The 44,865-nt window shown below is 48.5% G+C and carries 29 protein-coding genes; 16 read left to right on the top strand and 13 right to left on the bottom strand.

Translation table 11 applies throughout. The annotated features are described in order from the left end of the window. Positions 1-331 precede the first annotated feature (331 nt). The 3 genes from nagA (DWU89_RS15175) (at position 332) to DWU89_RS15160 (ending at position 5,173) form a co-directional block, all read left to right on the top strand. Positions 332-1,498, top strand: coding sequence for an N-acetylglucosamine-6-phosphate deacetylase (gene nagA, locus DWU89_RS15175; RefSeq protein ID WP_115500478.1), 1,167 nt, complete (start codon positions 332-334; stop codon positions 1,496-1,498). A gap of 30 nt (positions 1,499-1,528) precedes the next feature. Next, a complete protein-coding gene (gene nagA / locus DWU89_RS15170; protein WP_115500477.1) occupies positions 1,529-2,689 on the top strand; it encodes an N-acetylglucosamine-6-phosphate deacetylase in 1,161 nt (386 codons plus the stop codon). Positions 2,690-3,187: 498 nt separating this feature from the next. Beyond that, positions 3,188-5,173 carry a glucosamine-6-phosphate deaminase gene (locus DWU89_RS15160; protein ID WP_115500476.1) on the top strand — a complete coding sequence of 662 codons (1,986 nt, stop codon included), beginning with the start codon at positions 3,188-3,190 and terminating at the stop codon, positions 5,171-5,173. A 119-nt stretch (positions 5,174-5,292) separates the two neighbouring features. Here the strand turns inward: DWU89_RS15160 and DWU89_RS15155 are convergent, their stop codons facing one another. Further along, the gene (locus DWU89_RS15155) at positions 5,293-5,886 is read right to left on the bottom strand and encodes a DUF4251 domain-containing protein (RefSeq protein ID WP_115500475.1); all 594 of its coding nucleotides are present in this window, start codon (positions 5,884-5,886) and stop codon (positions 5,293-5,295) included. A 206-nt stretch (positions 5,887-6,092) separates the two neighbouring features. Between DWU89_RS15155 and DWU89_RS15150 the strand changes: the two genes are divergently transcribed. Continuing rightward, positions 6,093-6,809: a 2-phosphosulfolactate phosphatase gene (locus DWU89_RS15150; protein WP_115500474.1), complete on the top strand. Its 717-nt coding sequence runs from the start codon at positions 6,093-6,095 to the stop codon at positions 6,807-6,809. Between the two features lie 16 nt (positions 6,810-6,825). Further along, the gene (locus DWU89_RS15145) at positions 6,826-7,857 is read left to right on the top strand and encodes a Gfo/Idh/MocA family protein (protein WP_115500473.1); all 1,032 of its coding nucleotides are present in this window, start codon (positions 6,826-6,828) and stop codon (positions 7,855-7,857) included. 4 nt (positions 7,858-7,861) lie between these two features. On the opposite strand, the gene DWU89_RS15140 is transcribed toward DWU89_RS15145, so the two are convergent. Together DWU89_RS15140 and DWU89_RS15135 are read right to left on the bottom strand one after the other, a co-directional pair. After that, positions 7,862-9,109 carry a DUF3843 family protein gene (locus tag DWU89_RS15140; protein WP_115500472.1) on the bottom strand — a complete coding sequence of 416 codons (1,248 nt, stop codon included), beginning with the start codon at positions 9,107-9,109 and terminating at the stop codon, positions 7,862-7,864. Positions 9,110-9,171: 62 nt separating this feature from the next. Then, on the bottom strand, positions 9,172-11,220 hold the full coding sequence (locus DWU89_RS15135; RefSeq protein ID WP_115500471.1) for an ATP-binding protein: 2,049 nt from the start codon (positions 11,218-11,220) through the stop codon (positions 9,172-9,174). A 248-nt stretch (positions 11,221-11,468) separates the two neighbouring features. Here DWU89_RS15135 and DWU89_RS15130 point away from each other — a divergent pair, with 248 nt between their 5' ends. Continuing rightward, positions 11,469-13,208: a DUF4114 domain-containing protein gene (locus DWU89_RS15130; protein WP_158543392.1), complete on the top strand. Its 1,740-nt coding sequence runs from the start codon at positions 11,469-11,471 to the stop codon at positions 13,206-13,208. Between the two features lie 53 nt (positions 13,209-13,261). On the opposite strand, the gene DWU89_RS15125 is transcribed toward DWU89_RS15130, so the two are convergent. Continuing rightward, positions 13,262-15,328, bottom strand: a complete 2,067-nt coding sequence (locus tag DWU89_RS15125) for a sensor histidine kinase (RefSeq protein WP_158543391.1) — start codon at positions 15,326-15,328, stop codon at positions 13,262-13,264. Between the two features lie 186 nt (positions 15,329-15,514). Beyond that, the gene (locus DWU89_RS15120) at positions 15,515-17,551 is read right to left on the bottom strand and encodes a sensor histidine kinase (RefSeq protein WP_115500468.1); all 2,037 of its coding nucleotides are present in this window, start codon (positions 17,549-17,551) and stop codon (positions 15,515-15,517) included. Positions 17,552-17,798: 247 nt separating this feature from the next. Between DWU89_RS15120 and DWU89_RS15115 the strand changes: the two genes are divergently transcribed. Genes DWU89_RS15115 through DWU89_RS15105 form a run of 3 tightly spaced genes read left to right on the top strand, consistent with a single transcriptional unit; the run spans position 17,799 to position 22,768 of the window. Continuing rightward, complete coding sequence (locus DWU89_RS15115; protein WP_115500467.1) at positions 17,799-20,597, top strand: TonB-dependent receptor; 2,799 nt, start codon at positions 17,799-17,801, stop codon at positions 20,595-20,597. Between the two features lie 45 nt (positions 20,598-20,642). Beyond that, the gene (locus DWU89_RS15110; RefSeq protein ID WP_115500466.1) at positions 20,643-22,286 is read left to right on the top strand and encodes an Ig-like domain-containing protein; all 1,644 of its coding nucleotides are present in this window, start codon (positions 20,643-20,645) and stop codon (positions 22,284-22,286) included. 5 nt (positions 22,287-22,291) lie between these two features. Beyond that, positions 22,292-22,768 (top strand): toxin-antitoxin system YwqK family antitoxin, encoded by a 477-nt coding sequence (locus DWU89_RS15105; RefSeq protein ID WP_115500465.1) that lies wholly within the window; start codon positions 22,292-22,294, stop codon positions 22,766-22,768. Positions 22,769-22,774: 6 nt separating this feature from the next. On the opposite strand, the gene DWU89_RS15100 is transcribed toward DWU89_RS15105, so the two are convergent. Beyond that, positions 22,775-24,697, bottom strand: a complete 1,923-nt coding sequence (locus DWU89_RS15100; RefSeq protein ID WP_115500464.1) for an LTA synthase family protein — start codon at positions 24,695-24,697, stop codon at positions 22,775-22,777. Positions 24,698-24,701: 4 nt separating this feature from the next. Then, entirely contained in the window at positions 24,702-26,315 is a 1,614-nt protein-coding gene (locus DWU89_RS15095) for an ABC-F family ATP-binding cassette domain-containing protein (RefSeq protein ID WP_115500463.1), read from the bottom strand. A 599-nt stretch (positions 26,316-26,914) separates the two neighbouring features. On the opposite strand from DWU89_RS15095, the gene DWU89_RS15090 reads away from it, so the two are divergent. Next, positions 26,915-30,253, top strand: coding sequence for a SusC/RagA family TonB-linked outer membrane protein (locus DWU89_RS15090; protein WP_244205925.1), 3,339 nt, complete (start codon positions 26,915-26,917; stop codon positions 30,251-30,253). Between the two features lie 18 nt (positions 30,254-30,271). Further along, complete coding sequence (locus DWU89_RS15085; protein WP_187574942.1) at positions 30,272-31,804, top strand: RagB/SusD family nutrient uptake outer membrane protein; 1,533 nt, start codon at positions 30,272-30,274, stop codon at positions 31,802-31,804. An 85-nt stretch (positions 31,805-31,889) separates the two neighbouring features. On the opposite strand, the gene DWU89_RS15080 is transcribed toward DWU89_RS15085, so the two are convergent. Next, on the bottom strand, positions 31,890-33,434 hold the full coding sequence (locus DWU89_RS15080) for a M28 family metallopeptidase (RefSeq protein ID WP_115500462.1): 1,545 nt from the start codon (positions 33,432-33,434) through the stop codon (positions 31,890-31,892). Between the two features lie 145 nt (positions 33,435-33,579). Here DWU89_RS15080 and DWU89_RS15075 point away from each other — a divergent pair, with 145 nt between their 5' ends. The 4 genes from DWU89_RS15075 (at position 33,580) to DWU89_RS15060 (ending at position 39,622) form a co-directional block, all read left to right on the top strand. After that, on the top strand, positions 33,580-33,927 hold the full coding sequence (locus DWU89_RS15075) for a hypothetical protein (protein ID WP_115500479.1): 348 nt from the start codon (positions 33,580-33,582) through the stop codon (positions 33,925-33,927). A gap of 55 nt (positions 33,928-33,982) precedes the next feature. Then, entirely contained in the window at positions 33,983-35,092 is a 1,110-nt protein-coding gene (locus DWU89_RS15070; RefSeq protein ID WP_115500461.1) for an efflux RND transporter periplasmic adaptor subunit, read from the top strand. Positions 35,093-35,098: 6 nt separating this feature from the next. Further along, complete coding sequence (locus DWU89_RS15065) at positions 35,099-38,224, top strand: efflux RND transporter permease subunit (RefSeq protein ID WP_115500460.1); 3,126 nt, start codon at positions 35,099-35,101, stop codon at positions 38,222-38,224. Between the two features lie 141 nt (positions 38,225-38,365). Beyond that, positions 38,366-39,622, top strand: a complete 1,257-nt coding sequence (locus DWU89_RS15060; RefSeq protein ID WP_115500459.1) for a TolC family protein — start codon at positions 38,366-38,368, stop codon at positions 39,620-39,622. Positions 39,623-39,735: 113 nt separating this feature from the next. On the opposite strand, the gene DWU89_RS15055 is transcribed toward DWU89_RS15060, so the two are convergent. From DWU89_RS15055 to DWU89_RS15035, 5 genes are all read right to left on the bottom strand, one after another. Continuing rightward, positions 39,736-40,893: an acyltransferase family protein gene (locus tag DWU89_RS15055; RefSeq protein WP_115500458.1), complete on the bottom strand. Its 1,158-nt coding sequence runs from the start codon at positions 40,891-40,893 to the stop codon at positions 39,736-39,738. A gap of 244 nt (positions 40,894-41,137) precedes the next feature. Beyond that, positions 41,138-42,235, bottom strand: a complete 1,098-nt coding sequence (locus DWU89_RS15050) for a phosphotransferase enzyme family protein (protein WP_115500457.1) — start codon at positions 42,233-42,235, stop codon at positions 41,138-41,140. A gap of 26 nt (positions 42,236-42,261) precedes the next feature. Next, positions 42,262-42,510, bottom strand: a complete 249-nt coding sequence (locus tag DWU89_RS15045; protein ID WP_115500456.1) for a DUF2442 domain-containing protein — start codon at positions 42,508-42,510, stop codon at positions 42,262-42,264. Between the two features lie 9 nt (positions 42,511-42,519). After that, positions 42,520-42,777, bottom strand: a complete 258-nt coding sequence (locus DWU89_RS15040; RefSeq protein WP_115500455.1) for a DUF4160 domain-containing protein — start codon at positions 42,775-42,777, stop codon at positions 42,520-42,522. Between the two features lie 196 nt (positions 42,778-42,973). After that, a complete protein-coding gene (locus tag DWU89_RS15035) occupies positions 42,974-43,228 on the bottom strand; it encodes a type B 50S ribosomal protein L31 (protein WP_008150452.1) in 255 nt (84 codons plus the stop codon). A 226-nt stretch (positions 43,229-43,454) separates the two neighbouring features. On the opposite strand from DWU89_RS15035, the gene DWU89_RS15030 reads away from it, so the two are divergent. Further along, positions 43,455-44,453 carry a class II fructose-bisphosphate aldolase gene (locus DWU89_RS15030; RefSeq protein WP_115500454.1) on the top strand — a complete coding sequence of 333 codons (999 nt, stop codon included), beginning with the start codon at positions 43,455-43,457 and terminating at the stop codon, positions 44,451-44,453. The last annotated feature ends 412 nt before the right edge of the window (positions 44,454-44,865 follow it).

Raw genomic sequence — 44,865 nt, 5'->3', positions numbered from 1 at the left:
ACGGTCGTAATGGCAAAGAGGACGGTCGTAATTGCTGGAAACGCTCGAAAAAGAGGAAAAAGTCCCTTTTTGAGGTCGAAAAAGTGGATTAACATTTGTTTTGTTTCGGATGTCTTTTGAATCTGAAAAAAGTGTTTTATACAATAAGCCCCCCCGATAGTTGAAAGTATCGTCAACTATTCCGGCCTGACGGAAGAAGAGATTGCTTCTTTATAATCGGATTATTTGTTTGCCAAAAGCAAATATTAACGCTTGATTCTTAATTGTCGTTTAAATTTCTTTCTACCTTTGCCTACTTAAAACTAAAAAACACAAACTTAATTCTTGCGCTATGTTAACTCAGATTATAAATGGCAAGATCCTTACCCCACAGGGCTGGTTGAAAGACGGTTCTGTTCTGATAAGCGATAACAAGATTCTGGAAGTGACGAACTGCGACTTAGCAGTTGTTGGAGCCACTTTGATAGACGCCAAAGGCATGTATATCGTGCCGGGCGGAGTAGAAATCCATGTGCACGGCGGTGGTGGACGTGACTTTATGGAAGGCACAGAAGAGGCATTCCGGGTGGCAATAGCCGCCCATATGCAGCACGGTACGACCAGTATTTTCCCTACGCTGTCTTCTTCCACAATCCCGATGATCCGCGAGGCGGCTGCAACGACTGAAAAGTTGATGGCTGAAAAAGACAGTCCGGTTCTGGGCCTTCACCTCGAAGGGCACTACTTCAACATGAAGATGGCCGGCGGACAGTTGCCTGAAAACATCAAGAATCCGGACCCGGAAGAATACATTCCTTTGCTGGAAGAGACACATTGTATCAAACGTTGGGACGCAGCCCCCGAACTTCCGGGCGCTATGCAGTTCGGAAAATACATCACATCGAAAGGCGTGGTGGCTTCCGTCGGGCATACACAGGCTGAATATGAAGACATCCAGACTGCCTATGAGGCCGGATATACGCATGCGACACACTTCTACAATGCAATGCCGGGCTTCCACAAACGTCGCGAATATAAATATGAAGGTACGGTGGAAAGTATCTACCTGATCGACGATATGACAGTCGAGGTTGTGGCTGACGGTATTCATGTGCCGCCAACGATCCTTCGCCTGGTCTATAAAATTAAAGGGGTGGAACGCACTTGTCTGATTACCGATGCGTTAGCTTGTGCGGCAAGCGACAGCCAGACGGCGTTCGACCCGCGTGTGATCATCGAGGACGGCGTTTGCAAACTGGCGGACCGTTCCGCCCTTGCCGGCAGTGTCGCCACGATGGACCGCCTGATCCGTACGATCGTCCAGAAAGCGGAGATTCCGTTGGAGGACGCTGTCCGTATGGCTTCTGAAACACCGGCACGCATCATGGGTGTGTATGACCGTAAGGGCTCTTTACAGCGTGGTAAGGATGCCGATATCCAGATTTTGGATAAGGACCTGAATGTACGTGCTGTCTGGGCGATGGGAAAATTGGTCGAAGGAACCAATAAGCTGTTCTAATTGAAAATTGAGAATTGAAAATTGAAAATTATGCTGACTCAGATTATAAATGGCCAGATTCTCACCCCGCAGGGATGGTTGAAAGACGGCTCCGTATTGGTAAGCGACGGTAAGATACTGGAAGTGACAAATAGCGACCTGGCTGTGATAGGCGCCAAGGTGATAGATGCCAAGGGAATGTATATCGTTCCCGGTTTTGTGGCCATGAACGTGCATGGCGGTGGCGGCCACGATTTTAAGGAGTGTACGGAAGAGGCCTTTCGTACGGCGGTTGCAGCCCATTTGAAACATGGGGCGACGACTATATTCCCTACTTTGTCCGCTTCCCCGAAAGAATCCATTTGCAAAGCGGTTTCCATCTGCGAGGGCCTGATGGCTGAAAAGAACAGTACGGTTTTGGGGCTTCATGTGGAAGGCCCTTACCTGAATACAAAGATGGCAGGCAGCCTGTATGATGTGAAAGACCCGGATAAAGAGGAATATACCTCTATTCTGGAAAGTACCGGTTGCATCAAGCGTTGGGATGCCAGTCCGGAATTGCCCGGTGCGCATGATTTTGCCCGTTACCTCCGGTCGAAAGGCATTCTGGCTGCTATCACGCATACGGAAGCCGAGTTTGGTGATATCAAGGCTGCTTATGCTGCCGGTTTCACACATGCTGCCCAGTTCTATAATGCAATGCCCGGTTTCCACAAGCGTCGTGAATATAAATATGAGGGAACGGTGGAAAGTGTGTTCCTGATGGATGATATGACAGTCGAAGTGATTGCCGACGGCAAGCATTTGCCTTCCACGATCCTCCGCCTGGTTTACAAGTTGAAAGGTGTGGAACGCACTTGTCTGGTGACCGACGCGTTGTCGTATGCCGCCAGCGATATAAAGCCGGATGAGGATTCGCGTATTATCATAGAAGACGGTGTTTGTAAGCTGGCAGACCATTCTTCGCTTGCCGGAAGTATTGCGACGATGGACGTACTGGTCCGCACAATGGTCCAGAAGGCGAATATCCCATTGGCCGATGCAATCCGTATGGCTTCCGAAACGCCGGCGCGCCTGATGGGGGTTGCCGATCGTACGGGAACTTTGCAGCGCGGCAAGGATGCCGATATCATCATCATGGACCGCAATCTGGCTGTCCGTGCCGTTTGGTCGCTGGGACATCTTGTTCCGGATGCCAATACATTATATTAATGATGATTTATGTGTTACTTTTGGCTTGACCCAAAAGTAACCAAAAAGTCAAGGCTTAACCGTCCAGGCTACTCCGGGTAAAGGCTACGCTGTCGCCTGCGAAACTCGCTTCGCTCAGACAGCGCAGGCTCCGGGCGCTTCGCCTTTACCCTCCGCTTGACGCCTGTCCGCTTAGGCCTTTCTTAGAAAGCTCCGCTTTCTCTTGGGATGGCCGACACCGCCTGTTTCTTTGAAGCCCCGTGTCAAACACGGGGACAAGGATGATTCCCCTGTTCCCGCACTCGATGCGGGATCGCATAGGGACGACCGGTGTCACAATCCTCAACAGAGCCGTCAGGCTCTATCTCATTTACAGTTTTTCCCTCTGCCAAAACCTGTTTTATATATACTTCCTATCGATGTATTGATTTTTTAAATGGTTTGTAAAGCTGGATTCGTGGATTAATTGTTATATTTGTGATTCAAGTTATGAATGATATACTAAATCAATAATTAAACATGAAGACAGACCTTAGTTCGCAGATTACCCTGACGAGAATACCGCAACGGTACTATCGTCCGGAAAATGCTTTCGAGCATTCAGTTTTAACCCGTCTGGAAAAGATTCCGACAAACATCTATAAATCGGCCGATGAAGGCTCGTTTGCTATTGCCAAAGAGATAGCCGATCAAATCCGTAAGAAACAGGAAATCGGAGAAAACTTCGTGATGGCTATTCCCGGAGGCCGTTCTCCGTTGAGCATATATAAGGAATTGATCCGTATGCATAAGGAAGAGCAATTGAGCTTCCGCAATGTGGTTCTCTTTGTTGAGTATGAATTTTACCCGCTTGTTTCTTCTTCCGCCGGTAATGTGGCACAGTTGAAAGAGGCTTTGTTAGATCATATCGATATCGCTCCTGAGAATGTGTATGCACCCGATGGTTGTATGCCGAAAGATGCTATCATCGATTTCTGCCGGATATATGAAGAAAATATCCAGAAGGCAGGTGGTTTGGATTACATTCTGTTAGGCGTAGGACATGCCAGCAATATCATGTTCAACGGTGTCGGAGCAAGTTTGAGTTCCCGTACACGCCTGGTTCTGCTGGAAGGTGCGGCCCGTAAAGAGGCTTCGCGCACGTTCCCGTCATTAGATAATGTTCCGGCCGGCGTTATTACGATGGGTATCGCAACCATGATGAGGGCACGTAATGTGATCCTGATGGCATGGGGCGAGGATAAAGCCAATATCATTGCAAAGACAGTGGAAGGCAAGGTGAGCGACGCTGTTCCCTCTTCTTATCTGCAGAACCATACGAATGCGAAAGTCGTAGTCGATTTGTCCGCCGCTTATGATCTGACCCGTATCAGCCATCCCTGGTTAGTGACCAATTGCGAATGGGACAATAAGCTGATCCGCCGTGCAATCGTCTGGTTGTGCCAGTTGACCGGCAAACCGATCCTGAAACTGACAAACAAGGATTACAGCGAAAACGGCCTGGGTGAACTGCTTGCCCTTTACGGTTCCGCTTATAACGTAAATATCAAAGTATTCAACGATATCCAGCACACGATTACCGGATGGCCGGGCGGCAAGCCGAATGCCGACGATTCGAACCGTCCCGAACGTGCAACCCCGTATCCGAAGAAGGTGATAATATTTAGCCCGCACCCCGATGATGATGTGATTTCCATGGGTGGAACATTCCATCGCCTGTGCGAACAGCACCACGATGTGCATGTCGCTTATGAGACTTCCGGAAACATTGCGGTCGGCGATGAAGAGGTAATCCGCTACTGCGAATACCTGCGCGACGTATGTGAAAAGTACACAAAAGACGAAACGGTGAAGAAGAAGGCCGAAGAAATCATCCACTTCCTGCGTTATGAGAAGGTGGAAGGCGAGGCTGAAAAGCGTGACGTGCTCTTTATGAAAGGTACGATCCGGCGGGAAGAAGCCCGTGCCGGTGCCCGTTACAGCGGAATCAAGAGTGACGACCATATCCACTTCCTCGACCTGCCGTTCTACGAAACCGGGCTGGTGAAGAAGAACGACCTGGGAGAAGCCGACATCGCAATCGTGAAGAAGTTGCTGATGGATGTGCAGCCCGATGAAATGTTTGTGGCCGGTGACCTTGCCGACCCGCACGGGACTCACCGTGTCTGTCTGAATGCTGTCCTGGCAGCCCTCGACGAACTGAAAGATGAAGAATGGTTGAAGAACTGCCGTATCTGGATGTATCGCGGTGCGTGGGCCGAGTGGGAAATGGACCATGTGGAAATGGCCGTGCCTATCTCTCCCGAAGAATTGCGCCATAAGCGGAATGCGATCCTGAAACACCAGTCGCAGGCAGAAAGCGCTCCGTTCCTGGGTGATGACGAACGTTTGTTCTGGCAGCGTGCCGAAGACCGTAACCGGGCTACAGCCGAGCTATATCACCAGTTGGGCCTTGCTTCTTATGAAGCGATGGAAGCATTCGTGCAATATGTTCCGGTTCGATAAACCCTGTTAAAACCGGACGCAGACAACGCAGAAGACGCAGAAAAACGCAGACTTTTATTTGTAATAAATATTGTCTGCGTTATTCTGCGTCTTCTGTGAAATCTGCGTCCGGTAATTTATTAGTAGGTAGTTCCCTGGAACACGTTAGAATCTGAATAAGGAAGCAAAGTTCCGTTCATTGTCAGATCGTTTCCTGAGAAGTTCGGGTCTACGGTTACCATCGCATTGTTGGTCCCGCTGTACAAGACGAGATTGACGGTTGCGGAAATGAAGATGCCCTGTACGCTCATGGACAGATATACGTTTCCGTTGTTTTCCTGTTTGACCTGTACGTTGGAGGCAGATCCCTGTACGGTGATACCGCCTAATCCGTTAGGGCCGGGATAGGGAGAGTTGGAAGCAATCTGTACCATTGCCTGTCCGTCGTTCAGCGAAACGAAGTTGGTGTTGGAGTTTACATAGTAAACGCGCCCGTTCAACGGTTGTACGGAGTTGGCTTCGAGAACGAACGACTGGTTTGTGATAGCCTGCATGGCATTGTTGAATGCCTCTTCGCCCATAACGGCATCCTTAGCTAACCTTTCCTCTTTTTTCTCTTTTCTTTCCAGCTTTTTTTCAGCCTTTTCTGCAGCCTTGCTTGTCTGAGCCTGCACGTGTGTCATGCCACCCAACAGAAGGGTGCAGACCACCATCATTGATACAATTCTTTTCATACAATTTAGTTTAAAACGTTTATTCAAAAATGTAATAGAAAAACAACCGGATTGTGGAAATGTTTCTGGCAAGTACGCGATTACAGATACAATAACATTCTATCGGAGTATTTATGTTAATCGCGATATTTATGCGGGAAACTTGCCTGGAATGGTGCTCGGAAATGATTTATCCTGTATTTTTGTACGGATAATAATCGATTGATATGAAAATAGATGTTTGTTTTTCACCGGCTTTATACCCGGTTTACCATAATCCGGAAGCGATCGTTGTCGTGGTGGATGTATTCCGGGCAACAACGACAATGGCTGCCGCTTTCGGTAATGGCGTGCGCAGTATTCGTCCGGTGGCGACGGTCGAGGAGGCGCAGGCGTATAAGGCAAAAGGGTGGCTGGTCGGTGCCGAACGGAATGTGAAACGGTGTGAGTTTGCCGACTTCGGCAATTCTCCGTTCGACTATACGCCGGAAAAGGTTTCCGGAAAAGATATCGTCTTTACCACCACCAATGGCACACGTGCGATCACGATTGCCCGTTCGGCTTACCGGGTGGTGACGGGGGCGTTTATCAATTTGCATGCAGTAGCCGGTTATTGCCTGGCGTATAAACGGGATGTAGTCGTGCTGTGTTCCGGATGGCAGGATAAGGTGAATATGGAAGATACGCTTTTCGGGGGAGCCTTGGCCGATATCCTGGTCAATACCGGCCTGTATGGGACGGGGAGCGATGCCGCTGTGATAGCCCGTGATATGTGGACGAATAACAAGAAAGACCCGGCTGGCTATCTGGAGCTGTCTGAGCATATAGCGCGCCTGAAAGCCAATCATCTGGAAGATGCCGTGCCCTATTGTCTGACGTTGAATCTGACAGACAAGGTGCCCGAACTTGTTGTGACCGAAGATGGAGTATTGATATTACGTTAATGAGGAGATAGAATAGATGGATAAACATACCGGAAAAGTACGTTTTGGAGTGGTCGGTACGAACTTTATAACCGACTGGGTGATCGCCGGGGCCCGGCAGGACGAACGCTTCGAGTTGGCGGCAGTCTGTTCCCGCAAGCAGGAAACGGCGGATGCTTTCGCTGCCAAACATCAGATACCGCATACATTCACTTCACTGGAAGAGATGGCGAAGAGCCCGCTGGTCGATGCGGTGTATATCGCCTCGCCTAATTTCCTCCATGCCGAACAAAGTATCTTGTGTATGAAACACGGTAAACATGTGCTTTGTGAGAAACCTTTCGCGTCGAATGCCCGGGAGGCGGGGGAGATGATTGCTGCATCCCGTACATATAATGTTACGTTGATGGAGGCTATGAAGCCGACACTTACCCCTAATTTCCTGTCTGTACGGGAGAATTTAGGACGGTTGGGTACTGTGCGCCGCTATTTCTCTTCCTATTGCCAGTATTCTTCCCGTTATGACAAGTTTAAAGAAGGGATTGTCCTGAATGCTTTCAAGCCGGAATTGTCGAACGGGGCGATGATGGATATCGGCATCTATACGGTTTATCCGATGGTCGTTTTATTCGGCCGCCCGGATAAGGTCGATGCTTCCGGAATCGTTCTGTCATCAGGAGCGGACGGGCAGGGGGTGGTCAATTTTGAATATGACGGAATGAATGCGACGGTTCTCTATTCCAAGATAGCCAACTCGTCTCTTCCGACGGAGATACAGGGTGAAGACGGCAATATGACGCTCGACCGGATCAATATCATCAGCAAAGTCACCTATACGCCTCGCCTGGCAGCGGCATCCGGTAAAGGTCCGGTTGCCGAACCGCAGGATATCAGCGCCGTGACGGATCGGGACGAGTATTATTACGAAGTTGCCGAGTTTATCGACCTGGTCCTGTCCGGTAGACGCGAATCCGCGATTAACAGCCATGAGCATTCACTCATCACCCTGGAAATAATAGATGAGGTCCGCCGGCAGTTAGGGATTGTCTATCCGGCGGATCAGGAATGACAGATCAATATTCCCGGAGGAAATAGCGCATCAGGAAGTCCCAGTTCTCATGAATGATCGCCTTGCTGCGTTCTTCGCCGAGCAGGCTTTTGGCCTGGGCGTCTGTCAGCATGCCTTTTTCTTCCAGTATCCGGAGCAGATAAGGGCTGCATCGTTTGACCATAAAGAAAGAGATACCTTGGTCTTCCGCTTTCTTCTGATCGTAGAAGGGGTTGTTTTCATCTTTGATATATTCGACTCCGTTAGTCAGGACCTGCAGCCCTTCCATCGGTGTGGCGTAAACGGCAAATTTCTGTGGAACGGTGTCACCGGCTGCGCCTTGCGTGTCTATGCCGATATTTGTGAGAAAATCCAGAAATTCTTGTTTGGTTTTGAAATAAAGAAGCGGTTTGCCTTCTGCGGCAGTAGTGAACTTCCTGAAATGTTCGGCTAATGTTTTTTCGGCTTCTTCCGATACCGGTTCTTTGAACGACTGGGTTTTCTCGCCCTCTCCGGCAAACAGCTCATGGTCCGGGTGTTCGGCCGGAAGGATCAGGGAAAGCCATTTCGGAGACGTGTAGGTAAGGAAAGGACTTTTTGAGACGCGGGCCAGCGAATCGTGGATGACCATAATGGCCTGATCGTTCCGTTCTTCGGTTTGTTGCCAATATTCCTTGATCGTCTCGGTTAACACTTCCTGCGCATCGGTAAACAGATAACATTTATAATGAAACCAGTACAACAGTTCATTATATTGGGGTTGTTCTTCATACCGGGTTTCCGGTGCAAAAAGCTGTTGCATCCTTTCGTTTTCGGGAGCAGTAGTCCATTCGTCGCAAAATAACTGGTAGATCAAGCCTGCCGTATCCCCGTTTGCCGCATTGTCCGGGCTGACGAATGTCCCTTTACGGGCTCCGTGGTATTGCTGTGTATAATGCCAAAGCAGGAACCGGATATCTTCGTAGTTGACCTCGTCTTCGTAGTAGTAGTCGCCGGGCGTATAGAACGGCAGGTATTTGCCGTATAGCGCCTTATGCTCCCTGATAAACGAACGCCAGATATTCAGGCCGGAAATGACATCTTCGAAATGGGCGGCCATACGCATACTGATCTGCTTGACTTCTTCTTTATCAAAAGAGTTGGCAAGATGCGTCTCTTCCAGCATATCATAAATACGGTTTGCTATATTTGTATAATAAAGGTCTGTCGAGTCGGATTGTTTATAGGGATGCAGTTGCAACCAATCTTTCGGGTAAATTTTAATGTTCTTCATATCTTGGACTTATTTGTGCTCATAATTATTAGTTAATTAAGGGCACAAATGTAACAAATATTTTAGAGGTGGAGAGAATGCGTGAAAATAAAGCGTGCCCCGTCGGTGTAATCTTTATCCAGCGTAACCTCTCCTTCAAAACGTTCGGCTATGATACGGCAGATGGAAAGCCCCAATCCGGTTCCCTGCACGCATTCGTTCAGTTTCTCAAAACGTTCGAATATAGCGTCTTGCTTATCTGCCGGTATTCCGCAACCTGTGTCGGTGACGGTGAAACGTACGACTCCGTTTGCTTCGTCGATCGTGTAAGCCAGTTCGATGAAACCGCGCTCCGTAAATTTGGTTGCGTTCCCGACCAGGTTGATCAGCACTTGCTGGAGGCGTAGTTTGTCTGTTTTCAGGGTGAAGTTCTCGTTTTCCGGTGTGAGTCTCAGTTCGACTCCGGGTTTCACACGGTGTTCCACGCTCATCAGTGCGCTGCGGCAACACTCCGTCAGATTCTCTTCGGCAAAAGTGAAGCGGTATCTTTCTGATTCCAGGCGGGAAATATCCAGAATGTCATTGACCAGGTTGAGCAGGAGAGCCGAGTTATCCATGATGATACGCGTATATTCTTTCCGTTCGTCTCCTATTTCCGTTTCCACATCCAGAATCTGGGCAAACCCGACGATAGCATTCAACGGAGTACGGATCTCGTGGCTCATATTTGAAAGGAACAGGCTTTTCAGGCGGTCGGATTCTTCCGCATGGTCACGGGCGATTCTCAATGCTTTCTCCGATTCCAATAAGGCCTGTTTATCTTTTTGCAGTTCATTCTTCAGCTTGTGGGTGTGCATATAAATGATTGTACCCAATATCAGTATGACCAGAAATAAGCCGGCCAGGGCAAGCGTCCATTTCAACTGTTGTTGTTTTGCTCCCAGTTCGAGCTCTGCCACGCGAAGCTCTTTTATCTGGAGTTCGAGGTTGTTCATGTCGTGGAGTGCATGCAGTTGGCTCAACTGCCGGACAAAGGAGGCGCTATTTATCTCTTCATTTTGCACTAATGCTTCCTTGTATTGCAGGGCTGCTTCGCGCGTGTTTCCCATATCCATCAGTATCTCGGCTCTCAGCTTTTTTACGTCCGGACTGTTATCCAGTTCCGCCACAGCGTTGATTGTATTCAGAGCCTGTGTATATTGGCCTGCTAATTTGTAGTAGCTGGCTACATTAAACATATAGAAGATGCGCACATATGTATCATCCAAATTGTCAAGATAGGGAATTGCGGCCTCCATGTGTTTTTTTGCTTCCGGAGCATTCTTTTGACGGACGTATAGACTGAGATAAAAGGCCTCCGACAGCAATGTGCAGCGGTCGTAGGGAAAAGAAGGGTCGGGACCGTAATTTCCGCTTTTGATGTCGGCAATCAATGTTTGCAACTGATCGAGATGTTTGTGGACGCTTTCGAACCTATTCAGTTTTAACTCGGATTCGATCATATTGTTGAGGTATTGGACGACGTAGCGATACTCTGTTTTTTTTGTTTGCAGTAGATCCAACCCTTCGAGGAAAAAATCGACGGCGACACTGTCACGGCCAATTCGTTGATTGATCAGTCCCTGTGTTTCGCAACTACAGATAATACCGGTTTCATTCTTTTCTTCTTTAGCCAGATTATACAAACGTATGGCAGCGTCTGCTGCTTTCTCAAATTGGTCGTCCCAGAGCAGGAGTTGGCAGAGGAAGGTATGAGCATCGAAATAGTAATCTTTATACTCTCCCGTCACTTTGGCAAGAGAATCAATTCGGGACACATAGTGCGAGACGTTGTCTACATCTCCCATATTGTAATAGAAGCGGACCAGTGTACGGATCGCCCATCCTTCTTTATCCGTATCCCGTGCTTCACTTGCCTCTTTCCGTAATTGGTTCAACCAGAAATATCCGGTTGAATCGTCCATGGAAAGGTAAGACATCTTTTCCAGTAATTCCAGACGTTTATTGGTTTCGGATGTAACCATAAGCAATTCTTTAATACTGTCTTTTCGCTGTTCCAATTCGGAACCGTATAACGTGACAATGCTGCAGAGGCAGAATATCAGTTGGAGGAAAATCTTATTCTTGCTCATGGGGCCTGTTTATGTATTAGTATGTATAGTATTTTTAATTCATGATATGTTTACAAAGATATATATAATGTTTGACAAATCATATCATATCATTCTTAATGGTTATTCTATTTTTGATATTCAAGCGTTAAAAAAAAGATCGTTGCCCGGCGAATATATGCATGTTTGAATAAATATGTCATTTATATGCTTGTTTATTGATAATTATTACTTTCTTTGTGTAGTAAAAAGGGTTATTAATGTTGCCTATGAACACAAAATGTATTCTTCAGAATTCTTTATGGAATCTTGTCTTGTTATTGCTCGTTTCCTGTTCGGATACGGACTTGAAAGAGATTGGAACAGGTGATTCCTATGGCCGGCAAAATGCAATTGCCGAGATCGGTGCACAACCGGTAATGTTCAATCTCAAATATGACGTGCCGGATGGTTACCGCGTGTCATTTGAGGTCTATGGAGAAAATCCGCTCGAAACTCAGGGTGGCTTGTTGGTTAAGAAGTCGAATCTGTCGCCTATCTTTACCGGCATCACGAACGGTCGGGGAGAATATATGCTGTCCCGCCTGCTACCGGAGCAAGCCGGGGATTTGTATGTCTATTCTTCTTATATAGGAGTTCCCTCCCTGTTGTATGGTCGGATTGCAAATGGAACGGCGGATTTTAAAGAAGTCGAACAGAGCCGGGACGATGCGGAGACAAAAGCTTTGCTCGGTTGGTCCGATAATTTCCCCTATCTGAAGCTCGGCGGCTGGAATTCGTTGGGTAAGCCGGATTATATTACCAAGAAGGAAGACGTCAGCAGTTCTATCTTGAAGGCGATTAACCAGGCATTCCCGGAATGGAAGAGTGCCGCGCCGGAGTATCGTAAGCGGACTGACATCTATGTGCAGAAAGACGCTCAGATTTGGGTGAGTATGCTCCATTCCGGCAGTTTGTTTGATAACGTGCTGGGATATTTCTCTTACAAAGGGGATATTAAAGATGTAGATCCCGCTTCGATCAAAGAGATTATAGCGTTTCCGAGGGCAAGCATTGTCCGTCTTCTCAGTTCGGGCTTGAAAGCCGGAGAGGCTGTCCAGTTGAAGTATTATAATCCTGAGACTGGTCAGTTGGAAAACACCTTCCCGCAAGGGACTTCCATCGGTTGGGTACTCCGTTCCGATGGTTATAATTTGTTGAACCGTACGATCAGTGACGGTAAGTTCCGTTTCTATTCTTATCCCGAATGGAACCCGGAATCCGGTAATAAGAGCCATACGGTGTTGTTCAAGAAAGATAATTTCGTCGTTGTCGGTTTTGAAGACCTGCCGAACGAACGTATCAATCTTTTGAAGGGTGATGGTGATTGCAACGACCTGATGTTCCACGTTTCCTCTTATCCGGCTGACGCTATCACGTATGACATACCGGAGATCCCGGATGGCAGCGGTGCTACTGAAGAAACGGAAGATGTGGATGCCATACAGCAGTTGTCTGAAGTGATGGATCTCCCTTCCGACGATCCTGATTTCTGGAATGATCTTTGGATTGCCTCCAAGTCTACATTAAACTGGAATGTCTCCGATCAGGAGAATTTGGATAGCTACGGCAGTATCGTCGGGCTGAAAGAAGAACTGATCGTTGCTAACAGCCGTACGATGAACAGTTTGATAGTCGAACAGCCTGTTAACGCTGCGTCTTCCCGGATATTCGTTAAGACGACGATCCGCAGGACCAAGACGGCTACCACGGAAAAGAAACGTATCTTTGTCAAGACTACCGTACGTGGCATGACAGTCGAGGTCGAAATGGAAGTTGATGCCTACGCTATGTCGATCCGGAAGAATACAGCGAACGAAGAAATTCTCCGTAAGATTCTTTCCTTACGTAACAAGATCGATGCGAACGAACCAATCCGTATTACGGTGGAAATGGAGTTCGATCCGATCCCCTGGGAACAGTTTGAGGATTTAGTTCCCGGTCCCTATTCTCCGCATATTGTCGAATAGTTTATCGGAAACAGTGCCAAAAGTCCGTCTCTCGCGGGCTTTTGGCACTATTTTTATATATCTTTCTCTTGAGAGATGTTTAATGAATGAGTGAAGATGAAGCGTGCACCGCCGGTGTATTTTTTGTCCAGTATAACATCGCCACCGAATCGTTCGGCAATGATCCGGCAAATGGAAAGTCCTAACCCTGTACCTTGTACATATTCGTTCAGCTTCTCGAAACGCTCGAAGATGGCGTCTTGTTTGTCCGCCGGTATGCCACAACCGGTATCTGTGACGGTGAAGCGAACCAGATCATTTTTCTTATCAACAGTGAATGCCAGTTCAATAAAACCCTGCTTGGTAAACTTGGTCGCATTGCCAACCAGATTGATTAATACCTGTTGCAGGCGCAGCTTATCCGTGTTCAGTATGAAATCTTCACTTTCGGGAGAGAACCGCAGTTCCACGCCCGGTTTTACGCGATGTTCCGCGCTCGTCAGTGCCGCCCGGCAACACTCTGCTAAATTCTCTTCGGCAAAAGAGAAACGGTATCGTTCCGATTCGAGGCGGGAGATATCCAAGATGTCGTTGACCAGGTTGAGCAGAAGGGCGGAATTGTCCATAATGACTTTGGTAAACTCTTTCCGTTCGTCCCCTTCTTCTGTTTCAATATCCAATAGTTGGGCGAATCCGACGATCGCATTCAGCGGGGTACGTATCTCGTGGCTCATATTGGAGAGGAACAGACTTTTCAGGCGGTCCGATTCCTCGGCGTGGTCGCGGGCAATACGCAGTTCTTTTTCTGATTTTAGTAAAGCCCGTTTATCCTTTTTCAACTCGTTGTTCAGCCTGCGGGTATGAATAAAGACAAAAGTTCCCAGTATCAGGATGATGAGGAAAAGGGAAGTCAGGGCAATCGACCATTTCAGTTGCTGTTGTTTGGCTTCCAGTTCGAGTTCTTTGACACGGAGTTCTTTCACCTCCAATTCCAGCTGGTTCGTGTCATGGATGGCGCGGAGTTCGCTTATCTGGCGGATGAATGTCTCGACGTTCTGGCTCTCATTCTGTTCGAGTGCATCACGATATTGGATGGCGGCTTCACGGGAGTCTCCCTTGTCGAACAGTATTTCTGCTTTGAGCTTCATCGTTTCGGGCGAGTCGTTGAGCTCCATCGCCTGGTTGATGATGTTGAGTGCTTGGGCATATTGTTTCGTCAGTTTGTAGTAGGCGGCCAGACTGAGCTTATAGAAGTGTTCGACGTATCCATCGTTTATATCATTCTCATACGATTGGGCCATGAGGAGGTGTTTCTTAGCTTCGTCTGCATTTCCAAGTTGTACGAACAAGTTGATGTAAAATGCTTCAGACAGCAGATAATTGCTGCTGTACAGTTGGGACATTCCCGAGTTAGGAATGTTCTTCTTCATTTTGTCTAAGTGGGCCTGCAACTCTTCTATATGCTTGCGGGCATCGTCAAACCGCTTGAGTTTCAGTTCTGAGTCGATGATACTGTTGAGTACGCGGATGATGTAGGGTACTTTTCCCGAGGTTTCGATCAGCATATCCAGGCTTTCCTTCAGGTAGGTGACGGCGATACTGTCCTGTCCGATTTGTTGGTTGATAAGTCCGAGAGTCTCCCCAAGGTTAATAATGCCGTTCGTACTATTCTCCTCCTTCGCTTGCTTGAAGAGGCGGATGGCAGTGTCGGAGGCCTTTTCCCGTTGTCCGATCCACAGGAGGTTTTGGCATAACAGTGCTTGTGAACCATAGTAGTAGCTGCTGTGTTTCCCCATTACCTTGGAGAGCGAGTCGGATTGTGATGTATAATAGATGAGACTATCCAGCATCTCGAAATTGTAGAAGTAGACTGCCAGATGTCCGAGTGCCCAGTCTTCGTTTTCCCGCGAGTTATTCTTTCGGGCTTCCAGTCTGGTTTGCTGTATCCATTTCAGTGTTGCCGGTGTGTTGGTTGTTAGGGCACATAGTTCCTGTAATATTTCTATACGTTTGGCAGGGTCTGTTGTCTTAGCTAATACATTGCTGAGGCTATCCTCGGATTGTACCATTGAGTCTTCGTTAGCCATTGAAACGTTGCAGATGCAATAGAGAAAAAGGATGATAAAAGAGTATGTCTTCATTCTGTATATTGGTTCGATTATATTTGAGAATAAAGACAAAGATAGTAAAGAAATATGGATTATGAATGATGAATTAGATGCCTGAATCATAGATAAGTGGACGGAATCAGGGCTGTCGGATTGTTTTACATCGGCTGAAAGAAACCGCAAGAATATGCGATTATTTTCAGCCGCCTTTCCGGAGTCCTACAGGGTCAGAGCATGCGTGAAGATAAAGCGTGCCCCATCGGTATATTTCTTGTCGAGCGTCACTTCCCCTTCGAACCTTTCGGCAATGATCCGGCAGATGGAAAGTCCCAATCCCGTACCCTGCACATGTTCGTTCAGCTTCTCGAAACGTTCGAAGATGGTGTCTTGTTTCTCTGCCGGTATGCCACATCCCGTATCTGTGACGGTGAAACGGACCAAGCCTTTTGCCTTGTCTATCGTGTAAGCCAGTTCAATAAATCCATTTGTGGTGAACTTGGCCGCATTGCCGATCAGGTTGATCAACACTTGCTGCAGGCGCAGCTTGTCCGTGTTCAGTACGAAATCCTCACTTTCAGGAGAGAAGCGTAGTTCCACACCGGGCTTCACGCGATGTTCCGTACTCGTCAGTGCTCCCCGGCAACACTCCGCCAAATTCTCTTCGGCGAAGGAGAAGCGGTAGCGTTCCGATTCGAGGCGTGAGATATCGAGGATGTCATTTACCAGGTTGAGCAGCAGGGCGGAGTTGTCCATGATGATCTTCGTATATTCTTTCCGCTCGTCCCCCTCTTCCGTTTCGATATCCAGCAGCTGTGCGAATCCGACGATCGCATTCAGCGGCGTGCGTATCTCGTGGCTCATATTGGAGAGGAAGAGGCTTTTCAGGCGGTCCGATTCCTCGGCATGGTCACGGGCGATGCGCAGTGCTTCTTCCGAGCTCAGCAAGGCCTGTTTGTCTTTTTGCAACTCGTTCTTCAGCTTATTGGTGTGTGAGTAGATGACGGTACCCAATATCAAGATGAAGAAGAAGAGTGTCGCCAGGGCGATCGTCCACTTCAACTGTAGCTGTTTGGCTTCCAGCTCGAGCTCTTTGACTCGTAGTTCTTTTACCTCCAGTTCCAGTTGGTTCATATCGTGGATGGCACGGAGTTCGCTTATCTGACGTATGAATGTTTCGACGTTCCGGCTCTCGTTTTCTTCGAGCACCTTGCGGTACAGGATGGCAGCTTCTCGGGTATCTCCCTTGTCAAACAGTATTTCGGCTTTGAGCTTCATCGCTTCGGGAGTGACTTTGATGTCCAGTACACGGTCGATCATATCCAACGCTTGGGCGAACTGCCCTGTTAATTTGTAGTAGGCGGCCAGGCTGTATTCGTAAAAGTGTTTTACGAAATCGTCGTCTATATCTTTTTCGTAAGGTTGGGCTAACAGATAGTGCTTATGAGCCTCGGCTGCATTCTTAAGCTGCACGTTCAGGTTAATATAATATGCTTCGGACAGTAAGTAGTAGCAGCCGTATGAAAAAGAGGCAGTACTTTCTTTTCTTTTGATTAGGTATTCTTGCAGCAATTTTATGTGTTTCCGGCTGTCTTCGAACCGTTGTAGCCGTAGCTCCGATTCGATAATACTGTTCAGTATCTGGATTGCACGTCCGTATTTTCCGGAAATCCCAGCCAACAGTTCCAGTCCTTCCGTCATGTATGTGACGGCAATGCTATCCTGTCCGACCTGCTGGTTAATAAGGCCAAGGGTTTCGCTAAGACTAATGATTCCCCCTGTATTATTATCTTTTTTGGCCTGTTTGAACTGGCGGATCGCTATATCGGATGCTTTTTCCTGTTGTCCAGCCCATAACAGGTTCTGGCATAGCACAGCTTGTGTTTCGTAGTAATATTTAGTCCGTGTTCCCATTTCCTTGGCGAGCGAGTCGGCCTGTGCAGCGTAATGGATGACGCTGTCCAGCTTTCCGGCGTTATAATAGTAGATCGTCAGGGCACGTATCGTCCAGTCTTCCTCCTCTTGCAAATTGATTTTCCGGGCTTCTGTCCGGGCTTCCTGTATCCATTTCAGGGAGGCAGGTGTGTCGAGTTTTATTTCATGTAGCTTTTTCAGCAGTTCAATACGGTTCTTTGGATTCGTCGTTTTGCCTAATGCGGCGCAAAGGCTGTCCTGACGTTGCTTCAAGAAGTTTTCATTGGCCAGTAGCATCTGGCAGTAACAGCAGAGAAACAGTATGATTGTTATGTTGGTTTTCATTCAAGAGTTGATTGTAAGTATGTTGAAAATCAAGGCAAAGATAATAAAGAAATCCGGATTATGGCGTAAAGGGGAATAATATGGAGGGAGATTTGTTGCTCTTCGCAGAGATCGCGACTAATTCGGATTGGGCAAGCATGTAAACGAATTGTAATAATTGTTTTAGCATTGTAATAAGGTTTACATTCTTTTGCAATATACCTGCTCTACTTTTGCCGTCAAATAAATGTAACAAGTATTAAAAGGAATGAGACGTATTGGTGAAACAGGGAACGGCAGGTCGTTCTTTCTTCTGGTGTTGGGTTGTGTCCTCTCGCTGTCCGCCTGGGCACAGACAGGTGTTATCTGCGGAACGGTGTCGGATGCTAAATATAAGGATGCGCTGATCGGTGCTTCGGTTGTGATCGAAGGAACGACGGTAGGCGCGATTGCTGATGTGGAGGGTAATTTCCGGATCGAGAATGTCAAACCGGGGAAATATACTTTAGTAGCGTCTTATGTGTCTTATAAATCGGAAACAATCAAAGATGTGGTGGTGAAAGCGCACCAGGAATCGGTGCTCCGGATCGAACTCTCGGATGCCGACCTGCAACTGCAAAACGTGGTGGTCGTGGCACAACGGAAGTTGGGGACGGAAACCGCTATCATCAATACCGTACGTAAAAGCCTTCCCGTCGTGAGCGGTATTTCTGCCCAACAGATCGGTAAGACGCAGGATAGCGATGCAGCCGAAGTACTTCGACGTATTCCGGGGATCACGATCGTGGAGGACCGCTTCGTTGTCGTGCGCGGACTGGCGCAACGCTATAACAACGTATGGCTCAACAATGCGACTACGCCTTCAAGCGAGACGGACAGCCGGGCGTTTTCGTTCGACGTGCTTCCCTCTTCGCTGATTGACAATATGATGGTCTACAAGAGCCCGTCTGCCGAACTGCCTGCCGATTTCTCCGGTGGTTTTGTGCAGGTGATGACGAAGAATATCCCGGATGGGAATACCTTTAATGTATCCTACCAGATGGGTTTCAATACGAATGCCACTTTCTGCGACTTCCGGTTGACGGATGGGACGTGGAAGGATTACCTCGGGTTCGGCGCTGGCGTGCGAAGCCTGCCTTCTTCTTTCCCTTCGCATTTGGGGGAACACACGACGGAAGAAGCCGCCGCCTTTACCCGGCAGATCAACCAGCGGTGGGGAATCGACAAGTTTACTGCCATTCCCGACCAGAAGATATCACTGACGGCGCACCGTTCTTATGACGTGGGCGACTGGAAGATCGGGAATATAACGAACGTAAACTGGAGTACCGAGTACGATTATTCGGAGACGGTAAACAACAACTTCATCGCATACGACGTGAAGAACGATGCCTCCCGTCCCCGCTTCGAGTACGATGACATCCGCTATAAGAACACCTCGAAGATAGGCGCCCTCTTCAACTGGTCGTTTCTGAAAGGCAACAACAAATATGAACTTCGCAACTTCTTCAACCAGCGCGGTGTTTTCGCCCTGACACAGCGGGAAGGAGTGAACTACTATTCCGACAAGAATATCCGCAAATGGGAATCCCTCTATACCGGGCGTACGACTTACTCCGGTCAGATCAGCGGTACCCATACCTTGCAGGAAAATATCAATAAAGTAGATTGGACAGCGGGCTACGCTTTCGCCTCCTATCGCGAACCGGACCGCAAGATCGTGAACTCCATTCTCGATGAGAACCGGACGGAGAAGCCGGACTACTACGTATCCGACCCGATGCGCTACTATCAGGACCTGAAGGATCACAGTGCGTCGTTAGCGGCAAACTATGAACATAAGTTCGTGGTGTCCGATATGTTCGCCCCTGTTTTCAACGGAGGTATCTACGGAGAATATAAGAGCCGTACGTTCGACGCCCGTCGTTTTGGTTACAATCTGTTGGGTAAAGGATATGACCGGTATGCAGACTGGGACTATACAGACCTATTTACCGACGAGAACATCTCGGCAGACAAGATCTGGATGCGCGAGACGACGACAAACAGCGACTCGTACACCTCTGAAAATATGCTTGGCTCCGCTTATGTTTCTGCCAAGTTGAACTACGGGGAGGTGCTGAATGCCAATATCGGTGTCCGTATGGAATACTACCGGTTACAGATGGACGGATACAGTTCGGACGGTACGACTCCGGTTCATCTGGATAACAAGACGACTGACTTCTTCCCTTCTGTCAATGTCGCTTACAACCTGTCGCCGAAACATCTGGTGCGTGCCGCTTACGGTCGTTCGGTCAACCGACCGGAGTTTCGTGAGGTGGTGCCTTATGTGTACTTCAACTTCGAGCGGGATGCGAACATTGTGGGAAATACGGAACTGAAGAATGCTTATGCCGACAATATCGACTTGCGGTATGAGTTCTATCCTGCCTCTGGCGAGATGATTACGATCGGCGGTTTCTATAAGCGTTTCAAAGACCCGATCGAGGAAACCTACAACGAAGCCGGTTCCGGTTTGCAATATACCTATCACAATGCGAAGAACGCCGAAGCCTTCGGTGTGGAACTGGACGTGAAGAAGAATCTGGACTTTATCGGCCTGCGTGGACTGAGCCTGGTCTGCAACGCCGCTTACATCCATAGCCGCGTCCGTTTTGAGAAAGGAGCGCCTGAACGCGACCGTGCGTTGGCGGGACAGTCTCCCTACTTGGTCAATGCCGGACTTTTCTACCAGCATGATGACAAAGGGATCTCCGCTTCGCTGCTCTATAACCGGATCGGGAAGCGTATCGAGTCGGTCGGTGTCCCGATGCAGAACCAGAATGAAGATATACCCGATATATATGAAATGCCCCGCAATTCGTTGGACCTGACTTTCTCGAAGAAGATCGGCAAGGTTGTCGAGATCAAAGCTGGAATCCAGGATATGTTGAACTCCAAAGTCGAGTACAAGCAGTTCGTGAAACTGACAGACGAAAATGGAGGCAAGCGCGAACGTGAACAGTTGATCCGCAGCTTCCGTCCGGGGGTGGATATCAATGTCGGCGTCTCTCTTAAGTTTTGAAGTTTAATTGAATAATATTTCTATTACAAACAAAATGTTTTTATTATGAACAGATTTCTTTTAAAAGGTTTGGCCTCTGTGTTTACGATGGCCGTGATGTTTGGAACAGTTTCTTGTAGTGACGACGATGACGACAGCAAGCCTGTAGCAGTCTCAGCCGTTTCTGTGAGTCCGGCAACTGCAACAGTTAAGGTTGGCGAGTCGGTCACATTGTCTGCAACAATTACTCCCTCTGATGCTGCGGAGAAAACAATAACATGGACTTCTTCCGATGACAAGATCGCAACGGTAGACGCCGGTAAGGTAACGGGTGTTGCCGAAGGTTCTGCAACAATTACAGCTACAACTAAGGATGGCGGTAAGACGGCTACTTCTACGGTAACAGTCTCTAAGGATGCTCCGGCTTCCAAAGAAGTGATTCTGGAAGGTAATATCACTTCTGATCTTACGCTTAATGCAGCCGACAAGAATTTCCTGAAAGGGTTTGTATATGTGAAACCGGGTGCAACCCTGACGATCGAAGCAGGTTCTGTTATTAAAGGTATTTCCGTAAATCCGGGTGAAAAAGCTGCTTCCCTGATTATCGAGCCGGGGGCTAAGATTATGGCTGTCGGAACAGTTGAGAAACCGATTGTGTTTACTTCCGATAAACCGGCCGGACAGCGTCTGACAGGTGACTGGGGTGGTTTGATTATCTGTGGTAATGCACGCGTGAATCGTGTGACTCGTCCTACTATTGAAGGTGGTCCTGATACGCCGTACGGTAATACGACTTCTGATGAGTTTAATGGTGAAAGCTCCGGTAAGCTGAAATATGTTCGTATCGAGTTTGCCGGTTATCCTCTGGAACCGGATAAGGAAATTAATGGTTTGACTTTCGGTGGCGTTGGTAGTGGTACGGAAGTTGAGTTTATTCAGGTTTCTTATTCAAATGACGATTCATACGAATGGTTCGGTGGTACGGTGAATGCAAAGCACCTGATTGCTTATCATGGTTGGGATGATGATTTCGATACAGACTTCGGTTACAGTGGTAACTTGCAGTTCTTGCTGAGCGTACGTGATAAGGATATTGCCGATACATCTGATTCCAACGGTTTTGAATCTGATAACGATGGTGACGGTTCTTCCAATACTCCGCTTACTAAACCTGTCTTTTCTAACGTAACCCTGATCGGCCCGTTCTATGGCAAAGTGTCTGATAAGACACAGGCTGAAGTAGAAGCTAAGACTGCTGATGCTGCTAATGGTGCCAAAGGTGGTAAGTTTCAGGCTGCAATGCATCTGCGTCGTAACACAAGCCTGAATGTTTATAACTCCGTATTCACGGGATGGCCTTACGGATTGCGTGCAACAGATAAGAAAGGTTCTGCTAACGATGGTGCGATCGTGAAGAATGTTATTCTTGCCGGTATGTGGAGCAACTTCTACGATGACGAAAAGTTCAGCGAAAACTTCTTCAACCGTGCAGGCATGAACAACACGATATTGGAGACAACCAATGCAATCATCTCCAAAGACGGCGATTACTCTTCCGTAGTGGCTTCTGCCGTACAGGGTGCTGATTTTGCCGATGCAGTCCTGAACAACAGCTTCTTTGAAAAAGTAACTTACAAAGGCGCTTTCGACGGAACAAACGACTGGACAAAAGGTTGGGCTAACTTTGATCCTCAGAATACTGAATATTAATAGATATGATAAAGAAGTTATTATTAACATCAACATTATTGGCAAGTTCTGCCCTGGTAATCCAGGCGCAGGACTTGTTCCTTAACGAAGGCCAGTACTACACAGACGAAACGCAAACCACCCCCTATACCGGTCGTTACACCGAGTTCTATGACGACGGTATGCTGAAGATGGAGCTTTTCCTCAAAGACGGTCGGCCCGAAGGAACGTATGTGATTTATTATCCTGACGGAAAGATTGCCGAAGTCCGTTCTTACTATCATGGTATCTTCCACGGAGAATGGCGAACCTACAACGAAGCCGGACAGCTAACCGGTATCGCAACCTATAAAGACGGGCAGAAAGACGGTCCCTGGCGTGTATGGAACGACAAAGGCATCCTCCGCTTCGAGATGTTCTACACCAAAGGAAAGAAAAGCGGCGTTTGGCGTACCTGGGATGATGACGGTCAATTGATAAGCGAGGAAAAGCAGGAAGAATAGATGTAGTTACCTGCTGCCTAAATCGTCATACAACGTTTGCAGCAGGGCTTTCCCTTTGCGGAGACGCTGTTCACTACCTTCGTGTGGCGTTTCGATCAGAGGCTTATTCCCTTCATTGTCGTAGACGGAGATGCCGGTGCTGTCGATAAACCCGAAGCCGTTCGAATAGGTATAGAAGGCATATTCGGGATAATCGGGACTAAGCACGTTGCGGCTGAATGTGAAAGAGTCGTGCCCGATCCCTAATTGGTTCAGCAACGTGGCGGCAAGGTCTGTTTGGTTGGCATATTTGTCGATGACGACCGGCTCTTTCACGGCACCGCCGATCCATAACATCGGGATATGATAGCGGCGGGGTTCGTAGTTGACCACATCTTTCGGATAAGGATATCCGTGGTCGGAAACAAAAATAACTAACGTATTCTTCCATACCGGCAGCTCTTTCAGCTTGTCGATAAAGTTACCGATGCAACTGTCCGTGAAGGCAACCGAGTTCGCATACAGTCCCATATCATCCAACCGGTGGTAAGGCACTTCGAACGGCTCGTGGCTGCTAAGCGTCAGGAAGGTGCTGAGCCAGGGCTTTTGGCTGTCACGACTCTTGATATCTTCATATAAATGGCGGAAGGTGACGTCGTCGTTCGCTCCCCATTTGCTGAGGCGGCTGGTGAGCGGGAAGTCGCGGTCTGCCGTGATCCGGCTGTAACCGGAGCTGAAGAAATAGCTTTGCATATTGGTGAAGTTGATATCTCCACCATACAGCATGTCGGCTACATATCCTTCGTTTGTCAGACTTCGGGCAATAGACGGCAGTGTCTGGCTCTTGGCCGGATACTTCATGATGGAAGTGGTCGGCTGTGCCAGGTAACCATTCAATACCGACACGATTCCCCGGTCCGTGCGGAATGAGCTTGCATACATATTCGTGAAAAGCACTCCCTCTTTGCTGAGCCTGTTCAGGTTCGGTGTAACGATAGAATCACCACCGACAGCCCCGACAACATTCGCCGAGAAGCTTTCCATAATAACAATCAGGATATTCGGACGCTGCGTATTCAGAAGGACTTTCGGTATCGTATCACCTTTCTCGTTCCCGCACTCGATGCGGGATCGCAAAGACGCGGACAGTGAATCCGTCTCAACAAGGTCTGTCCCAGTGCGACCCCGCATCGAGTGCGGGGACAGGCTTCCCATTATCTCCCTCCGTTCCTCCTCCGGAAAGAAATTGAACTGCGCCGCAAAATCCTGCTGTTTGCTGAGCGATGCAAGCAGGCTGAAACAAGGATTGATCGCCGAATGGTTCAGGAATTGGTTCTTACTGAAATAGACCATTCCCACATTCGCAGTCGAAGTCGTCACGCCTCCCCGTATCGGTATAAAGAGTATCCCGCCCAACATGAGAACAATTAGGCTTCCTCCTAACCGCTTCCGTACCGGCGTTTCGGGAAAGAGCGGCACGATAAACTGTTTTAACAGCCAGTATATTCCGGATGCATAGACAATGAACATCAGCAGTTGGCCGAAGAACTGCCCCATCGGAACGCTCGCCATCGCATCGCCGGGCGATTGCAGATAGAAGAAAAGCGTTGCATCCAGCCTGAACCCCCAGTAACCGTACAGTGCCACATCTACTGCAAAGATAGCTGCGATCAGTACGGCCATAATTCCGAAGTAGCCTTTCAGCAGTTTCCTGTAAAACCTCCCCGGCAGCCATACCGACACTAACGTCATCAGCAGCGGCAACGCTGTCAGATACCCGGCTATCGTGCAGTCCAGCAGTAACCCGTGTGTGATTACCCGTAGGTAATCGCTTAGCGAACATCCGTTCGCTAAGGCATGGTGATACAGCATGAACACCGGCTTCTGGATCGCTAACATCGGCAACCAGATGACAAACAGAGCGAGGAGGAACAGGACTCTTTTCTTCATAAGGCTATTTGTACAACTTTTCTCTCAGCTCTGCCACCATCGGATCCGTGATATAATCGTCATACTCCATCATACGGTCGATAATGCCGTTCGGTGTCAATTCGATGATGCGGTTGGCAACCGTCTGGATAAATTCGTGGTCATGGCTGGAGAACAAGACGTTTCCGCGGAATGACTGCAACGTGTTGTTAAACGCCTGGATGGATTCGAGGTCCAGATGGTTGGTCGGCGTATCCAGAATGATACAGTTGGCATCCGTCAGCATCATGCGTGAAATCATACAACGCATCTTTTCACCTCCGGACAGGACGCTTACTTTCTTCAACAGCTCTTCGCCGGAAAACAGCATACGGCCGAGGAAACCTTTCAGGAACACTTCGTTCGTGTCGGGTGAGAACTGGCTCAGCCAGTCGATCAGGTTGTAATCCGAATTGAAGTAGGCGGAGTTGTCCAACGGCAGGTAGGTCGTCGTGATGGTCTGTCCCCACTGGTAAGTCCCCGCGTCGGCCTTCTCTTCGCCGTTGATGATCTGGAAGAGGGCGGTCATCGCACGCGGGTCGTGGCTGATGAATACGATCTTGTCGTCTTTCTCTACGTTGAAGTTCAGATCCTTGAACAGCACTTTGCCGTCAATGGATTTCGTCAGTCCCTTCACCTCCAAAATCTGGTTGCCCGGTTCGCGGTTCGGTGTGAACAGGATGCCCGGATAACGGCGTGAAGATGGCTTGATTTCCTCGATGTTCAGTTTTTCCAACATCTTCTTGCGGCTGGTCGTCTGTTTGGACTTCGCTACGTTGGCGCTGAAACGGCGGATAAATTCTTCCAATTCTTTCTTCTTCTCTTCTGCCTTCTTGTTCTGGTTCTGTTGCTGGCGGAGGGCCAACTGGCTGGATTCGTACCAGAAGCTATAGTTTCCGGCAAACATTTGCAGTTTACCGAAGTCGATGTCCACCGTATGTGTACAGACAGAGTCGAGGAAGTGACGGTCGTGGCTGACTACCAACACCGTATGTTCGAAGTTTGCCAGATAGTTCTCGAGCCACATAACGGTTTCGAGGTCGAGGTCGTTGGTCGGCTCGTCCAGCAACAGGTTGTCGGGTTGTCCGAAGAGGGCGCGTGCCAGCAAGACACGTACTTTCTGCTTACCGCTCATGTCCTTCATCAGCGTGTAGTGGAATTCTTCCGCGATACCTAAGCCGCTCAGCAGGGCAGCTGCGTCGCTCTCGGCGTTCCAGCCTTCCATCTCGGCGAATTTCTCTTCCAGTTCCGACACGCGGATACCGTCGGCATCGCTGAAATCGGGTTTGGCGTAGAGGGCGTTCTTTTCGCTCATCACTTCCCAAAGGGTCGTGTGGCCCATCAGCACAGTGTCGATTACCGTATATTCATCGAATGCGAAGTGGTCCTGGCTCAATACGGACAGGCGTTCGCCCGGCCCCAATGATACCGTCCCACGTGTAGGGTCGAGTTGCTTACTGATCACGCGAAGGAATGTTGATTTACCGGCGCCGTTAGCCCCGATGATACCGTAGCAGTTGCCCGGTGTAAATTTCATATTGACATCCTGGAAAAGGATGCGTTTCCCGAACTGTACGTCCAGGTTGTTAACCGTTATCATATCTTGTTTACCTATTAATTTGCTATCGAGTGTGCAAAGGTACAAAAAATATACGTTACGCCCTATTGATACATTCTTCCATTGACTCACAATTTGGCATATTTGAAACACACAGACCTCGTAGGGGCGGTTCGCGAACCGCCCTCCGTGTCAACAAATGCAGTACTTCATGGGTTTATAGTGCCGTAAAGGAATGAATAACCCGGCAGATAGAATGAACGATGTGGGATGTGTACCCCCTCCGTTCCTACCCGCTATTCATGTTACAGCCGTGAAACAAAAGAAATTCAACTGTAACATAGAAGGAAGACAGTTGTGACATGAAAAGAATACAACCGTAACATGCAATAGAGGACCGGCGTTTATCCGTTATTGATTCAAATATTCTTAAATACGATCCTTTCTAACTTTCAACTCTTAACTTTCAACATTCAACTATCTTAGGGGGGCTTATTGTATTAAAATATAGTTGACGCTTAGCTTTGTTGCCGATTGGCTGAAATATAAAATTAATGCCTTTGTTATACCTTGACAATATTGTTTAAAGTTCTTTGCAGGCGAAAAATAAATAAGACTGTGTAAAATTAAAAAAGAGAAGGATGAAAAGAAAGTACTTGGCTTTTATGGTGCCTGCTTTGTTCTTTGGTGTTGCCGGCATACATCCGTTGTTTGCTTCGCCTCTGGATGCAAAAGGATCGATCGAACGTATGGCTGTCAGCCAGCAAGTCGCTGTGGTTAGCGGAGTTGTGTCGGACATGAATGGCGAGCCGATTATTGGAGCGAATGTTGTCGAGAAAGGAACGACCAATGGGACTGTTACGGATATCGATGGTAAGTTCACATTGTCTTTGCAGAATAAGCAGGGACTTATTGTTGTATCTTACATCGGTTTTAATCCGAAAGAATTGCCGGCAAAGACGGGTGAAACGCTGTCTATCTGGCTGGAAGAAGATAGCCAGAATCTGGATGAAGTGGTTGTGGTCGGATATCAGACCATGCGTAAAACAGAATTGACCGGTGCTGTTGCCAGCCTGAAAGCCGGAGAATTGAACCTGACAACACCGAACGTAGGACAGAGTATGGTCGGTAAGGTGGCAGGTGTACAGATTTCGCAGGTGAGTGGTGCCCCTTACAACGGAACGAAGATCCGTGTGCGTGGTACGGCTTCCATTAATGCAAGTTCTGACCCTCTGTATGTGATTGACGGTTATCCTTCCAATGAAGATCTTGTTATAAACCCGGAGGATATCGAGTCTATAGAAGTACTGAAAGATGCAGCTTCCGCCGCTATCTACGGTTCCCGTGCGGCCGGCGGTGTTGTCTTGATCACGACCAAAAGAGGGAAGACCGGCAAAGCGCGTGTCGACTATAATTTCCAGTTCAGTGTCAACCAGCTGGCAAAGAAGGTCGATATGCTGAATGCGCGTGAATTTGCCGAGCTTCATGTCGAAGGCCATAACAATGCGTATAAGAACCTGTTGCTGAATGCCGGTAAGGAATGGAACGATTCTTATTTCGGCGATACCAACGAGGTGCGTGCCCAACGTCTGGGATCGAGCAACAGTGCTGCCATGATTCCGGAATTCATGTATAATTTCGCCACACAGGAAATCTTGGATCCGAAATACGATACGGACTGGCAGGACGAGTTGTACAGGAACGCCCCCAGCCACCGCCATTCTGTTTCTGTTTCGGGCGGTAGTGAAAGTATCCGTTACCAGGTGAGCGGCGGTTTCCAGAACCAGGAAGGTATCGTCTTGTCTACCGGCCAGAAAAGAGCGAACCTGCGCAGTAACCTGGATATAGATGTAAACCCGAAGTTGAAGTTGGGAGTGAATTTTTCCATGTCGGCGAATTGGAACCATGAAATCCAGGAAGGCCGCTTTAACCAGGGACCTGTATTGGGCGCACTGGTTTACGCTCCTATATTCCGTTGTTATGATGACAGCGGCAATTTGGTCAAAAATGAAATGGCTTCCTATTCGAGTGCGTATGGTATGCAGCAGATCGAGAACCCGGTGGCGCTGGCTACGGAAACAAAGATTTCCCGGGATGGAATGCGGAATACGTATAATGTGTTCGGAACATACGAATTGGTCAAGAACCTTTTCTTCAAAGCGAACTTGGCCATGTACAATTATAATGAGAAGTATGAATTTTATAAGCCGACCAGCTTAAGCAGCGGAGCCAATCCCCCTTACTCGGACGAAGCTAAGGCCGATGCGTATGCCCTTTCCAAGAATACGGGAGTAAGGGATTACCTGGGTGAGTTTACGCTAAGCTATAATAAAAGCTGGAATGATATTCATAACTTCAGTGGCGTAGCCGGTTATTCGTTGCAGCAGAACGAAAGAGACATTGTGGAAGTCAAGGCAACCGGTTTTGAAGACGACCATATTAAGGAAGTGACCGGCCACGGGGCGGATGCCAGCAATCTGACGCTGACTAACAATACGTTAAAGTCTATCTGGACAATGGTTTCCTATTTTGCCCGTTTGAATTACAACTTTGCCAATAAATATTATCTGACGGCTTCTTTTCGTGGAGATGCATCTTCGCTCTTCGGACCTTTGAACCGCTGGGGGTATTTCCCGTCTGTATCCGGTGCTTATACGATCTCGAACGAATCTTTTTATAAAGACAGGCTGGGCAGTTCTTCTTCTCTGAAGTTGAGAGCAAGCTGGGGTATGAGCGGAAATAACGATATCGGGAACTATAACTTTTTACAGGTGATGAGTTCGCCGACGGGCGTCGTGATGGGGAATGGCTCTGTCAATTCGGCGATGTATCCGGGAGCATTTAAGGACCAGGCTTTGGGATGGGAGTCGACTTCGCAGTTTAACGCCGGTTTCGACTGGTCTTTCATGAACAACCGCTGGTCATTGTCTGTCAACTACTACCTGAGTTATACGCGTGATCTGCTGTTTGAACAGCCTGTTTCCGCCATTTCGGGTACGACTTCCATGTTGACAAACCTTCCGGATTCCAAAATCCGTAACCAGGGTGTCGATATCCAGGTGGATGGACGTATCCTTGCCGGAAAGGATTATGAGCTGAAGCTAAGCGGCAATATCTCGGTAAACCGTAACAAGGTGATGGATTTGGGTGGTGGCAATACGATTATTACCAATGGTGCGGAACGTTCCTATAAGACACATATCACCGAAGAGGGACAGCCGATCGGTATGTTTTATGGTTTCAAGGTGGCCGGCATGGTGCGCGAATCGGATATGGCGAATATCGCGGAAGACGATAAATATTATAACAGTTCTACCAAATCTTTCCCGGAAGGCTATGTCCTGAAAGGTCCGGCCCGCTCTTTGTCCCAGACAACGGCTTTGGCTCCCGGCGACATTTATTTTGAAGATGTGAACGGAGACGGGGTTGTGGATGATGACGACAAACAGGTGATCGGTTCACCGCATCCGAAGTTCACGTATGGTTTCAACTTGAGCGGGCGCTACAAGGATTTCGACCTGGCAGCTTCGTTTAACGGTTCTTATGGCAACAAGGTGTTGGACGGGCAGGATTATTATATCTTCAATATGGAAGGTTCCGGCAACCAGTATAAAGTGGTGACCGAACGTTACCGGAATGAGGCAAACCCTGGTAATGGATGGATCTATCGTTCTTCACGCGGCGGTACGCAGAGCAACAGTACCCGTCTGTCTACATTCTACCTGCAGGATGGTTCGTTCTTCCGTTGCACGAATATAACGCTTGGCTATACAGTTCCCGGCATCGCACGTTTTGCGAATGGATATATCAGTAATATCCGTTTGTATGTCGCTGTGGATAATCCGTTTACCATTACAAAATATAGAGGGTATAATCCGGAGGTGGATTATAATGACGGTTCAAACCTGACGCCGGGTGTGGATTATGGTAAATATCCCCTGGTACGTGCCTACAATGCAGGTATCCAGTTATCTTTTTAATTGTAAAAAATAAGTAGAATGAAAAAGAATATTATAATATCGACGGCATTGGCAGCCATGCTTTTATCCTTTTCTTCGTGCGAAGGTTTCCTGACACAGGAAAACCCGAACAAGATCGCTGCCGAATCTTATTTCCAGACGGAAAATGATGCAGAACGGGCCTTGAATGGCGTTTATCTGGCTTTAAGGAGCAACAACTGCCTGGGAGAAGGGAGTACCATGTTCACGGAAGAGCGCTCGGACAATATGGGACGTCTGGATAACCAGTCCAGCTCAGGTGAGCCTTTCCAGTTTACCGATTTCTCCTTGTTGCCCAGTAATACCTATTTGAAGAACCATTGGGTGGCGATGTTTACGGCAGTCACCCGCAGTAATTTCCTGCTGACTTATATAGATGAGGTAGCCTTTGAAGATGAGGCGGTCCGCACGAGATATAAGGCGGAAGCCAAATTTGTTCGCGCCTTAGTCTATTTTCATCTGGTACGCAAATGGGGAGACGTGCCTTTGGTCACGACTTACCTGACGACAACGGAGGAGATCAATGCCAATACTTTCCGTGAAAAGAAAGAAACCGTGTATGCTCAAATCGTGCAGGACCTGAAAGATGCGTTGAACAGCGACCTGCCGGATATCCAGCCGGAGTCGGGGAAGGGACGGGCTTGTAAAGCCGCTGTCAGCGGATTGTTAGGACAGGTCTACCTGACGATGGCGACGACCTTGTCCGATGGAAACAAGGATTCGTATCTTCAGCAGGCGAAGAGCTATCTGGAGATGTGTTACGGCATGCGTAAGTTTGGTTCACTGAGCGAAATCCCGTACGAGGATGTGTTTGATGTGTCCAAGAAGTCGACCTGCCCGGAAATCATCTTCCAGATTGTGTACAAACAGGGGGATAAGGATTATTACTCCTCCATCGCTGCCAACAACCAGGCAAAAGGCGAAACGATAAACTCCCAGAAGAAATCGACCGGTGCCGGTAATTATGTGAATACGGATATCGTAAAGGAGTATGAAGAAACGGATTCCCGTAAGGAATGGTCGGTGAAATATGCGGATGATGCGGTTGCCAAATCCTATTTTATCACCAAATTCCGTGACGTCAGCGATGCTGCCGGGACACTGGGATATGGGGGTAACGACTGGATCTTGATGCGTTATGCCGATATTATCCTGATGCTGGCGGAAGTCAATATGTATCTGGGGAACGAAACGGCGGCTATCGGTTATCTGGATGAGGTGCGTGCACGTGCCGGAATGCCGGGTTATGCGGCAATGCAAAGTAATGTCGTTTATAAGACCTTATGCCCGACTCTCAAACTGGCAATCCTCCATGAACGCCGGGTTGAACTGGCATTCGAGAACCAACGCTGGTTCGACTTGCTCCGCTTCTTTACGGCGAACGAGTTGGTTACTTACATCCATAATAAAAAACAGGATGATTATGGCATCTCCAATATAAAGAATTTCGGCACGAAGGATATCTATTACCCGATTCCTTTCGACGAGTATAAGTTGAATCCGGAATTAATGTATCAGAATCCGGGATATTGATCGGACATTGAAAATAAGCAGATGAAATGTTTAGGAGGGCGTGTCAAAAGTAAGTTCTAATATTTTGATACGCCCTCTTCAGGCGTTATTTGTATAGTCCTTCCCGCGACAACAGGTGATCCAGGTTGGCAATGCCTAACGTTACGATCGCCATCACCGTAGCAGCCTGTTCCTGGTATTCCGGGATGCTCTTGTTGTAGGTGTCGCGTTCGGTATGCCAGATTTCGCCGTAGCTGAAGTTATAGCCTTTGATATCCTGTTCATTGAAGTCGATGGTGGGGACTGCTTCTATTGCAAAGACGGAAGCATCCGTGCCTCCCGGTTGTGTCGGCTTGGTGAAAGGGCCGGCTTCTTTTACTTCGAACGGATAGTCGGGACGGATTTTCCTGATCGGCTCGCAAATCTTGACGAAATCTTTATACATGGCCTTCGGCACGTCGATACCAACCGGAGGTGTCGGGCCACCATCGCGGTTGAAGAGGTTGGAGATTTTGTCTAACTTATCTTTATTCGCTTTCACCCAGGCTGTGGAACCGAGCAGGCCGAATTCTTCGCCGGCAAAGGCGCAGAACAGCATCGTCCGTTTAGGCTTTGCGCCGGATTTCATAATCATACGGGCAGCTTCCATAACCGGGGTCACACCGGAACCGCAGTCGACACCGCCTGTCGCTATGTCGAACGCATCCAGATGGCCGCTTGCCATGACATATTCGTTCGGATATTTAGTGCCCTTGATCTTTCCGATCACATTATGATATTTCACCGGGCCCATTCGGAAATGGTTGCGGATGTCGAATTCGAGGAAGAAAGTACGGCGTTCCTTGACCATCTGCTTGATGGTGGCATACTGATGTTCGTCGAGCTTGATGTCACAAACAGTCGGCAGGTTATCGAACGTGAAAGTCGGATCGTGCATGACTGCTTTATCGTAGAGCGCACGCAGCGGAACCGATGCCGATTGGATAAAGCCTAATGCGCCGGCTTCGCACATCTCTTTGTAAAACAATGCCGGAACATCTTCTTTCATGGGAAGGAGCGGGGTGTTCGTGTTGTTGCGCCAGTTGTCTTCCATGATCCGGCGGTTCTTTTTGGCAACCTCGTTGTTCTCGGCAATGATGGCGGCACGAATGGAATCGCCCTTGGCGGAACGATCGACAGGCCAGCCGACGTTCTTGCCGTTAATCAGGACCCATGCGCCTTTGAGTTGTCCTTTTATACGGTCGAACTCGCTTTGGGTAAGCGGTTCCTGCAGGACGTGTCCGCGCTGTACGCCTTTGGTTCCGGCTGTATAGGAGGGAGTGACGAAATGCAGTTCCATTCCGTTTTCGCCTAAAAGCTTGCCGAACCAGGGGCCGCGGTTGAAGCCCACCGGCAGTGTACCGGCTTCCTGAAGTTCGACTTCCAGTCCCCATTCCTTGAATTTCGAGGCGACCCAGTCGACGGCATTGTCATAGGCGTTCGAACCGATCACACGTCCTCCGATGCGGTTGGTCAGAACGTCCAGATGGTCCATCACCTGATTATCTGTTTGTCCGATTTCAATGATTTTGTTGACGGCCGCTTCCTGTGCCGGAACAGAATTGACAGCCATGCATGCCATAGCCGCCCAAATAAGTAACGCTCTTTTCATCTTTGTGTGTTTTTATAGTGATGCAAATTAAGAGATAAAAAGCACGTGTTCCAAATAGATTTTAAGGAAATATCATATAAACGTAACAAGTTCATATAGAAATAACAGAAATAAATAAATATCTTTGCAGCAAAATCCCGGGCAAGTGAAGTTGTTTCGCAATTCTATATTGAAGTACCTGTTGGTAGTGCTCTTTATCAGTTACTACGCAGGAGGTATTGCCTTCACTCACGTCCATCATTTCCCTACCTATACGATTATTCACTCGCATCCGTACCTGCCCGGCCAGGACGGCCAGCCTTTGCATGAGCATAGTTCGGCTGCGTTTGAAACGATCAATCTGCTGAACGATATTATATTGGAAGAGACGCCGGTCCTTGCGTTCAGCATTGCGTGGGTGCTTCTTGCAACATTTCTACTACAAAACATTTATAACTCTGTTTTCCGGATTATCCGCCACAGAAACCTGCGTGCCCCTCCTGTATTCATATAATAAAAAGGTATAGAGAAGAAGATTTATAATCAAACGCAATAATTACTTACATTATATGAAACGAATATTTTTACTGTTGCTCCCGGCAATGGTATTTTGCTCCTGTCATTCAAACCGGCAGGACGATGAGGCGGCTATTGCCGTGACATTAAAAGGAGATACGATACAGATCGGTGCAAACTCGCCGATCCTGTCCCGCCTGAAAACAGAAAAGGTGACGAGCGAACCCTATAGTATGGAGTTTAGTACATCCGGTGTGGTGAAAGCTATTCCGGCGAACTATGCGGAGATTGCTTCGCCGTTTGCCGGGCGTATCAGCAAGTCTTTTGTCCGCCTGGGGCAGAAGGTCGTGCCGGGCAGCCCTATATTTGAGATCAGCTCCCCGACATTTTTTGAAACGGGAAAAGACTATTACCAGGCCAAGCAGGAGATGGAGCTGGCGTTGAAGAGCCTGAAGCGCGAAAAAGACCTGCTGCAAAATAAAGTCGGCGTCCAGAAAGAGCTGGAAGAGGCCGAAGTGAATTACGAACTGAAAAAGAAAGACTACGAAAATGCGGAAGCAGCCCTGAAAGTGTTCCAGATCAATCCCGACGAATTGGTGTTAGGACAGCCGCTTGTGGTCCGTTCGCCGATAGCCGGCGAGGTGGTCAAGGACAACATCGTCATCGGACAGTATATGAAAGAAGATGCCGATCCGGTTGCAGTGATTGCTGACCTGAATAAAGTATGGGTCGTTGCTCACGTGAAGGAAAAGGATATGCGGCTGGTACAGGCGCTCAACGACGTGGAGATACGCCTGGTCGGAGCGCCGGAGCGACCGTTTACGGGAAAGATCTATCATATCAGTGAGATGCTGGACGAAGACACTCGTTCGGTGGAAGTGCTGATCGAATGCGATAACAGTGAGCGGCTGATGAAACCCGCCATGTATGGCATGGTCAAGCTGAGTGACAAGGCGGCCGAAGTGGTCCGTATCCCGACTTCCGCAATCTTGCAGGAGGAAGACGCCAACTACGTACTGGTGGCATTGGGCGGTAATAACTACCGGAAACAGAAGGTAGAGACCGGCGTCAGCAAGGATGAGAAGACGGTTATCCTGTCCGGATTGGTTCCCGGCGACGAGATTGTGACTACCGGAGCTTTTTACTTAATAGACGTACGGTAAGGCACTATGAAAAGGATCATTTATCTGGCGATACATCGGCGAGGCCTGATGTTCGTCCTGTTCCTGTTTCTGGCGGTTGTCGGTTATTATTCGTGGACAAAGTTAGCGATAGACGCCTATCCTGATATTGCCGATACGACGGTGCAGGTCGTCACCCAAGTGCCGGGCCTGGCAGCCGAGGAGATAGAACAGCAGATCAGTATCCCGATTGAACGTGCCATGAACGGGATGCCGGGATTGAATGTGATGCGTAGTAAGAATACATTCGGTCTCTCGACCGTCGTATTGGTTTTTGATGACGGCATAGAGGACTACTGGGCGCGTCAGCGTGTGCAGGAACGGCTGGTGGATGTGGAACTGCCTTATGACGCTGTGCCGGGGCTGAATCCGCTGACCTCGCCGACGGGCGAGATTTTCCGGTATGTGCTGGAAAGCGACCGTCTGGACCGTCGCGAGTTGACCGACTTGCATAAGTGGGTGATTATTCCGCGCTTGAAACAGGTGACCGGTGTTGCCGATGTCAGCAACTATGGCGGCATCACGACCCAGTATCAGATCGAAGTGGACCCGCACAAGCTGGATCAATACGATGTCACGTTAGGCGACATCACCGAGAAGATCGAAAAGAACAATGTGAATGCCGGCGGCAGTATGCTGAGCCGGGGTAACTTGAGTTATGTGATCCGCGGAATCGGTCTGGTGAAGGATTTGGATGATCTGGGGCGGATCGTGATTAAGACGGTGAACGGCGTGCCGGTCTACCTGAACGATCTCGGACGCTTAAAATATGGGAACTTAGAGCGTAAAGGCGTGTTAGGTTTTATGGATGGCACGCTCGATATTTCCGATGGTGTGGAAGGTATTGTCCAGATGTTGCGCGGCGAGAACCCGTCGCAGGTGCTGGAAGGCGTGCATGCCGCTGTCGAGGAACTGAATAATGAGACGTTGCCCGAAGGAACCCGCATCCATGTGTTTATGGACCGGACGGACTTGGTGAATACGACTTTGCATACCGTCTCGCATACGCTTTTCGAAGGGATGGTGCTGGTTATCTTGGTGCTGATTCTCTTCCTGGGAAGTTGGCGCGGGGCGTTGCTGGTGGCTTTGACCATTCCATTATCTCTGTTGATCGCTTTTATCCTGATGCATCTTACCGATATTCCGGCGAACCTGTTATCGTTAGGAGCGATTGACTTCGGTATCCTGGTGGACGGGGCGATCGTGATGATGGAAACGGTGCTGAAGAAGCGCGAACGGCATCCGGACGAAGTGTTGACGGAGGATTCGATCCTGCGCCGGACCACGGAAGTGGCACGGCCAATCTTCTTCTCTACTTTGATTATTATCACGGCTTATCTTCCGCTTTTCGCTTTTGAACATATCGAGCGGAAGCTGTTTACACCGATGGCCTATACGGTCGGATATGCGTTGTTAGGCGCTTTATGTGTAGCTCTGTTGCTGATTCCGGGACTGGCTTTCTATGCCTACCGCAAACCGCGTAAACAGTATCATAACCGTTGGTTAGAAAAGCTGTCGGAAATCTATAACAGGCAGATTACAGCTTTAATGGAAAAGCCGAAGCAGGTGTTGTTGCCGTTGGTCCTGATCCTGGTAGGCGCCGGTATTCTGAGTTATACCGTCGGGAAAGACTTCCTGCCGCCGTTGGACGAAGGGGCGATCTGGGTACAGGTGCAGCTGCCTCCGGGAATCTCGATCGAGAAGTCGAAGGAGATGGGAGCCGAGTTGCGTAAGACACTGAAGCAGTTTGAAGAGGTGTCGTATGTCATGACGCAGGTAGGCCGTGACGACGAGGGGGCGGAAGCGTTCTCCCTGTCGCATATAGAAGTCGGTGTCGGCCTGAAACCCTACAGCACCTGGAAGTATGGGAAGACAAAGGCGGATCTGATCGAGGAGATGTCCGAGAAGCTCTCTACCATGCCGGGCTATTCTGTCGGTTTCTCACAGCCGATCATCGACATGGTGATGGACCAGATTGCCGGTGCGCACAGTGACTTGGCGTTGAAAATCTATGGAGACGACATAATCGAAACGCGCCATATCGCCGATAAGGTAGCCAATGTCCTGAAGGCGATCCCCGGAGCGGCTGATGTGGCTGTGGACCAGGAACCACCTCTTCCGCAGCTCCAGATTATTGCTGACCGCGAACGTATTGCGCAGTATGGACTGAACGTCTCGGATGTGGCAGACCTGATCGAGCTGGCGATCGGTGGGAAAGCAATCTCACAGATCTTTGTCGGCAGTAAGAGCTACGATGTGATCTGCCGCTTCGACGACGCCAGCCGTAACTCTCCCGAACGGATCGGAAACCTATTGCTGACAACGGATGCCGGAACGAAGATCCCGCTTTCGCAGGTGGCCGCTATCAAGATGACGACTGGTGCGAGCACGATTACCCGCGAGATGAACAAGCGTCACCTGACCGTCCGCGTCAACCTGCGTGGCGTCGACCTGACGGCTTTCCTGAATAAGGCGAACAAGATAATTGACCGGGATGTGAAGTACGATCATGAACAGGTGCATCTGAAATGGGCCGGACAGTTCGAGAACCAGCATCGTGCCTACAACCGTCTGGCGGCGGTCGTGCCGTTGGCGTTGGGGATCATGCTGTTGCTGCTGTTTGCCGCTTGTGGCAAGTTTCGGCAGGCTGCCCTGATGATGTGTGTGGTTCCGCTGGCGTTGTTTGGCGGTATGCTGGCGCTGAATGTGCGGGGTATGACGCTGAATGTGTCGTCCGCAGTCGGCTTCATTGCCCTGATCGGTGTCGCGATCCAGAACGGGGTGATTATGATCTCGCATATCAATAACCTGCGTACCCGCGGACGCGATTTCAAGGAATCGGTTATTACCGGGACGAAGCACCGTTTCCGTCCGATCCTGATGACGGCGACGGTTGCTGTGCTCGGTTTGCTTCCGGCATCGCTCAGTACCGGTATCGGTTCGGATGTGCAGCGCCCGTTAGCAACGGTGATCGTGTATGGTCTGTTGTTTGCGACAATCATCACCCTGTATGTGCTTCCGGCTCTCTATTATATGGTGGAAAAACATTACCTCAACAAAGAACCCCTCCGCGAAGTGGATAAAAATATCGGTAGCGGGGAGTCGTTGTTATAAGTGCGGACTGTACGATGTAGTAACATCCGAGTGTCCGATGTGGTAACATCGTAGTGTCTTATGTGGTAACATCCGATGCCCGGAGCAAAGACAGTTATTTTCTTTTTTGCTATTGTTGAATATTAAAGAATAAACAGACAAATGAAACTATACATATCTATCGCCTGCCTATGTGCAACACTGACAGCCTCAGCCCAGCAGATCATCCCCCTTTCCTATCACCAGTATATGGAAAAGGTGGCGGAAGGGAATCTGGAATATGCCGCCGAACGGCTCAACGTGAATGTCTCTGAAGCGGAGGTGACGGCAGCCAAAGTGTTTAATGATCCCAATCTGGCCGTCTCTTATTATAATAACGAGAATAACAACCTTCAGATGGGAGAAGGGGTGGAAGTCGAACTGAGCAAGACCTTCAGTTTCGGCAAGCGTGGTGCGGGGATCGCCCTTGCCCGCAGCGAAAGCGAACTGACGAAGGCATTGCTTGCCGACTATTTCCGTAACCTGCGTGCCGAAGCGACCGTTTCCTATCTGGAAGCCTTGAAGCAATACGAACTGTACAAGGTAAAAGAGAATGCCTACGAGACGATCCGGCAGCTTGCCGAAAGCGACAGTGTACGCTATCGGTTGGGGAAAATCATGGAGATCGATGCTACACAGAGCCGCTTGGAAGCCGGAATCCTGCATAACGAACTGCTGCAGGCCGACGCCGAGTTGCAGAATGCCTTCTCCAATCTGAACCTCCTGACCGGTACACTTGCCCACGATACCCTTTTCCAGCCGGAAGCCGTTCTGCGCATATCGCCGCGCGAGTTTGTGATGGCCGATCTGCTTTCGAATGCGGTAGAGAACCGGGCTGATCTGGTTGCCGCGCTCAAGAATAAAGAAGTCGCTTCCCGTGCCTTGAAAGTGGCCCGGCGCGACCGGAATACGGATGTGGATCTTTCCATCGCCGTCAGTCGCAATGCCCGGGTGCACAATGAAGAAGCGCCTGCTCCTCCCTTTACCGGGGTGACGGCAGGTGTTGCCATCCCCTTGAAGTTTTCCAATTTCAACAAGGGGACAGTCCGTGCCGCCCGCTTCCGCGAGCAACAGGCCGAGACGCAATACCAGCAGGCTTTATTGCAGGTGCAGACAGAGGTGATGCAGGCTTATCGCAGCTACCAGTCTTTCTCCAAACAGGTGGAGCATTACGAGAATGGTATGCTAAGCCAGGCGCGTGAAGTGATAGACGGGAAAATCTACAGCTACAACCGGGGCGAAGTCTCACTTCTGGAAGTACTGGACGCACAACGGACGTATGACGACGTGCAAGCCCAATACATCGAAACGTTGTTTAACCACAGCACCGCTTTGGTTGAGTTGGAGAAGAGCGCTGGGGTTTGGGATGTAGAACTATAGAGGCGGCTTGGGTGCTTCGCTTTGATCAATATGGATGACCTTTCGTGCTTCCGAAGTCGTAAACAAGAAGTTGAAGCGTACGACGTTCGAGAGGGAAGCCAAAAGTGATACATTCATTTTCTCAAGAGCCTTTTACTTAACCACCTCCTTACCGGTTCGTCGTAAAGTTTCAGGCAGAGGTAAGCTAAAATGATGCTGCCTGCGTAGATTGCTATTGCCATGGGCCAGATTTCGGCGAAGGTGTAGAGTTCGTTGTCTATCAGCCAGGCGTAGAACAGGTACATGATCGGGTAGTGGACGGCGTAGAGAGGATAGGAAATGTCACCTAAGAATTTGCAAACCTGTGTGGAACGTTTGTCCGTCGTCCTGCCCGAAGCGCCCAACCAGACAAGGACCGGAAAAACAAGGATGATGCAGATCGCTTCGAAGAGCCCGTTGAGGCTGAAAGGGACTTCTGCCTTCAGGTAAGGTACACAGAAAAGAAGAAGCAGGACGGCCGAGCAGATCCAGAAAGCGCCTCTCATCTTGAACGGTTTGAAGTTGCGGGATAACAACATTCCCAACGAGAAGGGGAAAAGCATACGCAAGGAACCGCCGAGGAAATTCACGCCGTCGAGCGTCCAGCCCACACCGATCATGTCATATCCCGAAACGTCGAAAAGAGTGAATCCCGCCAGCCCTGCACCTAACAGGACGACGAGCACGGTCAGGGCTTTGGTGGAAAGGCGGTGGATGAAGAGGGCGTAAAGGATGTTGCCGATATATTCGAAAAAGAGCGACCAGCTCGGGCCGTTGAGCGGAAACATCTCACCGTTGCCACGCACCTCATATCTCGCACCGGGCAGGGCGGGGATGAAAAACATCGCGCAAAGTGCGGACAACATCACGGCCGAGACCGCCATGTGCTTGCCGTCCCACTGGACGGAGCCTTGTATGAAGAAGGCTATCGCCCCTAAAATCACTCCCATGATGATCATCGGATGAAGACGGATCAGGCGTCGCTTGAAAAAGTTACCGGTCGTCATCGTTTTCCCCAAGCGGTCGTCGTAGGCGTAACCGATGACGAAGCCGGAGAGGATGAAGAAAAAGTCGACAGCTAAGTAGCCGTGGTTGATGGTTGTAATCGGAGTCCCTCCGGCGGCAAAGGAAAGGCCCTCGAAGATGTGGTAGAAGACAACCAGCAGGGCTGCCACTCCACGCAAGCCGTCGAGGAGCTCGTAATGAGGTTTGCTGTCCGTAAATGCGGCTGAAGGGATTACTGTTTCTGACATGGATATTGATTTTGAATTAGATATTACAAACAGAGGGGGGGCATCAAAACAGGGGATGTGTCAAAAGTCCTATTTATAGCGTCTGTGTCCTGGCGGGCTTGACCCGCCATCTCATACTAATTACTGTAAATCAGCTTAGGATGAGGTTGCGGGTCAAGCCCGCAATGACACGCTAAAGCGTTAGAACTTACTTTTGACACACCCCCTTTTATTTTTTAATTCTTAATTTTTAATTCTTAATTCCCTACAGCCATTCTCCCATGAACGCATCCATCTCTTCCGCATGCGCTTCAAGGCTCTGGAGGAGCTTGAACTGTGCTTTCGTACGGATCAGGTTGTGTTTGGGGCTGTGGATTTTGTAGTATGTATCGCCGTTGATGTAGTCGGTCAGGAAACGGACGGTCTGCATATAAGTCAACAGGCGGCCTCCATACGGGAGCAGCTTGATCTCCGTCGGTGTCAGGAATGACTTGGCTTTCTCCATGTAGCCGCGCGTGTAGGCTTTGAAGATGTCCATGTTGACGTTGACGTTGTCCAGGTTCTCGTCGTCTTCGGCACCGGTGTTGGCTCCTGTGCGGATGAAGTCGCCGATGTCGGACAGGACGAAGCCTGGCATGACGGTGTCGAGGTCGATCACACACAAAACCTTGTCGGTTTCGGCGTCGAACATCATGTTATTGACTTTCGTGTCGCAATGGTTCGTACGTTTCTTCAGCTTGCCTTCGCGGTAGAGGCGTTCCTGGATGCACATGGCTTCGGCGCGTTTCTCGATTTCGTCGATCAGGTCTTTCACTTCGTCCAGACGTCCGGCGGCATTCGCTTTCACGGCGTCGTGGAACTGTTCGAGACGGAACTCCATGTTATGGAAGTTGGGGATCGTTTCGCCCAGCGTTCCTTCCGGAATATCGGACAGCATGGACTGGAAGTCGCCGAACGCCTTGCCGGCTTCGTAAGACAGTTCGGGTGTCACCTCTTCGTAGCTTTTGCTGTTCGGAATGAACAGGCATACGCGCCAGTAGCTGTCGCCGTCGAAGTAATACAGTTTGTTGTCTTTTGTCGGAAGGAAGGTCAGCACCTTGCGGTCGATGTCGCTTTCGCCTTTTTCCTCCAGTTTCTTACGGATATGTGAAGTGACGACCTGGATGTTGTTTTGCAACATGTCCACATTGGTGAAGATCAGGTGGTTGATGCGTTGCAACACGTATTTGATTTCGCCTTTTTCGTTCGTTACTTTCAGCGTATCGTTGATGTGTCCGTTTCCGAATGGTTCTGCGGAAACAACTTTCTCTGTGAGCTGGAACTGGTCCAGGATGTTCAGCAATTGTTCTTTAGTTTTTGACATGGTATAATGTTAATTGATAAATGAAACTAAGCTGGTACACTGTTTTCATAAAGGAACTCAGGAGCGAATCCGATCTCATTATTCCAATCGATCGTAAAAGGATCAATATTGAATCGTTTGAAATAATTCAGATCACGAAGTTTGCTGCAAATTCCTTTAGACAGCAAGGAAGAAAAATCCATTAATTTTTCCTGGCCGTCACTAAACCAAATACGTAAAATATAATCGTGGACGTATTCGGCTTTTAATACAGTAAGCAATTTATTTCCGTTCATGATGCAATACTACTTTAAAGGCTCAATTTTTAACGGCGCTTCATAATTGCAGAGACGTTCCCAATTTGCCAATAATTCGTCTTTATGTAAGTCAAGCCATTCATAAACCAACGTCAGAGCCCTTCTTGGCAAACAGCCTGTAATAATACCGTCTTTTATGGTGATTATCGCTTTATATTCCTCATACCATATATGGAAATGGGGAGGATTATGTTCATTTATATACATATAAATAACAATTCCATAGAAACGACTGATCTCTGGCATAGTTGACTGTTTAGAATAACTTTTAGACAAAGATATGTATTTCTTTCCAATCTTCTATGTTTTGTTCTGTGTAATCTGCTATTTCATCTTATAAACGGAATGTAATGATAATAAGAAAGGCCATCCCGTGAAGGACAGCCTTTCTTATTTCTTTTTATAATTGTCAATTGTCAATTCTACATTGTCAATTGAATAATTATTTCTTGTTGCGGTTACCGTAGCGGCTCATGAACTTATCGACACGTCCGGCAGTATCCACCAATTTAGCCTTACCTGTGTAGAACGGGTGAGATGTGCTGGAGATTTCGACTTTTACCAACGGATAAGTAACGCCGTCAATTTCGATCGTTTCTTTTGCATTGATAGTAGAACGAGTGATAAATACGTCCTCGTTTGACATGTCCTTGAATACTACAGGACGATAGTTGTCAGGATGAATTCCTTTTTTCATTGCTTTGTTATCTTATTTTTAATTTATATTCTTATTACTTAGTCTGGTAACCGGTATTTTGGGTTGCAAAGGTATGGATTAGAGTTGAACTAACAAAGAAAATCCAAGTATTTTTTCTCGGAAGTCTACTTTTGCGTTATTTTACATGTTCAAAAGCATAATGTTCACGGATAGTTATTATCTTTGTGCAAGATTTTCAATCATTAACGTAATAACATATACAACAATGGTAAATTACAAAGATTTAGGTTTGGTGAACACAAGAGAAATGTTCGCTAAGGCCATCAAAGGCGGATACGCTATTCCGGCTTTCAACTTCAACAACATGGAACAGATGCAGGCTATCATCAAGGCTGCTGTAGAAACAAAGTCTCCGGTTATCCTGCAGGTTTCCAAAGGTGCACGCCAGTATGCTAATGCAACTCTGTTGCGTTACATGGCTCAGGGTGCGGTTGAATATGCTAAGGAATTAGGATGTGAAAAACCTCAGATCGTTCTTCACCTGGATCACGGTGATACGTTTGAAACTTGCAAGAGCTGTATCGACTCCGGTTTCTCTTCTGTCATGATCGACGGTTCTCACCTGCCTTATGAAGATAACATTGCGTTGACTAAGAAAGTAGTTGAATATGCTCACCAGTTCGATGTAACCGTAGAAGGTGAACTGGGTGTTCTGGCCGGCGTTGAAGACGAAGTTTCTTCCGACCACCACACTTATACGAACCCTGAAGAAGTAATCGACTTCGCTACTCGCACAGGTTGCGATTCTTTGGCTATCTCGATCGGTACTTCTCACGGTGCTTACAAGTTCACTCCGGAACAATGCACAATCGACCCTGTTACAGGCAAGATGGTTCCTCCTCCATTGGCATTCGACGTTTTGGACGCTGTAATGGAAAAACTTCCGGGATTCCCTATCGTTCTTCACGGTTCTTCTTCTGTTCCGCAGGAAGAAGTTGAAACAATCAACAAATATGGTGGCGCTTTGAAGGCTGCTATCGGTATTCCTGAAGAATGGTTGCGTAAGGCTGCTACATCTTCTGTTTGCAAGATCAACATCGACTCAGACTCTCGTCTGGCTATGACTGCTGCTATCCGTCAGACTTTCGCTGAAAAACCGGCTGAATTCGACCCGCGTAAATATCTGGGCCCGGCTCGTGATAACATGGAAAAGCTGTACAAGCACAAAATTATCAATGTACTTGGTTCTAACGACAAACTCTAATTCCTGCAAGGGAACGAGATATAGGAAAGGGGCGCCGGTGGGCGTCCCTTTTTTTATTTCGCCCAGCACGACATATCCTAACGGGTGTAAGTCCCTAATGCGCCCTGACAACGGTAAGCATACGGTTCACCCGATAATCATTGGGGATAACCACAAGGATGAGGCAAATTATACAATAACCCTCTTTTTGGGCGTTTTTCTATTTCGTCCGAAATCTTGATCCATTTTAGATTGACTCTTTTCACGGTTTTAATCTTCTTTACTGACAACAGATGGAGTGAGGTGCGCAGTCCGTTGCGAAAAACGTGCAATTTGATTACCAAAAGAAGGAAACACCGACAATGTGATAAAGCTTAACTCCCGGAGAATCGAATATTTGAAAATAAAACGGACGGCGTTCCAAATATCGCAA

It is taken from the genome of Parabacteroides acidifaciens (assembly GCF_003363715.1).
GTDB lineage: Bacteria > Bacteroidota > Bacteroidia > Bacteroidales > Tannerellaceae > Parabacteroides > Parabacteroides acidifaciens.
This window is presented reverse-complemented; position numbering and strand designations above follow the sequence as displayed.

Coding starts and splice junctions, on each gene's coding strand:
- DWU89_RS15100 (WP_115500464.1), bottom strand. CDS start 24,697: ATGAAGAAAAGAGTCCTGTTCCTCCTCGCTCTGTTTGTCATCTGGTTG.
- DWU89_RS15145 (WP_115500473.1), top strand. CDS start 6,826: ATGGATAAACATACCGGAAAAGTACGTTTTGGAGTGGTCGGTACGAAC.
- DWU89_RS15070 (WP_115500461.1), top strand. CDS start 33,983: ATGAAACGAATATTTTTACTGTTGCTCCCGGCAATGGTATTTTGCTCC.
- DWU89_RS15085 (WP_187574942.1), top strand. CDS start 30,272: ATGAAAAAGAATATTATAATATCGACGGCATTGGCAGCCATGCTTTTA.
- DWU89_RS15140 (WP_115500472.1), bottom strand. CDS start 9,109: ATGAAGAACATTAAAATTTACCCGAAAGATTGGTTGCAACTGCATCCC.
- DWU89_RS15030 (WP_115500454.1), top strand. CDS start 43,455: ATGGTAAATTACAAAGATTTAGGTTTGGTGAACACAAGAGAAATGTTC.
- nagA (WP_115500477.1), top strand. CDS start 1,529: ATGCTGACTCAGATTATAAATGGCCAGATTCTCACCCCGCAGGGATGG.
- DWU89_RS15135 (WP_115500471.1), bottom strand. CDS start 11,220: ATGAGCAAGAATAAGATTTTCCTCCAACTGATATTCTGCCTCTGCAGC.
- DWU89_RS15050 (WP_115500457.1), bottom strand. CDS start 42,235: ATGTCAAAAACTAAAGAACAATTGCTGAACATCCTGGACCAGTTCCAG.
- DWU89_RS15115 (WP_115500467.1), top strand. CDS start 17,799: ATGAGACGTATTGGTGAAACAGGGAACGGCAGGTCGTTCTTTCTTCTG.
- DWU89_RS15060 (WP_115500459.1), top strand. CDS start 38,366: ATGAAACTATACATATCTATCGCCTGCCTATGTGCAACACTGACAGCC.
- DWU89_RS15080 (WP_115500462.1), bottom strand. CDS start 33,434: ATGAAAAGAGCGTTACTTATTTGGGCGGCTATGGCATGCATGGCTGTC.
- DWU89_RS15150 (WP_115500474.1), top strand. CDS start 6,093: ATGAAAATAGATGTTTGTTTTTCACCGGCTTTATACCCGGTTTACCAT.
- DWU89_RS15040 (WP_115500455.1), bottom strand. CDS start 42,777: ATGCCAGAGATCAGTCGTTTCTATGGAATTGTTATTTATATGTATATA.
- DWU89_RS15065 (WP_115500460.1), top strand. CDS start 35,099: ATGAAAAGGATCATTTATCTGGCGATACATCGGCGAGGCCTGATGTTC.
- DWU89_RS15160 (WP_115500476.1), top strand. CDS start 3,188: ATGAAGACAGACCTTAGTTCGCAGATTACCCTGACGAGAATACCGCAA.
- DWU89_RS15120 (WP_115500468.1), bottom strand. CDS start 17,551: ATGAAAACCAACATAACAATCATACTGTTTCTCTGCTGTTACTGCCAG.
- DWU89_RS15035 (WP_008150452.1), bottom strand. CDS start 43,228: ATGAAAAAAGGAATTCATCCTGACAACTATCGTCCTGTAGTATTCAAG.
- DWU89_RS15110 (WP_115500466.1), top strand. CDS start 20,643: ATGAACAGATTTCTTTTAAAAGGTTTGGCCTCTGTGTTTACGATGGCC.
- DWU89_RS15095 (WP_115500463.1), bottom strand. CDS start 26,315: ATGATAACGGTTAACAACCTGGACGTACAGTTCGGGAAACGCATCCTT.
- DWU89_RS15125 (WP_158543391.1), bottom strand. CDS start 15,328: ATGAAGACATACTCTTTTATCATCCTTTTTCTCTATTGCATCTGCAAC.
- DWU89_RS15155 (WP_115500475.1), bottom strand. CDS start 5,886: ATGAAAAGAATTGTATCAATGATGGTGGTCTGCACCCTTCTGTTGGGT.
- DWU89_RS15130 (WP_158543392.1), top strand. CDS start 11,469: ATGAACACAAAATGTATTCTTCAGAATTCTTTATGGAATCTTGTCTTG.
- nagA (WP_115500478.1), top strand. CDS start 332: ATGTTAACTCAGATTATAAATGGCAAGATCCTTACCCCACAGGGCTGG.
- DWU89_RS15055 (WP_115500458.1), bottom strand. CDS start 40,893: ATGTCAGAAACAGTAATCCCTTCAGCCGCATTTACGGACAGCAAACCT.
- DWU89_RS15105 (WP_115500465.1), top strand. CDS start 22,292: ATGATAAAGAAGTTATTATTAACATCAACATTATTGGCAAGTTCTGCC.
- DWU89_RS15045 (WP_115500456.1), bottom strand. CDS start 42,510: ATGAACGGAAATAAATTGCTTACTGTATTAAAAGCCGAATACGTCCAC.
- DWU89_RS15090 (WP_244205925.1), top strand. CDS start 26,915: ATGAAAAGAAAGTACTTGGCTTTTATGGTGCCTGCTTTGTTCTTTGGT.